We start from the raw sequence: 55,091 nt of genomic DNA on the forward strand, positions 1-55,091 counted from the left end.
ATTGTGTCTTTCAGGTCGTTGACCGTGACCGCGGTACGAAAGCGGCGCAGCACCGGGCGCGGATTGGCATCCCGCGGGACGAACAGCGCTGCCTGGATACGCTCCAGCGCATAGGCCTGCCGGCTCAGCGAGCCGAGTACGAAAAACAGCGTGTTGATCGCCAAGCTCCACATCACGCCGTGATTGAGCGGTTCGGCAACGGTGCCGAACAATGCCTGCGGGCGCAGGTCAGCAATGCCGAACAGCCCGGTGCGCAGAATTTCGGTATCTGGCGGCGCCAGCGAGGGCAGCAGAAGCGTGTAGGCCCAGGTGAGGCCGCCGGCGATCATGCCCATGGCGGCGCCGCGGGCGTTGGCGCCGCGCCAGATCAGCCCGCCGAACAGAGCCGGCGCAAATTGCGCGATCGCGGCAAAAGAGATCAGGCCGATCGCCGCAAGGCGCGTGTTGTGGGTGGTCTCGCGATAATAAAGAAAGGCGGCAAACAGAACGATGAAGATCGCCGCGCGGCGGATATTGAGAATGGTCGCGGTAAGGTCGGCCTTTTCGCGATAGTCCGGGCGCAGGTAGCGGCGCAGGAAAAGCGGGATGGCAAGGTCGTTGGAGATCATGATGGACAGCGCCACGCTGGCCACGATCACCATGGCGGTGGCTGCCGAAAGCCCGCCCACGAACGCTGCCAGTGCAAGCAGGTCATTGCCCTGCAAGAGAGGCAGCGAGAGCACGTAGAGGTCTGACGTGGTTCTGTCGCCGACCGTCGCCAGACCCGCAAACGCGATCGGCACCACGAACAGGTTGATCAGAACGAGATACAGAGGGAACAGCCAGCTTGCGGTCTTCAGCTCTTCTTCGGCGCGGTTCTCAACTATGGTCACATAGAATTGCCGCGGCAGCATGATAATCGCGAATCCACTGAGCGTGGTCAGCACCACCCAGGTTCCGAGCGACGTCCGGTAGCCCAGGGCAGCGGCAACGTCCGCGTTTTCGGCCGTGCGGCGGAAAAGATCTGACGGCCCGTCGAAGAAGAAAAACGTGACGGCGATGCCAAGCGCCAAAAATGCTGCGAGCTTGACCACCGATTCCACCGCGACAGCCAGCACCAGGCCGTTCTGGTGCTCTGTCGCGTCGGCATGGCGGGTTCCGAACAGAACAGCGAAAACAGCGAGCAGCATCGCCACCATCAGAGAAATGTCGCCGATGAAAAGGTCGTCTGCGGGCGGGCGGCCGTTGTAGTGTTCGACCAGAAGGCTGACGGAATCCGACACGGCCTTCAGCTGCAACGCAATATAGGGGATGGTGCCGAGCGTCGCGATGATGGTCGCGATCGATGCAACGGCGAAGCTCTTGCCGTAACGGGCGGCGAGAAAGTCGGCGATCGAGGTGATCTTCTCCGATTTCGCCAGCCGGATGATCTTGCGGATGACCGGAAAACCGAAAACGAAAAACAGGACCGGGCCGAAATAGATCGCCAGGAATTCCCAATTGCGCTCCGACGCCAGCCCGACAGAGCCGAAGAACGTCCAGGACGTGCAGTAAATTGCCAGGCTGAGCCCGTAGATGATCGGCCTCGGGCTGTCGAAGCGCCTGCGCGCCGCGTAGCGGTCGCCGAGGCTGGCGATCGCAAACAGCAGCGACACGTATGCGAGCGCGACAATTGCAATTGCCCATCCCTGCACGGGCAAGTCCTCCCCTGGCCCGCTGGCGCCGGCCTTTTACGCGATGCAATCACAGCCGCCCGGTGCTGTCCATCGCCTCTCCGGCTTGCTTTGGCTGCGAAATTGCATAACCCTTGCATTTCATCGCCTGCGTCCAATGGCGGCCAGGCACTAATTCTGCGAGGGGAGACATCTAAGTGCTCAAGGAATTTCGTGAGTTCATTGCCAAGGGCAATGTCATGGATCTGGCCGTCGGCGTGATCATCGGCGGGGCATTCGCGTTGATCGTGAAGTCGCTCACCGACGACGTCATCATGCCCATTGTCGGTGCGATCTTCGGCGGCCTCGATTTCTCCAACTATTTCATCGGCCTGTCGGACTCGGTGACGGCGACAACCCTCGAGGCTGCTCGCGAGCAGGGTGCCGTGCTCGCATATGGCAGCTTCATCACCGTACTGCTGAACTTCCTCATCCTTGCCTGGATCATCTTCCTGATGGTGAAGGCGGTGAACAACATCCGCCGCAGCATGGAGCAGGAAAAAGTCGAGGATGCAGCACCTCCGGCACCGCCTGCCGACGTCAAGCTGCTGACCGAGATCAGGGATCTTCTGGCCAGGAAATAGAGCAGATATCACCAGCCCGCCTGTGGGCCAACAGGCGGGCTTTGCCTGGATGCCATCCGCGGCGCTAGACAGGCGGCTGCAATATTGCCCGCCCCTCACACCGTTCCGGATGAACCAATGGCTCTGATCGATGATTTGCGCGCCCAAGCGCGCCTTGCTCCCGAAAGCGGCATTGTAGCCGTGGCCAATTACGGGCGCGGCCGGGAAGGCCTGATCCCGCTTTGGGCCGGCGAAGGCGACTTGCCGACGCCGGACTTCATTTCCGCGCCGGCGGCACGTGCGCTCGAGGGCGGCGAAACCTTCTATACCTACCAGCGCGGCATACCCGAACTCAGGGTATCCCTTGCCACGTACCATTCCCGGGTATTCGGCCAGCAATTCTCGCCCGAGCAGTTTTTCGTTACCGGCGGCGGCATGCAGGCAATCCAGCTGTGCCTGCAGGCAACGGTCGGCGCGGGGGACGACATCATCTATTTTGCCCCTGCGTGGCCCAACATCTTCGGCGCCTCGCTCGTGGGCGGAGCCAATCCCGTCGCGGTGGGCCTGGATTTCGGCGCCAATGGCTGGGCGCTCGATACCGATCGCCTGGAAGCAGCCGTTACCGACCGAACACGCGCCATTTTCGTCAACTCGCCGTCCAATCCGACCGGGTGGACCGCGGACACCGAGACGCTGCAGCGCATTCTGGAGCTGGCCCGCCGCCGGGGTCTGTGGATCATCGCCGACGAAATCTACACCCGCTTCTACTACGGCGGCGCGCGTGCCCCTTCCTTCCTCGACATAATGGAGCCGGAAGACCGTATCCTGTTCGTCAACACGTTCTCCAAGAACTGGGCCATGACCGGCTGGCGCATCGGCTGGATCATGGCCCATCCCGAGCTCGGGCAGACCTTCGAGAACCTGATCCAGTACTCCACCTCGGGCGTCGCCCAGTTCATGCAGCGCGGCGCCGTGGCGGCGCTCGAACAGGGCGAAGCTTTCGTCGAGATGCAGGTGGAGCGGGCTCGCAGCGCGCGCGACATCATGTGCGGCGCGCTCGAAGCGACCGGCCGTGCGCGTGTCAGCCCGCCGCCCGGCGCGTTCTACCTTTTCTTCGCAGTGGATGGCGTTACCGATTCGCTTGAGGCGGCATTCGACATTGTCGACAAGGCGAACGTCGGCCTGGCGCCGGGTTCGGCGTTCGGCGAGGGTGCGGAAGCCTATTTCCGCATCTGCTTCAACCGCCGCCTCGATCAGGTCGAGCAGGCGGCCGAACGGCTGGCGTCCTGGATTTCATCACGCTGACCGCTCGCCATTGCCGGCAGGCGGCTGAGCCGCGGAACTGGCGCCCGCAGGCGGCGCGTCGCGTTCCAGCAGATTGGCGAGATGGGCAGCGCTTTCGACCAGGCTGCGGCGCGCTCCGGCGTCGAGCGCCTTCAGCCGCGTCAGTGCCGCCTCCCCCAGCGGACGCGGCGCTCCGGCGACGATCGCCCGGCCAGTGTCCGTCAGCCTCGTATGCACGATGCGGCGGTCGGCCAGGGAGCGATAGCGTTCGATGATGCCGCGCAGCTCCAGATTGTCCAGGATTGTCACCACCGTTGCGGCGCTGAGATCCGCATAGGCCGACAGCGCGGTCGTCGTCACCTCGCCGAGTTCCAGAATGCCGCGGCAGACGACGAGCTGGGCCGAGGTCAGCCCACACTGCTTGGCCACCGCCCGCGACTGCACGTCGTTTGCCCGCACGATACGCCGGATCGCCTTTTCGAGTGCCAGTGACTGCTGGCGCAGGCTGTCAGCCTTTGCCCGATGTCGAGGTGCCATACCAGTGTCTCATTTGACTTCTAATAATTAGAATTATAACTAACGGCGCGAAAACGCAATCACCCCTCAGGAGGCTCAACGGACATATGTGTGGAATCTGCGGCGAGATACGGTTCGATAATACGCCGCCGTCTGCGACGGCAATGGCGGCAATGCTCGACGCGATTGCGCCGCGGGGGCCCGACGGGTCCGGCTACATCCAGCACGGCAGCGTCGCGCTGGGTCACCGCAGGCTGAAGATCATCGACCTGTCCGAAAAGTCGCGACAGCCGATGACCGATTCCGCGCTCGGTATCACCATCGCTTTCAACGGCTGCATCTACAATTATCCCGAGCTACGCTCGGAGCTCGAGGCGAAGGGCTATTCCTTCTTCTCGTCAGGCGACACCGAGGTCATTCTCAAGGCATGGCACTGTTGGGGCGAGGAGGCAGTCGGCCGTTTGCACGGCATGTTCGCCTTCGTCATTTCGGAACGCGAAAGCGGCCGCACGGTCATGGTGCGCGACAGGTTCGGCATCAAGCCGCTCTATTATTCCGAGCTGCCCGGCGCGATCCGGTTTGCGTCGTCGCTGCCCGCACTGGTGAAATCCGGCGGCGTCGACACCTCGATCGACCGCGCCGCCCTGCACAATTACATGAGCTTCCACGCCGTGGTGCCGCCGCCGCGCACAATCCTCAATGGCGTGCGCAAGCTGCCGCCGGCGACGATCCGAATCATAGAGCCGGACGGCTCCAAGACCGACCGCATATACTGGAACCCGCCCTTCGACCGCGACCCGGCAAACAGCGGCCTGTCGGCGCAGGACTGGCGTGAGCGCGTACATGACGCGCTGCGGCTTGCCGTGAAGCGCCGAATGGTGGCTGACGTGCCGGTCGGCGTGCTGCTGTCGGGCGGCGTCGACTCGAGCCTGATTGTGGCGCTGCTGGCCGAAGCCGGTCAGCACGGTCTTATGAGTTTCTCGGTCGGCTTCCAGGAGGCAAAAGGCGAGAAGGGCGACGAGTTCGTTTATTCCGACCTGATCGCCGAACGTTTCGGCACCGATCACCATAAGATCTTCGTGCCCTCGTCGGAGCTGATGGACGCGCTGCCCGGAACCTTCGCAGCAATGTCAGAGCCGATGGTGTCGTACGACAATGTCGGTTTCTATCTTTTGTCGAAGGAGGTTTCCAAGCACATCAAGGTGGTGCAGTCGGGCCAGGGCGCTGACGAAATATTTGCCGGCTATCACTGGTACCCGCCGCTGAAGAATTCGAACGATGTCGTGGGCGATTATACCCGGGTCTTCTTCGACCGCGACCATGCGACCTTGAAGACACAACTCGGCGATGAGTGGATTGCCGAAAGCGACGTCAGCCGTGAACTGGTTGCCGAACACCTCAACCGGCCAGGCGCGGACACTCCGGTCGACCGGGCGCTCAGGCTCGACGGTACGGTCATGCTCGTCGACGACCCGGTAAAGCGCGTCGACAACATGACGATGGCCTGGGGGCTGGAGGCACGGGTGCCGTTCCTCGATCACGAGCTGGTGGAGCTCGCCGCCCGCATCCCGCCCGAGCACAAGCTGCGCGACAACGGCAAGGGCGTGCTCAAGGACGTCGCGCGCAAGGTGCTGCCCTCGGAGGTCATCGACCGCAAGAAGGGCTACTTCCCGGTGCCCGAGCTCAAATATATCGACGGGCCCTACCTCGATCTGGTGCGCGATGCACTGGGTTCGGCAGCGGCGCGCGAGCGCGGCCTGTTCCGGCAGGACTATCTCGACCGCCTTTTCGCCAACCCGGCCGATCATATTACGCCGCTACAGGGCTCCGAGTTGTGGCAGGTCGGGCTGCTCGAACTCTGGCTGCAGACGCATGGGATCTGACGCAATGACCGGCGAAAGCAAGAAGGCGGGCTCCAGGCGGCAACGCGCCGGCGGGCAGATGAGTGTGCGCCTCAAACGCATGCGCGGCGAATCGCTCAAGCCGCCGATCGCTTCGGTGGCCGAAGACGGCGAGGCGGCGAAACCGCAAGCCACGCTCGATTGCGGCTGGGGCAAGCTGATCTTCGCCCAGACCTTCAAAACCAATGAGGGCGTCGTCGAGGCGCTGCGCGGCGAAAGGCGGGACCGCAGGGACATCGCTTTCTACGTGCGCGACCCGCATGTGCTTCTGTCGCTTGCACCGCAGGAGATCTTTCTCGACCCTTCGCATTCCTACAGGCTGGAACTGCCGACGTACCGTGCCGGCAGCCGGCAGCCGCGCGGCTATTTCATTCGGCGCCTGTCGTCGCAAAGCGACGCGGAGGCGGTGAACGCCATTTATGCCGCGCGCAAGATGGTGCAGGTGAACCCGGATTTCTTCTGGTCGAGCCGCGACAGCCGCTCCATCACCTGTTTCGTGGCCGAGGATGAAGCGAGCGGCGAGATCATCGGCACCGTAACCGGCATCGATCACGGCCGGGCATTCGCCGATCCCGAGCGCGGCTCCTCGCTATGGTGCCTGGCGGTCGACCCGCAGGCCCGCCATCCCGGCATCGGCGAGATGCTCGTGCGGCGCGTCGCCGAACATTTCAAGGCGCGCGGTGCCGCCTTTCTCGATCTCTCCGTCATGCATGACAACGAGCAGGCGATTTCGCTCTACGAAAAGCTCGGCTTCCACCGCATCTCCATCTTTACCGTCAAACGCAAGAACCCGATCAACGAGAAGTTCTTCGCACCGCAGATCGAGTCCTACGACGCGCTCAACCCCTATGCCCGTATCGTCGTCGACGAGGCGCGGCGCCGCGGCGTGCATGTCGACGTGCTCGATGCCGAGGGCGGCTTCTTCAGGCTCTCTTTTGGCGGCCGTTCCATCAAATGCCGCGAGGCGCTGTCGGAACTGACCTCGGGCGTTGCCATGTCGATCTGCGACGACAAGGCAGTCACGCGCCGCGTGGTGGAGAAGGCCGGCCTAACCGTGCCCGAACAGATTGAGGCAGACAGCGGCGAAAAGCGGGTCGCGGCGTTTGTGAAGAAGCACGGCCGCGTGGTGGTCAAACCGGCGCGCGGCGAACAGGGCCGCGGCGTTGCTGTCGGTCTTGAGAAGCCGCAGGACGTTGCGGCCGCGATCGCCGGCGCGCGCGAGGTCTGCGACCGCGTTTTGGTGGAATCCTGCTTCGACGGCAACGACCTGCGGCTGGTCGTCATCGACTACAAGCTGGTCGCGGCGGCACTGCGGCGTCCGCCGCAGATCGTCGGCGATGGACGGCGCTCGATTGCCGAACTGATCGGGGCGCAGTCGCGCCGGCGCGCGGCGGCCACAGACGGCGAAAGCACCATCCCCGTCGACGATGAAACCGCTCGCTGCCTCGCCGCGCAGGGTTTCGGCCTCGACGACGTGCCGGACGAAGGCGCCGAAATCCTTGTGCGCAAGACCGCCAACCTCCACACCGGCGGCTCCATCCACGACGTCACCGACATCGTGCATCCCGAGCTTGTGGATGCTGCTTGCCATGCAGCGCGGGCCATCGGCATTCCTGTCGTCGGCATCGACTTCATGGTGCAGGCGCCCGACAGGCCCGATTACGTGTTCATCGAAGCCAATGAAAGGCCGGGGCTGGCAAACCACGAGCCGCAACCAACGGCAGAACGTTACCTGGACCTGTTGTTTCCGATGTCTCGGGTGAGGCATGATGAGATGGCTGCGGAAACATGAAATGCCGAAACTGAATATAGACACCGATTTTCTGATCGACTCGCTGGAGGCGTTGCTGTCGATCGACAGTCCCACGGGTTACACAGACAACGTGGTGCGCCACACCACCGAGGAGCTGCAGCGCCTCGGCCTGGAGCCGGAGCTGACGCGCCGCGGCGCGATCCGAGCCGTCATGCAGGGCGGCCGCCGCGAAGGGGCGCGTGCCGTCGTCACCCATCTCGACACGCTGGGCGCGCAGGTGAAACGCGTCAAGGAGAACGGGCGGCTGGAGCTTGTGCCGATAGGCCACTGGTCGGCCCGTTTCGCCGAGGGTGCGCGGTGCAACATCTACGCCGAGACAGGCAGCTTCCGCGGTTCCATTCTGCCGCTCAAGGCGTCGGGCCATACATTCAACGACGAGGTCGACACCCAGCCGGTCGGCTGGCCGCACATCGAACTGCGCGTGGACGCGATGACACAGTCCTATTCGCAAACGCGCTCGCTTGGCATCGATGTCGGCGATTTCGTCGGTATCGACCCCGGCACCGAGTTTCTGGAAAACGGGTTCATCAACTCGCGCCACCTCGACGACAAGGCCGGCGTGGCCATCGCACTGGCGGCGATCGAGGCGCTTAACCGCGAGCGGCCCAGGCTGCCCGTCGACATCCACTGGCTGTTCACGATCGCCGAGGAGGTGGGTGTCGGCGCGGCGTCGATCGTCACACCCGACATCGCGTCGATGGTCACGGTAGACAACGGCACCTCAGCGCCCGGCCAGAACTCCGCCGAATTCGGCGTCACCATCGCCATGGCCGACCAGTCGGGCCCGTTCGATTATCACCTGACGCACAAGCTGGTGGAGTTGTGCCGGGAAAACGAGATCGACTACCAGAAGGACATTTTCCGCTACTACCGCTCGGATTCGGCGTCGGCTATCGAGGCAGGGCACGATGTGCGCACCGCGCTTCTGGCATTCGGCATCGATGGTTCGCACGGCTATGAGCGGGTGCACAGCCACGCGCTGACCTCGATTGCGGAGCTGATCACTGCTTATGTAGCCTCGCCGCTCGGTATCAAGCGGGACATGCAGCAGCTGTCCGATCTGGAGGGCTTTACCGAGCAGCCGATGGAGGAAGCCGAACAGCCGCCTCTGCCGCCCGAGCCGGACGGCTAGGCAAAGGCGCTACTGGCGGCGGAATTCGATCTCGCCCGAGACGACCCAGCTGTTCGACGCCCGGTCGAAGAACTGGCTCTGAACCAGAAACACGTTGTCCTGTGGCGGGGTCACGAAGGTGCGCACCTTCACCATCTTGCCCGCGTCTTCCACCTGGGCTTCGGTGACGATCATGTTTTCGGCAATGCGCAGCGTCGCGTTCACAAGCCCGTAATTTGCGGCCGCACCGAGAAAGTTTCCGGTCAGCTGGTCGCCGACAAGGCTGAGCTTGCCTTCGAGTTTCTGCGCGCCTTTCGTGGTACCGCATTTGCCGGTGTTGCTGAGCGCCGCTTCCTGCGGGTTGTAGCTGGCCGAGATGCGGCAGGTAATCTTGGTCAGGTCCGAGCGGAGATTGGGCCTCGCCTCGCCGCTGCCGCGCCAGTCGCCCTGATAGGCGGCGAGAATCTCCGCACCTTCCGCGGCATGCAGTGGGCCCGCCGCGGCGATCCCGATGAAAATGGCGGCTGCCGATCCGGCGATGAGCTTGTAAAATCCCGGCAAGACCAAACCTCTCTCGTTTCAGGCAGCGCGCCCCATAAGCCGCCGAAGTGTCAGGATCAAGGCGGGCAGGAAAGCGAGGTTCGCCACCAGCGCCACGCACAGCGTGGTGATGATGAGGAAACCGAGATTGGACACCGAGGGCAAGCTTGAGAACAGCGTGCCGAACGATCCCGCGACGAACATGAAGGTTGCCGAAACCAGCGCCGGCGCCACTTCCAGTATCGCCTCATGCATCGCCTTGCGGTCAGTCATGCCGGACCTGTGATTGGCCAGGAACGCGTTGATCACATGCACTGCGTTGTCGATCGAAATGCCGAACGCGATGGTGAGCGCGATAACATGCGCGATATCCATCGGCTGGCCGATCGCCCACAGCGCGGTTTCGATGAACAGCACCGGGATGAGATTGGGCAGCAGCGCCGCAAGCGAAACCAGCGGCGCCCGCGACCCAAGCATGATGACGAAAACGCCGAGCACGATTGCGATGATCAGGCTGTTGCGCAAATCGTTGACGATGTTGGGTATCTCGATGGCTGCCAGGATCGGATAACCGGTCACCACCGCGCCTTCGATGCCGTCGGCGGAGAGCGCGCGCACAACGTCGTCGGCGGCAGCAAGAGCTGTCGCCGGGTCCATCCCATAAGGTACCGAACCGGTGATCAGATATTCGCTTCTGTCGTCCGAAAGAAACCGCCCGCGCATATTGTCGGGCGCTTCGTCCATTGCCTCGTCCAGCGCCGATGCCGACATGCCTGTTGTGGCGACCCGCGCCAGCGAAACCGTCCGGTCGCGGCCGATCTCGCCGCCGAAGGCGCGCTCGGCTTTGCCCAGCGCATCCAGTGCGTCCTTGTCCGACCAAGTCTCGCCTTCGGGCACAGGCAGCAGCATGTAGATCGGCGCCACGCCGCCGAATATATCCACCGCCAGCTCCTCGCCATTTGCGGCTTCGGAATCGCGCGGCAGCTGGGCGGTGATGTCGTGTTGCTCGTCGACGAAAATGTGGCCTGTCGAAAACACCGCCGCAGCCACAACCGCCGCAAGACCGACCAGCCCGGGCCGCCAGATCGCGAAACGCGAAACCGCATCGCCCACGGGTTCGAACACGCCTTGTCGTTTGCCCACGCGGATGCGGTTGCCGAAATAGTAGAGCAGCAGCGGCATCACCACCATGACGGCAATGAAGGCGATCATCACCGCCGTGGAGCCCAGAAACGCCAGAGAGCGCAGCGCCTGGTTGCCGCTGAAGGCAAACGAGCCGAATGCAACCGCAGTTGTGATCGAAGTCATCGAGTTGGCGGGTCCGACGCGACGGATCGCGGCTTCAATCGCCTCGCGGCCGTCGAGCCCGTGATACCGTATGGCCGACCATGTGAAGAACAGCATGATCGTGTCGGCCAGCGCCAGCACCATGCCAATCGTCGGCAGCGCGGTGGAGAGATAGTTGATACTCGAGCCGCTGATCGCGTAGCCGCCCAGCACCCAGGCAACGGAAGCGAGTGCCGGAATCGAGCAGATGGCCGCCGGGATGATTGCCCGGAAGGTTGCCAGCGAGACCAGGAACACCATGGTCACGCCCAGGATCGTAAGCAGCGTCTGGTCGGAGATCAGCGCTTCCACCGCGTCGGCGCGCAACAGCGGGTAACCGACGAAATCGAGCTGCAGGCCAGGCGGCGCGATATCGCGGATTTCCTGCAGCAGCCGGTACACCGGCTCCGCTTCCGGCGCGTTGCCGTTCTCCTCCGAAAACGGGCTTTCGATCGAGATCAGCGCGGCGTTTCGGTCAATGCGCGCGAACTGGGAAATAAGCGGGTCGCCCCTGCCCGCGCTGGCAATAATGGCGCGCACATCGTCGGTTTCGGAAAACCGCTCAGGCAGGGCCGATGTGATAGCGCCGCTCGCAGGATCGATCTTGGCGGCGGTAAAGAGTGAAAATACGCTTTCCACACCGTCGACCAGCGTCAGGTCGAGATGCAGGTTGCGCAGCTTTTCGATGCCTTCGGGATCGTAAAGGTCGTCAGCCCGAACGATGATGCCGAGATCGCCGGAAAAGTCGCGAAACTCGTTCTGAACCCGGCGATAGCTGAGGAATGCCTCGCTCTTGCCGGCGAGCACGTTGAGCACATTGCCGTCGAAATGAAGGCGCGGTATGGACGCGATGCAGATCGCCGTCGCCACCACGATAATGGTCGCGAAGATACGCGGGAAGCGCACGACGAAAATCCCCAGCGCTTCAAGCCCGAAGCCGAAACTCTTCAGCTTATCCTCCTGTCCCGCATGTCATGCCTTGCGGGCAAGGCAAGCCCGCGTCACCAGTGCGTTCGTCCCTTCGGGGAATTTCCGCGCGGTTCTATGACAAAAGAATAGAGGAGAGGCAAAACAAAACAGCACGAAACCGCGAAGGGGGTTAACCCTGCGCGGTTCGCAAACGGTTTGTTTGTACCGGGCGCCTGTTCAGCGCTGGACGACGATGCGTACGTTTTTGAGGCCGACACTGCGCGTCAGATTGTAGAGCGTGCGCGCGTTGGAAACGTCGAGGCGCACGCAGCCGGCTGACGCCGGACGCCCGAGCCGGCTTACCTGATTGGTGCCGTGCACGGCGAAATTGCCGCTATAGAAGATCGAATAAGGCATCGGCGCATTGTTGTAGCGGCTCGAACGGTGGTTTTTGGACAGCCATTTCGCCGACCATGAACCTGTCGGCGTCACCTTGCCCTTGCGTGCAGTCGAAACGCGCCAGCGGTATTTCACCCGCCCATGCTGCGTTACCGTCATTGTCTGGCTGGAAATGTCCACCCTGGCGACCACGCTGGCGGCGTTGGCCGTGGCCGGGATGGCCATGGCAAAGGCGAGCGCCAGGCTCGCCGCGGCAAAAACCGATTTCATGATACTACCCCTCATCTGCCCGAAATCCGAGCCAACGAAGCTAGTCAGCAAAGATTTCACCCGGGTGAAAGGATAGGCTTAAGCCGCGCTTGCTGTCACGCCGCAAATCCCGCGCTTTGGCGCAAGACTTTGTGAGTATTCGCCGCTGCCGCATTTGCGGCGGCGGCGCGGAACCGGGGCTGGTTTAGCGGATCAGACCCGTTCCACAGACTGCACGACGCCGTTAGTGTCGACGAAGCAGACCGCCTGGCCGGAGCCGACCGCCAGGTTGACCTGGAAGGTGCCGTTCGGGCCTGCCATCGAGCTTACCGGCAGCACGCTTTCCGTCGTACCGAGCCGTGTCGCGGCTTCCGAGGCGCACAGCAGCTGCAGGTCGGCCGGCGCGGTTTCGCCCGTGCTGCGCACGGCGCCCGCCTTGGGCTGCATCGTCGTCGAACAGCCGGCCGCCAGCACGGCGGCCATCAATATGGCCGATGCGGCAAAGCCCCGGCTTGAGGTTGCGCTGCGTGTCATCCCGTCTCCCCCTCAAACGCCTTTGTAGAGTGCCGCGCCCTGCAGCAGCACGATCACCTTGGCGCCAATCTCCACCTGATCGTAAAGATCGGTAATCTCGTCATTGACCATGCGGATGCAGCCGGACGAGATGTTGAGCCCGATCGACCAGGGCTGGCTGGTGCCATGGATACGGAAGATCGTGTCGTGTCCGTTTTCATAAAGATACATGGCGCGCGCGCCGAGCGGGTTGTCGGGCCCGCCAGGCATGCCGTCTTTCCATTTCGCCGCGTTCGGGTCGCGCTCCACCATTTCGGCCGGCGGCGTCCAGGTCGGCCATTCCGCTTTGCGCCCCACCTCCACGATGCCGGCCCAGCCGAAACCTTCGCGACCGATGCCGATGCCATAGCGCATCGCCTTGAAACCGGGCAGCACGAGATAGAGGAAATGCCGGTTGCCGTCGATGATGACGGTGCCCGGCTTCTCCGCGGTGCGGAAATCGACGACCTGGCGGCGGAAGTCCTCCGGCGTCTGGCCGTGCGCCTGATAATATTTCATCGCCTGCTTGGGATCGTAATTCACCCACTGGCGCTTGATCGGATCGAATATCTGCGTCTCGAAAACCTGCGCTCCAGCCGAGGTTGCGAACAGCACGGCCGATGCCAGCGCGGCAGCGCCAACGGCAAACGAAGCGAACGCGCCGCGCCATCCGGCGGCGAGCCTGGCGAGCCCCTGTGTCATCGTCATTGCATCCATTCCTTCAACCTGTCCTCGTTCCGGGCAATCCATTCCGATGCCACCTGGGCGGCCGGCTTATGCTCGACCTGAAACGCGTAGCTGATCGCCGTGATGTCGGCGGCTTCCAGCGCCATGTTGGAAAGAAACCGCGCGAATTCCGGTTCGTCTTCCTCGAGCCGTTTGGCGTAGGCGACGTGAAAGTGCGAAACGTCCCATGCCGTTTCGGCGCGCGATTTCTGCAGCCAGTACGGATCGTCGGCACGCTTGATCAGATTCCAGCGCTCCGGGTCGTAAGCTGGCTCCTCGAGCACCACGAGCTCGTGGAGATCGAAGACGTGGTGCGGCGCGTAGCAATAAAACACCATCGGGCTGCCGAAAGACGCCGCGACGTCGACCGCTGCCATGGCGATCTCTTCCGGCAATTCGACCAGCGACATGGTGCGGAAATAGCCGTAGCTGCGGGCGCGAATATATTCGATCTCCGTCGATGACCAGGTCGGCGCACCGATCCAGATTTCGCCCTTGCCGTCATTGTCGCTGTCGAAGCTGACCGCCATCTGAGGATCGGCCAGGTCCGCGACGGCCTTGATGCCGGTCATCTCGGCCGTTGCTTTGGTGACGCAGACATTCTGCCTGGCCTCCACGCCATGGTCACCGACCACGATGGAGCCGCGCTCATTCAGACGCTCGAGCGCGCCTGCGAGATTGGGAAACCACAGTTCCGGATGCACGTCTGCGGAGCCTTCGGCCATGTCGGCCAGCAAGGTCATGGTGCCGCGCGGAAGCAGTTCGACCTCGACGCCCATGCTCGCTGCGGCCTGCGCGATGATCTGCGCCGTAACATTGGCCGAGGGCCATGTCGGAACGCCGATTACAACGGGTTCGGCGATGGCCGGCGCGGCGGCAAACAACAGGCCCGCGGCAAGCGGAGTCGATAATCGCAGCGTCTTGCGGGGCGGCATCAAAACCCTTCCTCTTCGGTCGCACATGTGCCGAGCTGACGCTTTGCGCATGCCTGATTTCGTGTCGTCCTGATGGCTTCAGGCGCCACTTTGCGCAGCTTAGCACGAGATAACGCAGCGGCAAGTTTGGACGGCGCGTTAAGCCACGCCGGAGCGGCAGGGGCATTCTTTCCATGCCCTTGTTTCTATGCGACATACGGCCCGGGGCACGACGGGGAGGAAGCATGCCGCAGGCTGACGACGGGGTATTCGACTACATCATCTGCGGCGCCGGATCCGCGGGCTGTGTGCTTGCCAACAGGCTGTCGGCCGATCCCGGCAACCGGGTGCTGTTGCTTGAGGGTGGCGGCAGCGACAACTGGATATGGCTTCACATCCCCGCCGGCTATCTCTTCGCGATCGGCAACCCACGCTCCGACTGGATGTTCAAGACAGCCGCCGAGCCCGGGCTCAACGGCCGTTCGCTGCCTTACCCGCGCGGCAGGGTGCTGGGCGGCTGCTCGGCGATCAATGCGATGATCTACATGCGGGGTCAGGCGCGCGATTATGACGGCTGGCGGCAGCAGGGACTCGCCGGCTGGGGCTGGGACGATGTTCTGCCCTATTTTCTGAAACACGAAGATCACGAAGCGCCGCCCAACGAATTCCACTCGTCCGGCGGTGAATGGCACGTCGAGCATCCGCGTATCAAATGGGAGGTTCTGGAGCGCCTGCGCGATGCCGCCGAAGAGGCGGGTATCGAAAAGATCGACGACTTCAATTCAGGCGACAACACTGGTTCGTCGCATTTTCAGGTGAACCAGAAGCGCGGCCGGCGCTGGTCGGCGGCGCGTGGTTTTCTGAAACCGGTGCTGTCGCGGCCCAACCTCAAGGTCGTCACCGGCGCGCTGGTCGACCGTGTTGAGCTGCGCGACGGCCGTGCGATCGCGGTTCGCTACCGGCTGGGCGGCGAGACACGCCTGGCCGAGGCCCGCGGCGAGATCCTGCTCTCGACCGGCGCAGTCGCCTCGCCGGCGATCCTCGAGCGCTCAGGCATCGGCGACCCCTCGCTGCTCAAGGCAAACGGCGTCGAGCCGCTGGTCGACCTGCCCGGTGTCGGCAACAACTTGCAGGACCATCTGCAGATTCGCCCGGTCTACAAGGTCAATGGCGTTCGTACGCTCAATACCGATTACGCCAATCTGTTTCGGCGTTCGATGATGCTGGTCAATTATGCACTGCGCCGGCGCGGTCCGCTTGCCATGGCACCGTCGCAGATGGGCGCTTTCGTGCGTTCCTCGCCCGAATACGAGACCGCAAACCTGCAGTTTCACTTCCAGCCGCTCTCGCTCGACAACTGGGGCGAAGGCCTGCACCCGTTCGACGCAATCACCGCCAGCGTATGCAATCTGCGGCCGACAAGCCGCGGTTCAATCCACCTTTCGGGACCTGACGCAGCGAGCGCACCGGACATCCGCCCCAACTATCTTGCCACAGACGTGGACAGGCAGGTCGCGGTGGATTCGCTCAAATGGACGCGCCGAATCGTTTCGCAGCCGGCGATGGCCGCGTTCAATCCGCAGGAGCACAGACCCGGCGCTCACATCGTCTCGGACGAAGATTTGCTGGTCGCCGCCGGCGAACTCGGGACCACCATCTTCCATCCCGTCAGCACGGCACGCATGGGCCCGGACGGCGACCGCTTCGCTGTCACCGACGAGCGTCTGCGTGTGCGCGGCATTGGCGGGCTGCGCGTGATCGATGCCTCCATCATGCCAACCATCGTATCCGGCAACACCAGTTCACCGACCGTGATGATCGCGGAAAAAGGCGCCGCGATGATCCTCGAGGACGCCCGCTAACCATCCATTAACCAACCGCGAATACCTCCGGATCTACGAAAATTCGGGGCTCGGAAGCGTATGGGTGACGTGCGTGTGCCGCTATATGAGCGGTCGGAACTGGTATGCAGCATTGCTGCCGTCCTGGGAAAAAAGAACGGCCGCCATGCCTCCCGGTACTGGCACGGGCTTGCTAAACGCCTGATGCGCTTGTCGATCGCGTTTGGTGCCAGCCGTGAGGCTGCCGAGGCCGAGGTGCACCGGCTGCTTCATACCGTGCTGCGGGAAATCGACAGGCGCGATCTGGCGCCCGGCACCTGATAACGGTCATTGTGCCGCGGCCTCGCGGCTCCGATCATTTCGAGATATTCCGACCGGCAACTTTCAGAAGCTTCCGGAAGCGCGGGCACTCCAGATGCGACGGTGCCGTGCATCTTGCCACATGTTCGAGCATGTCGCGCAACAGGGTGAGATCGCGAATGTCGTTATCTATTGCGGCAGCGCGCGCATGCAGCGTTTCACGCGGCAGGTCCTTGCCGCCTGATCCGGCGAACATCTCCGCGATCTCGCCGAGCGAAAAGCCGGCCTTCTTGCCAAGCGATATCAGGGTAATCTGAAGCAGCGCCTCAGGCCCGAACTGGCGCCGGAGCCCGTGCCGGCCAATCGAAGTGACCAGGCCAATCTCGTCGTAATACCGCAGCGTCGATGGCGGCACACCGGTGCGTTCGGAGATTTCGCCGATATCGAGAATTTTCATGCTTGACCTCAAGCTGACTTGAAGTGGCAGAGTGCTGCCTCAAGGGTGTTTTTGCAAGGTCGGGATCATGACCGAGACGGCTACCATCGAAACCAGCGCGGCCAACAGGGCCGGGCTCGCGGCTCTGGCGCTGGCCATACTGCTCGCATCGGTCGGCGTCAGCATCGCTACCATCGCGCTGCCAGTGCTGGCGCTCGAATTCTCCGCGCCCATGCACCAGGTTCAGTGGGTCATACTGGCCTATCTGCTGGCGCTCACGGCCACGGTGGTGATCGGCGGCCGCATGGGCGACCTTTTCGGCAAGCGCACCGTCTTTCTCGCCGGGCTGGCGCTCTTTGCCGCCGCGTCGGCGCTGAGCACGCTGGCGCCCTCGCTTGGCGCTCTGATCGCGGCCCGTGCACTGCAAGGCATCGGCGGGGCGATACTCATGGCGTTGCCGATGGCGATCGCGCGCGAAACAGTCGGCCCACATCTGATGGGAACGGCAATGGGTGTGCTTGGCACAATGTCGGCCATCGGCACCGCGCTCGGGCCGTCGCTTGCCGGCTTTCTGATAGACTGGTCAGGCTGGCGGCTTGCCTTTGCGGTGCTGACGTTTGCCGGACTTGCCGCACTCGCCTTCGCGGCATTCGCTGTTCCCGCAGACCGGAAATCGGAAACGGCCAGCCTTGCACATGTCGATATGCCGGGTGCGGCCGTGCTGGCACTCGTGCTGGTGGCGTTCTCGCTTGCCATGACTGGCGGAGAGGAGGGGTTTGCCACCGCACATCTGGCCATGCTCGTCCTGGCGCTGGCCGGCAGCGCCGTGTTTGTGCAGGTGGAACGCCGCACACCCGTACCGCTGGTGCAGCTGGCAGCTCTGCGCGACGCCGGCATGGCATGCGGGCTGGCGGTAAATCTGATCGTCGCAACCGTGATGATGGCCACGCTGGTTGTCGGTCCGTTTTTCCTGACGCTGGGTCTCGGTCTCGATGCGGTTCAGGCCGGACTTGTGCTCTCAGTAGGGCCGGCGGTTTCGGCCCTGTCAGGGATCCCGGCCGGGCGGATCACCGACCGGCTGGGCACTGCGCGTGTCGTCAGGATCGGACTTATGCAGACATTCGCCGGACTGGTCTGCCTTGCGGTGCTGCCGCATATCTTCGGCGTTGCCGGCTATGTGATGTCGCTGGTCCTGCTGACGCCGGGCTTCCAGCTGTTCCTTGCCGCCAACAACACCGAGCTCATGCTGACCGCGCGGCAGGACCAGCGCGGCATGATATCCGGCCTGCTCGGCCTCTCCCGTAATCTGGGTTTCATGACCGGCGCCTCCGTTATGACGGCCGTCTTTACGGCCGGTCTCGGCACGCGCCAGATCGTCGACGCGGGTGCGGATACGGTCGGAGACGCGTTTTCCATAACGTTCCTTGCCGCGGCAGCGGTCATCGCCGGTGCCTTGATTGTGTTGGTTCTTTCAGACTGGCGCCGGGTTTAGAAGCCGGGCCATCGCGGCGCGGCATCGGCTGAACTTGCGCTCGCATGATTGTGACAAAGCGGTCGCTCGACTTTTCCCGGCGGCCGGTGGCATGTCGTATCGTGGGAGGGCACAATCAGGAAAATATCATGCGCGCTTTCATCATCGCTGCCATGTTGACCACTGCCATCCCCGCCTGGGCCCAAACCGCGCCTTCGGCGACCGAGGTCGCCGCCTATCAGGGCTTGCATCTTGCCGCCCATAACGGCGATGCGGCCGCGATCCGCGCACTCGCAGCAGCCGGCGCCGAACTCGATGCCCGCGACGCCTCGGGCCGGACTCCCGCACATGTCGCGGCCTTCGCTTCCAACGACGACGCCCTGCGTGCACTGGCCGAGGCCGGCGCGGACATGAACGCACTCGACAACCGCGCTTATGACGTGGTGACCATCGCGGCGGTTGCCGACGATCCCGAACTGATGTCGCTTGCGATCGCGCGCGGCAACAGGGCCGACCTGATCACCAGCCCCTATGACGGCACCGCCCTTATTGCGGCGGCCCATCTCGGCCATGCCGAAGTCGTTCGCCGGCTGATCGCCGCTGGAGCGCCGCTCGACCATGTCAACAATCTTGGCTGGACGGCGCTGATCGAGGCGGTGATCCTGGGCAATGGCGGACCCGATCATATCGACACGGTGAGGGCCCTGGTGGAAGCGGGCGCTGACGCCGCAATTGCCGACCGCGACGGCACCACCCCGCTGCAACACGCCCAGAGACGCGGCCATTCAGAGATCGCGGAGATTATCGAAGCCGGAGGCTGAGGAGCCGGGCCTGCGAATCGCAAGTCCGAACGGGTGTCGGCCGATCAGGCTACCCTGTCAAAGCCGTGAGCGCAGCGAACTGGTGTGAGATCGAATAATGGCGGTGAGAGAGGGATTCGAACCCTCGATACGGTTTCCCGTATACACGCGTTCCAGGCGTGCGCCTTCAACCACTCGGCCACCTCACCATGCGCGTTCCCGGGTTGGCCGGGTGGCGCGGTGGCTCATCTAGTCGAATTGGCGGCGAATGCCAAGCCCGCCCGCGCCTTCCGCGGTGAAGAGATGCCGGGCAGCGCGTACCGCGCCATGGCGGCAACCGCGCCCACAATTCAGTGCGGCGATTGCGCAAATGCGCCGACCGCCCTATCTCTTTGCCGGAATTTGTAGATTTGAGGCCGCCGGCGGCGTGAAGAATGCTCCGGCAGCCGCCACGGCAAGGGTATGATCCGCTTCTTCTTCCGCCTAATGGCGACGATTTCACTCGCAGTCGCAGTCATCATGGCTGTGCTCGATGCAACGCGTTCTATCGCGGCCGACCAGATCGTCGTGACCGCGCTGTCGGCGAGCTGGCAATCCGTATCACCCGGCAGCTACGCGGCATCTGAGGCGGCGGTCAGCGAGGTTCTGGCACCTTATGCCTGGGATCCGGTCATCATGACATTGCTGTCGGCACCCGGTTTTGCCGTTTTCCTTGTCCTGGCGCTGCTGCTTTACATGATCGGCCGCCGGCCGGAGCGCCGCACCGGCCGTTTCGCCCCGATCTGAGCGCGAGGGAAATGTGTTCTTTCTCGCAGACCTTCTGAACAAAAAGACCAATCTGCCGGCGAAGGCCGATGCGCTGCGCGGCAGGGCCGAGCCCATTCCGACCGCCGCCAGCCACTTCATCTCCGGCCGGTCCCTGAGCGGTCCCCATCCGAAAGGGCTGGAGACGATTCAGTTCGGCATGGGGTGTTTCTGGGGCGCGGAACGCCTGTTCTGGCAGACCGAAGGCGTCTGGGTGACGGCCGTCGGGTATGCGGGCGGTTTCACGCCAAACCCGACCTATCAGGAAACCTGCACCGGGCTCACCGGCCATGCCGAGGTGGTTCTGGTCGTCTACGATCCAGGGCTCGTAACCTTCTCGGAGCTGCTTTCGGTTTTCTGGGAAAACCACAATCCCACGCAGGGCATGCGCCAGGGCAACGATATCGGGACCACCTACCGGTCGGCGATCTACACATCGTCTGCCGCGCAATATGAAGCTGCAATAGCTTCGCGCGACGCCTACCAGGCTACGCTGGGCCGCGCCGGCCACGGCGGCCACATCACCACGGAGATCATGCCGGCCGAGGGGTTCTATTTCGCCGAGGCCGAGCATCAGCAATATCTGGCGAAGAATCCCCATGGCTATTGCGGATTGCAGGGAACCGGTGTCTCCTGTCCGCTTCCGGCGACCGCCTGACCGGCCGGAAACCATATTTGTCCGGAAGGTCAAAATTCCGCGTGATATTTGCTCAGCCACATGCAAAACTGGGCCGAAGCGGATGTTATCTTCCGCCAAAAAGATGTGCCGTCGCCGCTCCGGTGACGGACACAAAAGTAACAATGAGTGCAACCGACAGGGTGTGGATCACATGAAGAGATTAGTTCTTGGCCTTCTGGCTGCCGCCGCGATGTCCGTCACGGCCTATGCGGAGGAAATCGCTCCTGCGCTGCTGTTCGATCTTGGCGGCAAGTTCGACAAGTCCTTCAACGAAGCGTCATACAACGGCGCCCAGAAGTTCTCCGACGAAACCGGCATCGAATATGTCGAGTTCGAGATTTCCAACGACGCACAGCGCGAGCAGGCATTGCTGCGCTTCGCCGAGGATGGCCGCAATCCGATCGTGATGGCCGGCTTCTCCTGGGCCGCGGCGCTGGAAAAGGTGGCCGCCCAGTTCCCGGACACCAGCTTCGCCATCATCGACATGGTCGTGGACCTGCCGAATGTTCGCTCGGTCGTCTACAACGAGCATGAGGGCTCCTACCTCGTCGGCGTTCTCGCGGCGATGGCGTCGGACTCCAAGAAGGTCGGCTTCGTCGGCGGTATGGACATTCCGCTGATCCGCAAATTCGCTTGCGGTTATGTCGGCGGCGCCAAGGCTGCCGGTGCAACCGACGTCATCCAGAACTACACCGGCGACACGCCGGCCGCGTGGAACGACCCAACCAAGGGCGGCGAGATCACCAAGTCGCAGATGTCCCAGGGCGCCGACGTTGTGTACGCGGCCGCCGGCGGCACCGGCGTGGGCGTGCTCCAGGCTGCCGCGGATGCCGGCAATCTCGGCATCGGCGTCGACTCCAACCAGAACTACCTGCATCCGGGCAAGGTTCTGACCTCGATGATGAAGCGCGTGGATGTCGCTGTCTACAACGCCTTCATGGACGCCAAGAACGGCGACTTCTCCACCGGCTTCAACGTGCTCGGCCTGGCAGAGGACGGCGTGGGTTATGCGCTGGACGACAACAACGCATCGCTGATCACCGACGACATGAAAGCCGCGGTCGAGAAGGCCAAGGCCGACATCATTGCCGGCACGGTCACGGTCCACGACTACATGTCCGACAACAACTGCCCCTACTGATCGGGCAGCATGGGTTGCAGAAGGCCGCCGGGTATGCCCGGCGGCCTTTTTCGTTGGCGCAGCCGATCATGCCCGTTGGCAATTGGCAGGCACGGCCGGGCTTGAGCTACGATTGCCAGTGATTCTGGCGCGTCCCTGAATACGGGGCTGACGTACCTACCGGCCGCTCCAGGCCGACCCCACGGAAATGGAAATGCGGACATGATCGACACACGAAGGCGTCTCGCCGCCATTTCCATGCTTTTGGTCGCCGGTATTCTGGCCGGCACGCAGCTGGGCAAGATCGCGCCGCTGATCGGCTGGTATCGCGACGATGCCGGAATGTCTCTGGTCGCCATCGGCTGGCTGACCGCGCTGCTGGGGCTGTTCGTGGCGCTGGCCTCGCTGCCGGCAGCATTCGCCATCAGCCGCGCCGGCCTCTACCGCTCCTTCATCTTTTCGACGGTTCTGCTTTTCATCGGCGGCATCGGCATCGCCACCTTCGAAAGCCAGACGGCCGTGCTCGCGGCGCGGCTTGTCGAAGCGCTCGGCTATTTGCCGCTGGTGATCGCGGTACCGGCACTGGTCAGCGCCCTGGCCCCGGCCGAATTCAAGGCACCGGCTCTGGCGATCTGGGGCGGTTTCGTGCCGATTGGCTTCGCGATCGCCGACTTTCTTGCCTCCGCTATGGTACCCGTCTTCGGCGAACGTGCATTTCTGGCAACCGTGGTGGCCGGTTTCGGCGCCGCCAGCCTGCTGGCGGGGTGGCTCGCCTACGGTCTCGAAGCGGTGGACGAACCGCCGAAACCGCAAGGGTTGCCGCCGATACGCGCCTCGGCATCGACCGACGTGCTCCTCGTCGCCGCCGCCTTCGGCGTCTATGTCACCCTGTCGATCGCGTTCTTTGCCTTTCTACCGGAGTTCATCCAGTCAGGCCGGTCCGACCTGGCAATAGCCGCCGGTGTCATTGCGCTTGTCGTGCCCGTCGGAAACATCTTCACCGGCTATGTGATGAAGGGTCGCCGCGCCCGCTTTGCCATGCTGCTGTGCATAGCCGGTTTTCTGGGCACCGCCGTCTCCGCCCTGCCAATGTTCTCGCCAAGCGGCGTCGTAGCCTCCACCGCGGCAGCTGTGGTTTATGCGATCGCAAGCGGCGTAATCGCATCGGCGCTGTTCGCCAGCGTGCCCTTCATCGTGCCTGCCGGCGGGTCGGCCTCGGTGGCAATCGGGATCATTGCACAGGCGGGCGGCATCACGACCGTGGTGGCGCCTCCGGTTGCCGGGTATGTGATCGAGCGTTTCGGCTTCCCGGGGCTTGGATGGTTTCTGGCGCTGTCGTCGCTGCTCGGGCCCGTGCTTCTGGCACCGCTGTTGCGACGAAGGCGCGCCGGCCTGGTCGACTGACGCCGGCTAGTAGTGCGGCGGCTTGGTCACCGGCGTTTCCGGCAGGGTCTGCTCTTCCAGCGCCAGGAACCGCTCCGTCAGCGCATCCAGCTTCTTGCGCATCTTCTCGGTCGTTGCCCAGTGTTCGCCGAGCTGTTCGGAAAGCTCTGCGATCGTGCGCTCCTGCTCCGCAACCAGCATTTCAAGCCGGGTGATGCGTTCGTCCGTGTCGTCCGTCATCTTACCAGCGGCTCCAGCGCGGCGCGCAGATCCGCGTTGAGCGGTTTTGGCCGGCGCGTCTGCCTATCCACATATACATGCACGAAAAATCCTTCCGCCGCTGCGCTGTCCTCGTCGTTGCGAAACAGGCCGACTTCATAACGCACCGATGAGCCGCCGAGCCGGCCGACACGGATTCCCGCATTCACCTTGTCCGGAAAGGCGAGTTCGGCATGGTAGCGGCAGCCGGTTTCCACCACGAGACCGATCTGCCCGCCAGCGTGGATGTCGAGCACACCCTGTTCGATCAGCCAGCCATTCACAGCGGTATCGAACAGTGAATAATGAACGACATTGTTCATGTGCCCGTAGAGGTCATTGTCCATCCAGCGTGTGGTGATCGGCCGGAAAGCAACGTATTCGCTGCGTGTCGACGGCGGGTTGCGGCTTTGATTGTTGCTCACGGGATCGCTTGGCTGATTGGCTCGTTTGTCGGTTGAAATTGACAAGCGTTACCGCTTTTGTCGAGACTGGGCTTGGCGCCGGATTGTCCATAGGGGAATTGGCAGCCGGGGACCGCCATGATAGTCCCCTTGACCAAATGATAAAAAATCGCCGCAACGGCGATAAAAGAGAGTGGGAACGGTAGATGGCGGAAGCGGCAATCGAGCTTGTCGGCATCAACAAGAGTTTTGGTGCGGTTCGCGCCAACCGGAACATCGACCTTAATATCCCCAAGGGGACAATTCACGGCATCATCGGCGAAAACGGCGCCGGCAAATCGACGCTGATGTCTATTCTCTACGGCTTCTACCAGGCCGACAGCGGGTCGATCAGTGTTGACGGCAAACCGACGACGATCCACACGCCCAACGATGCCATCGCGGCCGGCATCGGCATGGTTCACCAGCACTTCATGCTGGTCGAGAATTTCACGGTTCTGGAAAACATCATTCTCGGCGCCGAGGGCGAGGCGCTGCTCGGATCGTCCATCGCCAAGGCGCGGTCGGAACTGGAGCGGCTGGAGCGCGACTACGGGCTCGAGGTCGACCCCGATGCGATCATCGAGGAACTGCCGGTCGGCCTTCAGCAGCGGGTGGAGATCCTCAAGGCGCTCTATCGCGGCGCCGATATCCTCATTCTCGACGAGCCGACCGGAGTGCTAACCCCGGCCGAGGCCGATCATTTGTTCCGCATTCTTGCCCAGCTCAAGGAGGAGGGCAAAACGGTGGTGCTGATCACGCACAAACTGCGTGAGATCATGGCCATCACCGACAACGTGTCGGTGATGCGCCAGGGCGAGATGGTGGCCACCCGCAAGACAGCCGAAACCACAGTGGAGGAGCTCGCCGAGCTGATGGTCGGCCGCCGCGTGCTGCTGCGCGTCGAAAAGGGCGAGGCCAAGCCGGGCGATTTCAAACTTTCGGTGAAGGGCCTTACGGTCAAGGATTCGCGCGGCGTCACCATGGTCAAGGACGTCTCCTTCGACGTCAGGGCGGGCGAGATTGTCGGGATCGCAGGCGTCGCGGGCAATGGACAGTCGGAACTGCTGGAAACGATTGCCGGTATTCGCACCGCCGAAGCGGGCAAGGTGACGCTGCTCGGCGAGGAGATTGACGTCTCGGGCGCAACCGATCCAGGCGATCTGCGCGACCGCGGCCTGGCCCATGTGCCTGAGGATCGCCACCATGTCGGGCTGGTGCTGCAGTTCGAAGAGAACGAGAATTCCGTTCTCGGCTATCACGACGAGCCGCAATATCTGAAAGGCCCTTTCCTCGACCGCGAGAAGATCGTCGCGGAGGCCGGGGAAAACATGAAGAAATACGACATCCGCCCAGCCAATCCGATGCTCAAGACCGCCAACTTCTCGGGCGGCAATCAGCAGAAGATCGTGCTGGCGCGTGAAATGGAACAGGACCCCGAGGTTCTGATCGTCGGCCAGCCGACACGCGGCGTCGATGTCGGCGCGATCGAGTTCATCCACAAGCGCCTGATCGACATGCGCGATCAGGGCAAGGCGGTTCTCCTGATCTCGGTCGAACTGGACGAAGTCCGCTCTCTGTCGGACCGGATTCTGGTGATGTTCGACGGCCGTATCGTCGGTGAGCGCGGGCCGGACGCAACCGAAGGCGAACTTGGCCTGTTGATGGCCGGCGTCGAATCGAAGGAAGCCGCGGAATGAGCGCACCCTATGCAAAGCTGCCCGGCTGGGCCGACTACGGCCTCATTCCGGTTATCAATCTGCTGGTCGCATTCCTGGTTGCCGGCCTGGTTGTCATGCTGGTGGGTGAAAACCCGCTGCGTGCGGCGGGGATCCTCGTCGAGGGTGCGTTCGGCCGCGGTCAATCGATCGCCTATACGCTCTATTACGCCACGAGTTTCATCTTTACCGGGCTGGCTGTCGCGGTCGCGTTCCACTGCGGGCTGTTCAACATCGGCGGCGAAGGCCAGGCCTATATAGGCGGCATCGGCGTCGCCATCGTGTGCCTTTCGCTAGACGGCGTGTTCCCCTGGTGGATCAACTTTCCGCTGGCCATCCTCGGTGCCGGCGCCGTCGGTGCTTTCTGGGCCTTCATTCCGGGCATATTGCAGGCCAAGCGCGGCTCTCACATCGTCATCACCACCATCATGTTCAATTTCATCGCTGCCAGCGTGATGGTCTATCTGCTGGTCGATGTCATCAAACCGGCGGGCTCGATGGCTCCGCAGACCCGCACCTTCCTCGAAGGCGGGCAGCTGCCGAAACTCAACTGGCTGATCGAGATGTTCGGCTTGCCGATACGCTCGTCGCCTTTCAACATCACCTTCCTGCTGGCTCTGGTCTGCGCATGGCTTGTCTGGCTGCTGATCTGGCGCACAAAACTGGGCTACGAAATCCGCACGCAAGGCCACAGCCCGAAGGCAGCCCGATATGCCGGCATCGGCGAAGCACGCATCATCGTGATAACGATGATCATCTCCGGAGCGCTCGCCGGCATGATGGCACTCAACCCGATCATGGGCGACCAGCACCGGGTGCAGCTCGACTTCGTTACCGGCGCGGGGTTTGTCGGCATCGCCGTTGCGCTGATGGGCCGTTCGCATCCCGTCGGCATTATTCCGGCGGCAATCCTCTTCGGCGCGCTCTACCAGGGCGGCGCGGAACTTTCGTTCGAAATACCGACGATCAGCCGCGACATGATCGTGATCATTCAGGGTCTCGTCATCCTGTTCGCGGGCGCACTGGAGCACATGTTCCGGCCGCAGATACAGACTTTGTTCGCAACCCTGCGGCCGCGATCGGCCGGGGTCGAGGCCACAAGCGGTGAGGGAGCCTGACATGGAGTTCTTCACCACCATCGTCCAGATACTCGATTCCACCGTGCGGCTTTCGGTGCCGCTGCTGCTTGCCTGCCTTGCCGGGCTCTATTCGGAACGCTCCGGCATTTTCGACATCGGTCTGGAGGGCAAAATGCTGGCCGGCGCGTTCGCGGCCGGGGCGGCGGCGGCCGTCATGGGCTCGGCCTGGGCCGGGCTTGCCATGGCGGTGCTCATTTCCGTCGGGCTCGCGCTCGTTCACGGCTTCGCCTCCATCACCCATCGCGGCAACCAGATCGTGTCGGGCGTGGCGATCAATTTCATCGCCGCCGGTTCCACCATCATCCTCGGCCAGGCCTGGTTCAGCCAGGGCGGGCGTACGCCTTCGCTGTCGGCCGAGGGCCGTTTCGGCGCCGTCAATCTGCCTTTCGCGGACGCGGTGGCCGACGTCCCGATAGTCGGCCCAATCTATTCCGAGCTTTTGTCCGGCCATTCGCTGCTGGTCTATTTCGCCTTCGCCATGGTGCCATTCACCTGGTGGGTGCTCTTCCGCACGCGCTTCGGATTGCGACTGCGCGCCGTCGGCGAAAACCCTGCCGCGGTGGACACCGCGGGCATCTCGGTCACATGGCTGCGTTATCGCGCGGTGATCTGCACCGGCATTCTGTGCGGGTTTGCCGGCGCCTATCTGGCGCTCGCCATGAATGCCGGTTTCGTCAAGGACATGACCGCCGGGCGCGGCTTCATCGCGCTTGCAGCGCTCATCTTCGCCAAATGGCGACCGGTGCCGGCAATGATGGCCTGCCTGCTGTTCGGTTTCCTCGACGCGGCCGCGATCCGGCTCGGCGGATCGCCGCTGCCGCTTGTCGGCCGCGTGCCGGTGCAGTTCTTCCAGGCGCTGCCTTACGTGCTGACGGTTGTGCTGCTCGCAGGCTTCATCGGCAAGGCGATCCCGCCGCGCGCCGGCGGCCAACCTTATGTGAAAGAAAGATGAGATCCGTGAATGGTGAATGGACAATAGGAGCCAACAACTCTCCTGGTCCGTACCATTTACCATTCACTATTCACCATTCACCCCGCCGAGACGGAACCGCTACACATGTCCCATGACCTCTACCTCGCAGCGCGCGAAGCGATGGCGAAGTGCCATGCGCCATACTCCAAATTTCCGGTAGGGGCTGCGATCCGCACGGAGGATGGCCGTGTCTTTTCCGGTGCCAATATCGAAAACGCCTCCTTCCCCGAAGGCTGGTGCGCGGAAACGACCGCGCTTTCGCATTATGTGATGGGCGGCGGTGGGCGCATCACGGAGATAGCCGTGACGGCGCAGAAGATGGCGCGTATCACGCCTTGCGGCGGCTGCCGGCAGCGTCTTGCCGAGTTCGCGGGGCGGGACGCCAAGCTCTATCTGTGCGACGAGACCGGCGTGGTGGAAACGCTGTCGATGGCGGAGATCCTCCCACTCGGTTTCGAGGGAGACACGCTGAAATGAAGCAGGCTGAGGCGCGGCTTGTCGAGGCGCTCAACGGCATTGCGGCCGATACCGCGTTGGTGCTTGGTTCCGGGCTCGGCGGCCTGGTGGACGAGGTCGAAAGCCCGGTCCGCGTGCCGTATGGCGACCTGCCGGGTTTCCCGCAGAGCGGCGTCACCGGTCACGCGGGCGAAGTCGTCGCGGGCTATCTTGCCGGGGCCCCAGTCGTCATGCTTTCGGGCCGGGCCCATTATTACGAGCACGGCAATGCCGCCGCCATGCGCCCCGCGCTGGATGTGCTGGCGGGCATTGGCATCAAGAAGCTGATCCTCACCAACGCCGCCGGTTCGCTGGAGCCCGAAATGGGGCCGGGGTCCGTGATGCTGATCGAGGACCACATCAACTTCTCCGGCACCAACCCGCTTTTCGGCGAGCCGTCCGACAAGCGCTTTGTCGGCCTGACGGAGGCTTACGACCCGGGCATGCGCGCGGCACTCCTGAAAGCCGCGCTCGACACCGGCACCGACCTCCACAAAGGCGTTTACATGTGGTTTTCGGGCCCCTCCTTCGAAACCCCCGCCGAAATCCGCATGGCCCGCGTGATGGGCGCCACCGCGGTCGGCATGTCGACCGTGCCGGAGGTCATTCTCGCCCGCTTCCTCGGGCTTCGCGCGGCAGCCTGCTCGGTGATCACGAACCTTGCCGCGGGCATGTCCGGCAGCGAGCTTTCGCACCAGGAAACGAAGGAAATGGCGCCGCTGGGCGGCAAGCGGCTGGCGGCTATCCTGAAAGAATATTTCCGGGCCGGCGGCAATGTCTAACACGGTCTTTACCTTCCCCCTTGTGGGGAGGGCTGGTGAGCCTGCGTTGCAAGGCAGCGGGGGTGAGATGGGGTGGGGGCCGAGCTCCATTCGCCGCCAGCCCCACCCTGGCGCTTTGCTGCGACCCTCCGCACGAGAGGGAGGGTAGGATGCTCCCCCAGGAAATCATCCGCAGGAAACGCGACGGCGGACAGCTGAGCGCCGAGGAGATCGGCGCTTTCGTTGAAGGGCTAGCCAAGGGCTCCTTCACCGAGGGCCAGGTGGCGGCTCTCGCCATGGCCATTTTCCTGAATGGCATGAACCGCGACGAGGCGGTGGCGCTCACGCTCGCCATGCGCGATTCGGGCGACGTGCTCGACTGGTCCGACCTTCCCGGGCCGGCTGCCGACAAGCACTCAACGGGCGGCGTCGGCGACAATGTCTCGCTGATGCTGGCGCCCATCGTGGCGGCCTGCGGCGCTTTCGTGCCCATGATCTCCGGGCGCGGCCTTGGCCACACCGGCGGCACGCTGGACAAGATGGATTCCATTCCCGGCTATACTTCGCAGCCGGATAATGCGCTGTTCCGCAAGACGGTGCGTGAGGTTGGTTGCGCCATCATCGGCCAGACCGCCCGCCTGGCTCCGGCCGACAAGCGCTTTTATGCGATCCGCGACGTGACCGGCACGGTGGAATCGATCCCGCTGATCACCGCGTCCATTCTGTCGAAGAAGCTCGCCGCCGGTCTTGGCTCGCTTGTCCTCGATGTGAAGTCCGGCAACGGCGCCTTCATGGCTACGGCGCGTGATGCCGGCAGGCTTGCCCGCAGCCTGGTGGAAACCGCAAATGGCGCCGGCCTGCCAACGACGGCACTGATCACCGACATGAACGAACCGCTGGCATCGGCCGCCGGAAATGCGGTGGAGGTGGCCAACGCGGTCGAATTCCTCACCGGAAAGCGCGACAGGCGGCTGGAATCGGTCACGCTTGCGCTCGCCGCCGAAATGCTGATGTCGTCCGGCATCGCAACCTCGATTCACGAGGCGGCACTGGTATCGCGCACAGCGCTCGACAATGGCGATGCCGCGGAGGTTTTCGGACGCATGGTCTCGGCACTCGGCGGCCCGTCAGACTTCGTTGAGAACTATCGCCGGCATTTGCCCCCCGCCGAGGTAGAATTCGCCGTCAAGGCGGACCGCGGCGGCTATGTGACGGCCGTCAAGACGCGTGACATCGGCATCGCCGTCGTTGCCATGGGCGGCGGCCGCACAGATCCGGGCGCTGCAATCGACCATGCGGTCGGCATCACGCGGCTGCTGCCGGCAGGTTCGGAAGTCGCCGCCGGCGACGCTCTGGCGCTGGTCCACGCGCGCTCGCAGGCGCAGGCACAAGAAGCCGCACGGGCCATACGCAAGGCTTATTCCATTGAAGACAAAAAGCCGACGGTGCAACGCCCTGTCCGGCGCCGTGTGGTTGCGGACGGCTAGTTACTGCTCGAGCACCAGCTCGCCATATTCGACCTTGTAGCCCGACAGCCGGCTGAGGAAGCTCATGCCGACCAGAGTGCCGGCCAGTGCCTGATCCTCAAGCACCACCGCCTGAACGTCGCGCACGCGAATACGGCCAACCTCCACCGTCTCGATCATCGCCACCGCGGCTTTGGTCGTACCGTTGGCAGTCCTCACCTCATGCTCGAAATCGCTGTTGCCGAGGCTGATTCCCAGCCGGCGCGCGGTCGAGCGGTTGATGGCGATCAGTGTCGCCCCGGTATCGATGAGCGCGTCCACCGAGCGCCCGTTGAGGCGGAAATCGGCGCGGTAATGGCCGGCGCTGTCGGCCTTGATGCCGAATGAGCGGCTTGAGCGCGCAAGTCGGGACTGTTCGGGCGCCATCTTGTTGACGACGACAATCTGCCGGTCCTGCTTGGGTTCTGCCGCGCGCTCTTCAACCGCCCGTTCCATCAGGCGGTGAAATGTCTCGGGACTGCTCTGGTAGAGGATCGGCACGGAAGCCGAGCTTCCGGCGAAAATGCCGAGAATGAGAAGTTTGCGCAGCATGCGGCCCGCCCTTGTTCGGCAGACACTCTAATTTGCGCAGGCTAGCCCGCGGTTAACGGGAGCGATCACCCCGCCGGCAGAGTTAAGCGTTGGTTACTTCGTTCCGTACATGCGGTCACCCGCGTCGCCCAGTCCAGGAACGATGTAACCCTTCTCGTTGAGGTGGCTGTCGATAGACGCGGTGAAAACCGGCACATCGGGATGTGCCTTGGTGAAGTTCTCGATTCCCTCCGGTGCGGCAAGCAGGCACAGAAACCTTATGTTCGTAGCGCCGCGGTCCTTCAGCTTGTCGACCGCCGCTATCGAGGAGTTGCCCGTCGCCAGCATCGGATCGACCACGATGATGAGCCGGTCTTCCAGATCGCTGGGCGCCTTGAAGAAATACTCTACCGCTTCCAGCGTGTCGTGATCGCGGTAAAGCCCGACATGGGCCACCCGCGCTGCCGGCACCAGGTCCAACATGCCGTCCAGCAGCCCGTTGCCGGCCCGCAGAACCGAGGCAAAAACGAGCTTCTTGCCTTCAAGTATGGGCGCGTCCATCGGTTCAAGCGGAGTGTCGATACGTGTTGTCGTCAGCTCAAGGTCGCGCGTCACCTCATAACAGAGCAGCAGCGAAATCTCGCGCAGCAGCCGCCGGAAACTGGCCGTCGAGGTCTCCTTGTTGCGCATGATACTGAGCTTGTGCTGGACCAGCGGATGATCGACGACAGTGACGCTCTTCATGCGGCTGCTCCTCATTTCCATGGTTGTTGCTCTACCTTAGCCCGCACGCCGGTCCGATACACCACCGCCGGCCCGCGCGATCACAGATTTCGTCGATTATCCGTCTAGCCGCGCCTCAAGCCTGGCGCGCGTTTCTTCGTCTACAAATGCCGCCGCAAGGGCGGTCCGGGTCACCTCGGCCAGGTCTTCCGCGTCCATACCAAAATGCTCCACCGCCACCTCATATTCCTTCTTCAGCGAGGTGTGAAAGTAGGGCGGGTCGTCGGCATTGAGCGTCACCCGGCAGCCCGCCCCGCGCAATTCCGGAAACGGATGGGATGCATAGTCCGGGAACACTTTCAGCTCGATATTCGACACCGGGCACACTTCCAGTACCACACCCTCGTCCGCGATCCGCTTCACGAGCTCAGGGTTTTCGATTGCCCGCACGCCATGGCCGATGCGCGACGGGCGGATATGGTCGAGTGCGTCGCGCACGCTCTCCCAGCCCACCAGCTCGCCGGCATGAACCGTGATGCCGAGGCCAGCCTCGCGGGCAATATCGAAAGCCCGCGCATAGTCGGCATGCTGGCCGAAGCGCTCCTCGCCAGCCATGCCGTAGCCGGTCACCAGCGGGTGCCCGCAATTCACCGCGAAGCGCGCCGCATCTTCAACCGATTCCACGCCGAAATGGCGTACGCCGGTGACGATCATGCGCGATTCTATGCCGGTCGCCTGCTTCGCGCGGCGCATGCCTTCGCCAAGCGCGTTTGTGTAGGTCTCCGGCGACAGGCCGGCGCGCCGCGCATGGTCGGGCGACGTGAAGAACTCCGAATAGATCGCACCATCGTTCGCCAGGCCGGTCAGATAGTGTTCTGCGAGCAGCGCATAGTCCTCCTCGTCGCGAAACAGATCGGCCGAAAAGTCGTACGCGGCAAGGAAGGTAGTGAAATCCTCCCACACGAAGGCGCCGTCGCGAATGAAGCGGGACGTGTCGGCGCCGTATTTGCGCGCCTGGCGTTCCACCAGCTCAGGCGCTGCGGCGCCCTCGATATGACAGTGCAGTTCGGCCATCGCCACCATTGGTGCTCTCCTTAACCAAGCGAGCGGGGCGCGGCCCTTCATCGCGGCTGAGACAATAGCGCCCGCAAATTCGATGGGCTATGGTCCGCCCGGTTTTTGACAGGAAATAGCAATGGCCGGGCAGCGCACCACAGCCGCGGGCGGCATGGAATCGACCTACGGGTTCCAGAGCGTCAACGAGCGCGACAAGCAGGGTATGGTGGATGAGGTGTTTCACCGCGTCGCCAAGCGCTACGACGTCATGAACGACCTGATGTCGGGCGGCATGCACCGGTTGTGGAAAGATGCCATGATTGCGTGGCTCAATCCGCCGAAGCGGCCCGGCTGGAAGCTGCTCGATGTCGCTGGCGGCACTGGCGATATCGCCTTCCGCGCGGTTGAGGCTTCCGGCGGCAATGCCGCGGTCACTGTGCTCGACATCAACGGCTCGATGCTGGGCGTCGGCCGCGAGCGCGCCGAAAAGCGCGGCCTGGCCGACAGGATGGAGTTCGTCGAGGCAAATGCGGAGAACCTGCCTTTTCCCGACGCCAGTTTCGATGCCTATACGATCGCCTTCGGTATCCGCAACGTGCCGCACATCGACGTTGCGTTGTCGGAAGCCTTTCGCGTGCTGAAAACCGGCGGCCGCTTACTGTGCCTTGAATTTTCCGAGGTCGACTTTCCGCCCCTTGAGAAAATCTACGAGGCCTGGTCGTTCAATGCCATTCCGCGCATCGGCCAGATGGTGACGGGGGACGGCGAACCCTACAAATATCTGGTGGAGTCGATCCGCCGCTTTCCCAACCAGCGCAACTTTGCCGACATGATCTCCGCCGCCGGCTTCGAGCGCGTCACCTGGCGCGACTATACCGGTGGCATCGCCGCCTGCCATTCCGGATGGAAGCTCTGAGCCGGGGCCGCAGATGAGCACATTGGGTGCATATTTCCGGCTTGCTCGCGCGGGCTGGGTCATGGTTCGCGAGGGCGTGGTCGCCGCGCTGCCTGGCGACGAGCTCGAAGGCCCGGCGCGTCTGGGCTGGCGCCTCGGCAAACTTCTCGCAAGAAACCGAGCCCGCAAGCGCGACCGCAGCGAGCGTATCGCCAAGGCAATCGAACGGCTGGGGCCGTCTTATGTGAAGCTCGGCCAGTTTCTTGCCACGCGGCCGGACGTTGTGGGTCACGATATCGCGCTCGATCTGGCGACGTTGCAGGATCGTATGGCTACCTTCCCGCGTGCGGCCTCCGTCACCGCCATTGAAGGTTCGATCGGCCAGCCGGTTTCCGCACTTTATGTAACTCTTGACGAACCTGTAGCGGCCGCGTCGATCGCACAGGTTCATTCAGCCACAGTCGAAGAAAACGGCGAAACCAAACGTGTCGCGGTCAAGGTCATTCGGCCCGGCGTGCGCCGCCGTTTCCACCGCGACCTCGAAGGCTTCTTCCTTGCCGCCCACTTGCAGGAGCGTTTCATTCCGTCGTCACGCCGGTTGAAACCCGTTGAGGTGGCCGAAACACTGGCCCAGACCACCAAAATAGAAATGGATCTGAGGCTCGAGGCCGCTGCGCTCTCGGAGATGGCGGAGAATATTGCCGGCGACCCGGGCTTCCGTATCCCTTCAGTCGATTGGGCCCGCACCGGCCGCGACGTCGTCACCATGGAGTGGATCGACGGCTTGAAGATGTCGGACATCGAAGGCCTGCGCGCTGCCGGCCATGACCCGGTGGCGCTTGCCGCGACGCTCATTCAGTCGTTCCTGCGCCACACGCTGCGCGACGGCTTCTTCCATGCCGACATGCATCCCGGCAATCTGTTCGTCGAAGCGGACGGCACTATCGTCGCGGTCGATTTCGGCATCACGGGCCGGCTCGGCCGCAAGGAGCGGCGTTTCCTGGCCGAGATCCTCTACGGCTTTATTCGCCGCGATTTCCGCCGTGTCGCCGAGGTGCATTTCGAGGCGGGTTATGTGCCTGGACATCATGATGTCGCGGCCTTTGCGCAGGCGCTGCGCGCCATCGGCGAGCCGATCCACGGCCAGCCTGCCGAAACCATCTCCATGGCCAAGCTGCTCACCCTGTTGTTCGAAGTGACGGAACTCTTCGACATGCAGACGCGGCCGGAACTGCTGCTCCTGCAAAAGACCATGGTCGTGGTGGAGGGCGTGGCGCGCACGCTCGACCCGCATTTCAACATGTGGAAGTCTGCCGAGCCTGTGGTCGGCACATGGATCGCCGAGAACCTCGGCCCCCGTGGCATGATTTCGGATGCACGCGAAGGCGTTGGCGCGATGCTTTCGCTTGCCCGTCAGGCGCCCGACCTCGCCGCGCGTACCGAGCGTCTGTCGCGCGAAATCGATGCCATGGCCGAAAACGGCCTGCGTTTCGATGCAGAAACCGCCGAGGCTATCGGCCGTGCCGAGGCGCGCCATTCGCGCTGGGGCCGCGCCGCGCTCTGGGTCATCGCCATTTCCGCTGCGGTGATTGCCTGGAAGCTCGTTTGACAGCATTGCTAGCAATGCATACATTGCTAGCAATGGAGTGCGAAGATGGCGACAGTGACAATCAGAAATGTAGGAGAAGCCACTAAGCAGGCGCTACAGCACCGCGCGGTACGTCATGGCGTCTCCATGGAACAGGAAATCAGAACGATTTTGGACGAGGTTGCGCGCAGCGGCGACACACCCGACCGCGAAGAGAGCCTCTACGATGCTATTCGCCGGCTTGTTGAGCCGCATGGCGGGTTTGAGCTCGAACTTCCGCCGCGCGAGGCAATGCGGGATCCGTTCGATACGGCCTGATGCTGCTTTTGGACACCAATGTCGTTTCGGGAATGTTCAGCCCGGCGAGGGAACCTGCGGTCGAAAGCTGGTTCGGTTCTGTCGATCGGAACACTCTTTTCCTGTCTGCAATTACGAAGGCGGAGTTATTGTACGGTCTGGCAATCATGCCGGCGGGAAAGCGCAGGCTTGAGCTTGCAGAGGTGATCTGGCGATTTCTGGCCCGGGAGATGGGAAACGAGATACTTGAATTCGGCTCGGTCGAGGCGGAGCATTTTGCGGACATTGCGGCAACTCGCCGCGAAAAGGGACGACCCATCAGTCAGTTCGATGCACAGATTGCCGCGATCGCACGAGCACGAGGATTCACCGTAGCGACGCGCAACGTTCGCGATTTCGAAGAATGTGGCGTAGAGATCGTCAACCCTTGGAGTGGCGTTGAATGAATCTCTCGGCCCCCCACGTTCTCCTCATCATCGGTGGAGGTATCGCGGCTTATAAATGCCTCGACCTGATCCGCCGCCTGCGTGAGTGCGGCATCGCGGTGCGCTGCGTAATGACCGAAGCCGCAAGCCAGTTCATCACGCCGCTCTCGGTCGGTGCGCTCTCGGCGGATCATGTCTTCACAGATCTGTTCGACCGCCAGGATGAGCAGGATGTCGGTCACATCCGCCTTGCCCGGGAAGCGGATGTGATCGTGGTCGCTCCGGCGACCGCCGACCTGATGGCAAAATGTGCCAACGGCCTTGCCAATGATCTGGCATCCGCAGTGCTGCTCGCAGCCCGTGCGCCGGTGCTCATGGCGCCCGCGATGAACCCCGCCATGTGGTCGAACCCGGCCACCCGCCGCAACCGCGAGACGCTGGCACGCGACGGCATCCGTTTTGTCGGGCCCAACAGCGGCGAGATGGCCGAGAGCGGCGAGGCGGGCGAGGGCCGCATGGCCGAGCCGCTGGAGATCGTCGCTGCGGTAGAGACTATGCTGAAGCCGGCCGACCAACCGCTCGCCGGAAAGCGTATCGTGATGACATCGGGTCCGACACACGAACCGTTGGACCCAGTGCGCTACATCGCCAACCGCTCATCCGGCAAGCAGGGTCACGCGATTGCCGCCGCGCTGGCAAAGCTCGGCGCCGATGTCCGCCTCATCTCCGGCCCGGTGAACATCCCGGACCCTGCTGGCGTAACAGTCATCCATGTCGAAACCGCGCGCCAGATGAAGGCCGCGGTCGAGGCGGAGCTCCCCGCCGACGCCGGTATTTTCGTTGCAGCGGTGGCCGACTGGCGGCCGGCGAACGAAGGCGCGGAGAAGATCAAGAAAGTCGCCGGCGACGGCCCGCCGCCGCTCGCCATGGTCGAAAACCCCGACATTCTGGCGACCATCGGCCACCATGCAAAGCGCCCGGGCCTCGTCATAGGTTTCGCCGCAGAGACCGAAAACCTCGCCAAAAACGCCGCCGCGAAGCTGAAGAAGAAGGGGGCCGATCTCATCGTTGCCAACGATGTGTCGCACGATTCCGGCATCGGCACCCAGGGTGTGATGGGCGGCGACCGCAATCTCGTCCGCATCGTCTCCATGGACGGCGTCGACGAGTGGCCCGAACTCAGCAAGGCCGAAGTCGCTGCGCGGCTGGCCGCGCTGGTGGCAAAAAGACTGACGCAATAAAAAAGGCCCGGCGCATAACGCCGGGCCCCGTTGCCTGAGTTTCTCCGGCCGGTCAGGCCGAAGGCTGTTTGGTCTTCCTGAGATATGGCAGCACGCGCTCGAACGAGCCGAACTTTTCGGTCGCCTCGTCGTCCGGCACGGCGGCGGTGATGATCACGTCCTCGCCCTGCTTCCAGTTGGCGGGTGTTGCCACCTTGTGTTTGGCGGTCAGCTGCAGCGAGTCGATCGCGCGCAGGATCTCGTCGAAATTGCGCCCGGTCGTCATCGGGTAGCTCAGTGTCAGCTTGATCTTCTTGTCCGGCCCGACCACGAAAACGGTGCGAACCGTCTGGTTGTCGGCGGGCGTGCGCCCTTCCGAACTGTCGCCCGCACTAGCCGGCAGCATGTCGTAGAGCTTCGCAACCGCGAGGTCGCCATCTGCGATCAGCGGATAATCGACATCGAAGCCGGTCGCCGTCTTGATGTCGCCTTTCCACTTGGTGTGGCTTTCCACCGGGTCAACCGAAATGCCGATGATCTTCACGCCGCGTTTGGTGAATTCAGGCGCCAGCCCCGCCATGGTGCCGAGTTCGGTGGTGCAGACCGGCGTAAAGTCTTTCGGGTGCGAGAACATCACCGCCCAGCCATCGCCGATCCAGTCATGAAACTTGATCGGTCCCTGTGTGGTTTCGGCTGTGAAGTCGGGCGCTGTATCATTGATGCGCAGACCCATATCGCGTCTCCTTGTTCTTTCTGGCTCCTAAGGGGCCATTTGGCGTTCCCGCCATCATATCTCAAGCCGCATCCGGCGCGACAAATGAGCCTGCGAAAATGACAGTCTCGCGAAACAATATAGCGGGCTTTATGCCTGGCGCTGGAAATTCCGTCCCGCGCGGCCTCAGGGGCGTTCAGGCAGGCGCAGTGTCCGCGGGAGTGATCAGTGCCTCGCCCATCAGCTCTTCCACGAAAAGGCTCACCAGCTGCGCGCGTCCCGATACATCCGCCTTGCGGTATATCGCATTGAGCTGCGCCTTCACCGTGCCGTCGCGGCGCTCGCGCATCGCTGCGATTTCCGAGATCGAAAAGCCCTTCACGGCCAGCATCGCCACGTCGCGCTCCGAAGCGGTAAGTCCCCATTCGTCGAAATGCTGGGTCATAAGCTCCGCAAACGCGCCGGAAGCCGCCTTCAGCGCGCTTTCCATGCGGCTTTCGCGCTGCATCAGCCGGCGCACCTCGAATGCGGTAACGGCAAGGCCGCAGGTCAACGCAAGAACCACCAAATATTCAAACATGTCGCTGTCGCGCACCCCGGTCGCGGTATCGTAGCCCATGAAGTCGCCTACGGCGTCGACCGCGAAAAACACAACGCAGAGCACCTGCAGCACCAGAACCGCCGGCAGCGCAATCCTCAGTCCGCCCATCGTCTTCCCCTCATTCTTCCCAGCGCTACGCCGCCCCGCCGAGGAGCGGGGCGGAGCGGCGCCAGCTGAAGATCAGTCGTCGTCTTCGCCGTCTTCATCGTCGCCGTCCTCGATTTCCAGCACTTCGCCGGTCTTCGCATCGATTTCGGCCTCGAACGTCTTGCCATCCATGGCGAGTTCGACCTCGAAGCCGTCATCTTCCATCTCGAACTCTTCCACGGTGTAGCCCTGTCCTTCAAGCGCGGCGCGGATTTCGGCTTCCGTGGTTCCGAGCTTGTCGCCTGCAGCGATATTGGCATAGGCCGCGCCGGCCATGATTGCGAGGGCGGACGCTGCGCCGAGAGCGGCAGTCAGAGGTTTGGCTTTGATCAGCTTCATCATTTGGAGACTTCCTTTCGGTTGGGGTTACAGGTCGCTGTCCTTGCGACGCCCCCAACATCGGTGCCGGAACCCGGCTCCTCCATTGAACAAAGGCTTAAACAGGCGGATTAGACCCAAGGTTTAGGCGGGGTTTGCGAGCGGTTTATGTGCGCAGCTTTCGCCGCCCGCTTCGTTTGTGGATGAAATCGCCATAAAAGCTTCATGAATGCGCGGCCAAGGTGCCGCCACACCGGGGCAGCGGAGCAAGGCGATGAGAGACGAGCCGAAAGACGGGCGGGGCGGCATGGACTGGCTGGAGGCGGAACTCGCCGACACGCTGGACGAGGATTACGAGCTCGAGCTTTCCGAGCCGGCGCTTTCGGTCGAACTGCGCCGCATCTACCAGAAGATGCACCCGCCAACGATTGACCGGCACACCTATTTCCATGAGCTGCTGCGGCTGCAGTCCGAGCTGATCAAGCTGCAGGACTGGGTCTCGTACCACAAGAAGAAGATTGTCGTTGTCTTCGAGGGTCGCGATTCCGCCGGCAAGGGCGGCGTCATCAAGCGCATCACCCAGCGGCTCAACCCGCGCGTCGCCCGTGTCGTAGCGCTGCCCGCGCCCACCGAGCGCGAAAAGTCGCAATGGTATTTCCAGCGCTACGTGCCGCATCTGCCGGCCGGCGGCGAAATCGTCCTGTTCGACCGCTCCTGGTACAACCGCGCCGGTGTCGAGCGTGTCATGGGTTTTGCGTCGGAAGACCAGGTCGAACAGTTCTTCAACGACGTGCCTGAATTCGAACGCATGCTCGTGCGCTCCGGCATCCTTCTGGTCAAATACTGGTTTTCCATCACCGACGAAGAGCAGCAGATGCGCTTCTTGATGCGCATCCACGACCCGCTGAAACAGTGGAAGCTCTCGCCCATGGACCTCCAGTCGCGGGTGCGCTGGGAGCGTTACACCAAGGCCAAGGAGGAGATGTTTGCCCGCACCAACATTTCGGAGGCGCCCTGGTACATCGTAGAAGGCAACGACAAAAAGCGCGCGCGCCTGAACTGCATGGACCACCTGCTCACACAGGTGCCCTACGAGCCGGTGCCGCATGAAGATGTCGACCTGCCCGACCGTGAGTTCAATCCGAATTACGAACGCGCCGTGCTGCCACGGGAACTCTACGTGCCACAGAAATACTGAGCGGCTGTTGACAGTCCGTCGCCGCGGCGCGCGTTGACGGTGCAATAGTCCGGTTTAAAGTCGGAGCTTAGCAGGGAGCCGCGCCAGATGACCGAGAAATCCGAAGCCCGCATCGCCCAGAAAGGCCCGTTCGCCGTCGAGGTGGAAGCCGGCAAGGCCTATTTCTGGTGCGCCTGCGGACGCTCCGCCAACCAGCCCTTCTGCGACGGCAGCCACGAAGTGACCGACCTCAGGCCGGTCAGATATGTCGCCGAAAAAACCGGCAAGGCCTTCTTCTGCGGCTGCAAGCAGACCGGCAACAAGCCGCTCTGCGACGGCACGCATAACGGGCTTTGAGGTGGTATCGCCGGCAGAATGAAGACGCCGCGTGGACAACCCAAAAGCACCGCCATCCTTTGCCCATACCCACTATTCGTTGCGCCCAGCTTGCGACGAATCTCCCGCGAGCGATAACGGCAGCCCGGTTGCCAAAAGCGTCATTGCGTGGCACTGGCCGAGGCGAGCAACGGGACGGAAACATGGGCCTTATCATCGCCATTGACGGGCCGGCGGCGTCGGGCAAAGGGACGCTGGCCAGGCGGCTGGCCGACACTTACCGTCTCAACCATCTCGACACCGGACTCACCTACCGAGCGGTTGCCCACCGCATGCTGATCCACGGCCTGCCGCTCGACAATCAGTCGGCTGCCGAAACGGCGGCGCGCCAGATCGACCTCGGCGCGCTGGACCGCACTGTGCTTTCAGCCCACGAGATCGGCGAGGCGGCGTCGAAAGTTGCGGTGATGCCGCGCGTTCGTGCCGCCCTGGTCGAAGCGCAGCGCAGATTTGCCAACCAGCCGCCGGGCGCCGTGCTCGACGGACGCGACATCGGCACGGTGGTGTGCCCGGATGCCGATCTGAAGCTCTATGTGACAGCCTCGCCGCAAGAGCGGGCGCACCGTCGCTATACCGAAATCATCGCCAATGGCGGCACTGCTGACGAGGCGGCGATCCTGGCCGACATCGAAAGGCGCGACGCGCGTGACATGGGGCGGGCCGATTCTCCGCTCAGGCCCGCGGCCGACGCACACTTGCTAGATACGACCACAATGGATATAGAAGCCGCGTTTCGCGCCGCGCGGGATCTGGTTGACCAGGCGATTGCGGCGCGCAGCGCAGACTGAGACGGAATTCCGGGCCCGGCCCGGCCCGTTTCGGACAAAAACCGCCTGAAGAACAGTCCGATGCGCCGAAACCGCCAGAGTGCGGGCATGGCTTCCTGAACGAAGCCCGGACGTTTCCTGAAGGCAGAACGCAACGCTAACCCCTCGGCGCCTGCCCGAAATTCGGGCTTTCCAGGAGTTTCAATGTCACAATCCAACCCCACCCGCGACGATTTCGCGTCGCTGCTCGACGAGTCGTTTTCGGAAGACCATTCCGCAGAAGGCTCCGTCGTCAAAGGCCTGATCACCGCGATCGAAAAAGACATGGCCATCATCGATGTCGGCCTCAAGGTCGAAGGTCGTGTTGCGCTCAAGGAGTTCGGCTCCAGCGCCAAAGAACTGAAGGCCGGCGACGAAGTCGAGATTTATGTCGAGCGCATCGAGAACGCACTCGGTGAAGCCGTTCTGTCGCGCGAAAAAGCACGCCGCGAGGAGAGCTGGGTCAAGCTCGAAGCCAAGTTCAACAATGGCGAACGCGTCGAAGGCATCATCTTCAATCAGGTCAAGGGCGGTTTCACCGTCGATCTGGACGGCGCCGTGGCGTTCCTGCCGCGCAGCCAGGTCGACATCCGGCCGATCCGCGACGTCACCCCGCTGATGCACAACCCGCAGCCGTTCGAAATCCTCAAGATGGACCGCCGCCGCGGCAACATCGTGGTTTCGCGCCGCACCGTGCTCGAGGAAAGCCGCGCCGAGCAGCGCTCGGAAATCGTGCAGAACCTCGAAGAGGGCCAGGTGGTCGACGGCGTGGTCAAGAACATCACCGACTACGGTGCGTTCGTCGACCTCGGCGGCATCGACGGCCTGCTGCATGTCACCGACATGGCATGGCGCCGCGTCAACCACCCGACCGAAATCCTGTCCATCGGCCAGACGGTCAAGGTGCAGATCATCCGCATCAACCAGGAAACCCATCGTATCTCGCTCGGCATGAAGCAGCTCGAGAAAGATCCGTGGGAAGGCATCGGCGGCAAGTATCCGATCGGCAAGCGCGTCGGCGGCAAGGTGACCAACATCACCGACTACGGCGCATTCGTCGAGCTGGAGCCAGGCATCGAAGGCCTGATCCACGTTTCGGAAATGTCCTGGACGAAAAAGAACGTCCATCCGGGCAAGATCCTGTCGACGACCCAGGAAGTCGATGTGGTCGTGCTCGAGGTCGACCCTCAGAAGCGCCGCATCTCGCTTGGTCTCAAGCAGACGCTCGACAATCCGTGGGAAGCCTTCGCCAACAGCCACCCGGCAGGGTCGGTTGTCGAAGGCGAGGTCAAGAACAAGACCGAGTTCGGTCTGTTCATCGGCCTCGACGGCGATGTGGACGGCATGGTCCATCTCTCCGATCTCGACTGGAACCGTCCGGGCGAGCAGGTGATGGAAGAGTACAATCGCGGCGACATGGTTCAGGCACAGGTGCTTGACGTCGACGTGGAGAAAGAGCGCATCTCGCTCGGCATCAAGCAGCTCGGCCAGGATTCGGTCGGCGCGGCGGCTGCCTCGGGCGAACTGCGCAAGAACGCAGTGGTCACGGCGGAAGTCTTGGCGGTGAAGGATGGTGGGCTTGAGGTCAAGCTCGTCGACCATGACATGGAAACCTTCATCAAGCGTTCGGACCTTTCCCGCGACCGCGACGAGCAGCGTCCGGAGCGTTTCGCGGTCGGCCAGAAGGTCGATGCCCGCGTGACCACCTTCGACAAGAAGACGCGCCGCATCACGGTCTCGATCAAGGCTCTGGAAATCGCTGAAGAGAAGGAAGCGGTCGCGCAGTTCGGTTCAACCGACTCCGGCGCTTCGCTGGGCGACATTCTGGGCGCCGCGCTCAAGAAGCAGGGCGACAAAGAAGAGAAGTAGTCTCCTCCCGCTTACTGCCTGAAAGACAGAACCCCGCCGGAGCGATCCGGCGGGGTTTTTCGTTGGAGGAGCGATAACTCCGCTATCAGCCACGTCGGATCAGTGAGCCAGCATCTCGTCCACGATCTGCTCGACGCTTAGATCGGCCGGATAATAGGTTGGCCAATTCGTCAGTTCCTCCAGAAGCCCGGCGCGGTCGTCACCCCAATAGAGGTGGTAGTGACCGGCAGCGCCCGGCGCGATTTTGTGATCGCTGAATTGAATGTATTGCGGGGCGCCCGGATCGCCGTCCGCCTTCTTGAAGATGAACCGCACGCCGCGGTTGCCCTTCTTGTAGGTCAGGATCTCATAACCGTCGCTGGCATAACGAGCTTTGAGCGGCCTGCCTTCCTCGTAGAAGGTCAGGGTGTCGCCGTCGATGGTAATGCGCTCGACGTTTGTCCGGTAGCCGGTCTCATAGTAGGCTTTGTATTCGGCGGCCGTACGGTCGCCGTTTTGGGCCTTCTTCTCCATCACCGGGTCGAGCGTACCGTCCTGCAGATAGGGGTAAACCGACTGCCAGTCGCCTTCCCAGTCCGCCAGGGTCCGGTGCTTGATCTGGTCGTCCTCGAAGTAACCTTTGTAGATCTGATCCGCAGCGTGATCATGTGCGTGCTCATGCCTGGCTTCTTCGCCTTCGTGGACCATACCCGACGCGCCCACCGCGACGATGTTGAAGGGCTTTCCGCCGACAGCTATTTCCCCGGCCCTGGTGAACTCCGCCGCGTGAACGGCGTGTATGACGCCCTTGAGCGGGTCGGTGACGAAGATTTCATCGCCTGCCACCGCTATGCGCGGTCGCGGATCGCTCCAATGGCCGTCCATCGAATAAGGTTCGGTCAGCTTCAGCGAATTGGCGATCTTGCCTGAAAGAACGTTGATGCGGTTCAGCTTGCCATCCTCGGTGAAGACATATGCGAATTTGGCTCGCACCGGGTCGACCGCGAAATGCACGCGGCGGGTCGGCAGCTCGATGTATCGAAACGCGTCCGTGTCTTCCGGATCAACCAGAACCAGCGCAGAGGCACCGAAATTGCCCAGGAAGTATTGCAGGCCGCGGCCGCCGAGCAATGTCGAGACCTTGCCGTCCGGCAGGCTGTCGGCATAGGCGAGATGTTCGATTTTCGGGCCCGATGAGCCCCCCTGAACAATCAGAAGTCCCGTATCGCAAGCGATTGCGATCAGATTGCCCGATGTCGCTTCACCGTGAAGGCCAGGGCACGGTGCGTCCTCGCCAGCGGGGTGACCATCAGGTCCGAGTGTGCGAATGCCGATGGGCAGATTGGATGGGTCGGCCGGGTCGGGGATGGTGACGAGCACTTCCTCGCCCAGCGCTATCGCGACGCCGTGGTGCGGCGCGGGCGTCTTCACCTCCCGAAGTGCAGGCTTCCCGGCATGGAGGTCATTCTCTCCGGCAATGCGGACGACACCCTCGCCGTCGAAGAAAATCGCGACCTGGCCGTGATGATCGACAATGTGAACCGGGCGCTCGCCTTCCACCGAAACGTTCAGAAGTGCCGGAACCGTGATTTCGAGGTCACCGTGATCGCCATGGTCGTCGATTTCGATTCCGGTGTCGATTGCCTGCACAATGTTGCCGTCGCGCTGGGCCGCATAGACCGTGCGGCCGCTGCCGCTGGCATGAAGTGCAGCCGGCGCTTTCAGCGTGAAGCTGCCGATTGCATCTCCGTCGGCGGCGTCGATCACGCGGACAATTGGCTCGGCATGATCGCCGACAAACAGCCGCCAGACGCTCTTGCCGCTCTCTTCGGCGCTGGCGGGCGCCATGACCACCGCCATGGCCACCGCAAGCGCCGGCACCACTCCCATACGAGTCATCTTCGTCTCTCCTTTATGTTATTACATTACTATCGCAGTTAAAAAGAGAGGCGGGGACCACCCCGCCTCGGACTTGTCCGGCAGCCGGCCGGTTCTTCGGTCTCTATCCGGCTTGTGACAGACAGTCGCGCAGCGATGAGGCCATACCGCGCAGCAGTTCGAAATAGAGCTCCGGCCCGTCTTCCAGTGCCGCGCCCAGCGGGTCGAGCACGCCAGAGCCGGCACCGGTGCCTTCGGTCGCGACAGCGACGAGCTTCGGCTCGAACTGCGGCTCGGAAAACACACAGGTCGCGCCGAGTTCGCGCACCCGGGCCTGAATCTCGCGCATGCGCTCAACGCCCGGCATCACGTCAGGATTGACCGTGATCGACCCGGCGGCCTTCAGGCCGAAGCGGGCTTCGAAATACCGGTAGGCGTCGTGGAAGACGACGAAAGGCATGTCCTTCACCGGCTCCAGCTCGGCGGTGAGTTCGGTGGTCAGCTCGCCCAGCCGGCTGCGAAGGGCCGCAGCGTTCGCCTCATAGGCGGCGGCGTTTTCAGGATCGGCCCCGGAAAGCGCTTCGGCGATCTCGTGAACCATCGCGGCCGCGTTTTGCGGGTCGAGCCAGATGTGCATGTCGAATTCGCCATGATGGTGGCCCGCATGCGCCTCGTCGCCATGATGGTTGTCATGATCATGACCAGCCTCTTCATGTGCGTGATCATCATGGTCATGCGCATGATCGTCGTGGTCATGAGCCTCGAAAGCGCCGCCTTCGCGGAACCGCAATTTGATCAGATCGTGCGCCTCGCCGAGCTCAACGACTTTGGCATCCGAGCCCAGTGTCTCGATCGCACCGTCGAGGAATGTCTCCATCTCGTGTCCGACCCAGAAGACAAAACTGGAGGCTTCGAGTGCAGCCGCATCCGAAGGCCGCAATGCATAGGTGTGCGGCGAACCAGCGCCGCGTACGAGCAGGTGCGGTGAGCCCGTGTCGCCCATCACGCCGGCGACCAGGGAATGAATCGGCTTGATGGATGCGACCACGCCGTCCAATGCACTGGCGGGTGCCGGGAGTACAGCGAGGGCTGCTGCGAAACAAAGGGGGCGCAGGCGGGACATTCAAACTCCGTTCGTATCAGGTGTCGACGACATTACGTAATAACATTACGTTCGATTGCGTTACGCTATAACGTGTGGCATAGCCATGCACAAGCCCTTCGGAAAAAATCACCGATACATACCAACGACCGTTGACCATGCTTGACGCCAGCCGCACTGCCGCACCGCTTGTCTCGCTTTCCGGGGCGGGAGTTTTCCGCAACGGCCGCTGGCTCGTGCGCGGCGTGGACATGACAATCCGGCCGGGCGAGATCGTGACCCTGATCGGACCCAACGGCTCGGGCAAAAGCACAACCGCGCGCATGGCGACCGGCATATTGAAGCCCGACGAGGGTTCGGTTTCGCAGCGGGCGGCGCTGCGCATCGGCTATGTGCCGCAACGGCTGGCGATCGACCGGTCGCTGCCGCTTTCGGTCAGCCGGCTGATGCGCCTGACGGGCCCGACGCCGCACGAAAAAATACACACGTCACTGGCGGCCGCCGGCGTCGCGCATCTGGAAAACGCGCAGGTTCATGACCTTTCGGGCGGTGAGTTTCAACGTGTGCTCCTGGCGCGCGCGATTGCACAGGAGCCCGACCTTCTGGTCCTCGACGAACCGGTGCAGGGTGTCGATTTCAACGGCGAAGTGGCGATGTACGAGCTGATCGGCATAATCCGCGACCGAGTGGGCTGCGGTGTTCTGCTGATTTCGCACGATTTGCACGTCGTTATGGCGGCGACAGACACGGTGATCTGCCTCAATGGCCATGTCTGTTGCTCGGGTTCGCCTGAAAACGTCGCTGCAAGTGAAGAATACCGCAGCCTGTTCGGCGCGCGGGCGGCGGAGGCAGTGGCGTTCTACCGGCATCAGCACGACCACACCCATCTGCCCGACGGGCGCGTGAAACACGCAGATGGTTCGATTACCGAGCACTGCCACCCCGAAGACGGCCACCACGATCACGGCCATGACCAAGGGCATGATCATTCAGGCGCAGCCGGGCGGGCTAATGGAGGTGGCCATGCTTGACGACTTCTTCACACGCGCGCTTCTCGCCGGGATCGGCGTCGCGGCCGTTGCGGGACCGTTGGGCTGCTTCATCGTATGGCGGCGCATGGCCTATTTCGGCGACACGATGGCGCATTCTGCGCTGCTAGGCGTTGCGGTGTCGCTGCTTTTAAGCCTCAACCTCACCGCCGGTGTGTTCGCGGTTGCCGCGCTTGTTTCAGCGGCACTGATCATCTTGCAGCGGCGGCGAGCACTGTCATCCGACTCGCTGCTGGGTATCCTTTCGCACTCGACACTGGCATTGGGGCTCGTGATGGTGGCCGCGATGAGCTGGGTGCGCATCGACCTGATGGGGCTTCTCTTCGGCGACATACTTGCCGTGTCGAAGCTTGACCTTGCAATGGTCTATGGCGGCGGTGTTCTGGTGCTGGCGGCGCTGATCTATCTGTGGCGGCCGCTGCTTGCCGGCACGGTGAGCGAAGAAGTCGCCGAGGCCGAAGGGCTGTCGCCGCGGGTGTCGCAATTCGCATTCATGCTGCTGATGGCGGCGGTCATCGCGATCGCAATGCGCATCGTCGGCGTATTGCTGATCACTTCGCTGCTGATCATCCCCGCTGCAACAGCGCGGCGTTTTGCGGCGACGCCGGAGCAGATGGCGGTGATGGCAGCGTTCGTCGGAATTCTGGCGGCCGTCGGCGGTCTGTTCGGCTCGCTGAATTACGATACGCCATCCGGCCCGTCCATCGTGGTTGCGGCGCTGGTCATATTCCTGATCAGCATGGCACCGCTCCGCAATCGCGCCCTCAAAGGAGGCCAGAAGCCATGACCGAGGCAACCGCGCTCACACGCAACCAGTCGCTGGTGCACAACACGCTGCGCCAGGCGGACGGCCCGCTTTCGGCCTACACCATTCTCGACCGGCTGCGCGACGACGGCTTTCGCGCGCCGCTGCAGGTCTATCGGGCGCTCGACAAACTCACCAGCCTTGGCCTGGTGCACCGGCTGGAAAGCCTGAATGCTTTCGTTGCCTGCGCCGGCGAGCACCGGCACGGCGAGAACGAGCTGATCGCTTTCGCGATCTGCGAACGCTGCGGACAGGTTGAGGAGTTCGCCGATCCGGTGGTTTGCGAACGGCTCGAGGCATGGGCCGGCGACAACGCTTTCCATGCCGACAAGACGACGATCGAAATTCGCGGCAAATGCGCTGTCTGCCGCGCCGCCTAGCCCGGCAGGTGGCACATGCCGGAAAACACCTTCCCGCGACGCCACGTCCCTTTGCGTTGCGGGCGAAACCGACTATGAAGCGGGTCTGACAGGACGGAGCCTGCAATGACGATGATTTCCCCGAAACCCAAGCTGGTCACCGTGTTCGGCGGGTCGGGCTTTCTTGGCCGGCACGTGGTGCAGACGCTGGCGCGGCGCGGTTATCGCGTGCGGGTGGCCGTGCGCCGGCCGGACCTTGCAAATCACGTCACCTATCTCGGCAATGTCGGCCAGATCCAGCCGGTGCAGGCCAATCTGCGCGTGCGCTGGTCGGTCGACCGTGCGGTGCAGGACGCCGATCACGTGATCAATCTGGTCGCGATCCTGTTCGAGACCGGCCGCCAGACCTTCGATGCGGTGCAGGATTTCGGCGCCCGCGCTGTGGCAGAGGCTGCCCGCGCCACCGGCGCCAAGCTGACGCATGTCTCGGCAATCGGCGCCGATGCCGACAGCGAATCGGACTATGCGCGGACCAAGGCGCTGGGCGAACAGGCGGTGCGCGAAACCGTGCGCGACGCGCTGATCGTGCGACCTTCGATCATCTTCGGACCCGAGGATCATTTCTTCAACCGCTTTGCCAATATGGCGCGCTTCAGCCCCGTTCTGCCGCTGATCGGCGGCGGGCAGACCAAATTCCAGCCGGTCTATGTCGGTGACGTCGCGGAGGCGATCGCGCGCCATGTCGATGGCGCAATCGACGGCAAGCAGACAGTCGAGCTCGGCGGCCCGGCGGTGCTGACGTTCCGCGAGTGCATGGAGGAGATGCTTGAGGTGATCGACCGCAAGCGGCTTCTCGTCAACGTGCCGTGGCCACTGGCCCGGCTGAAGGCATCCTTCCTCGGCCTCCTGCCCAACCCGCTGCTGACGGTCGATCAGGTGAAGCTGCTGGAGACCGACAATGTCGTGTCGGCACAAGCAGTCAAGGACAGGCGCACCATTGAGGGGCTCGGCATCAAGCCGCGCACGCTGGAAGCGATTCTTCCGACCTATCTGTGGACCTACCGGCCGGCGGGCCAGTTCACCCGCAAGGTGGAAGGCTAAGGCCGCTTGGAAGCGCTGACGGCGCTGCTGCCGGACGCGATTTCGGCGTCAGTCGCGGCGCTGCTGATCGCCGCCTCGTTCTTTACCTCGGCATTCACAGCCGCCTTCGGGCTCGGCGGCGGCGTCGCCATGCTGGCGCTGCTTGGTGCCTTCCTGCCGGTTTCGGCCCTCATTCCCGTCCATGGTGCAGTGCAGCTCGGCTCCAACACAGGTCGCGCCTGGCATCAGCGCGAGCACATCCGCTATTCGATCACGGTACCATTCGTGATCGGCAGCATGGCGGGAGCTGCCGTCGGCGCACTGCTTGTGGTGCAACTTCCCGACGCGGTGCTGAAGCTGGCGCTCGGCCTGTTCATCGTGGTGATCACCTGGACCAAAATTCCCGGCATCGAGAATCTGCGCGGGGCGGGGCTGGCGATAGGCAGCGGCATCATCGCGCTTGCCAACATGTTCTTCGGCGCCACGGGGCCGCTGTTGTCCGCATTTTTCGCGCAGATCATTCCCGACGACCGCAAGGCGCTGATCGCCACGCATGCGGCGGGCATGACCGTGCAGCACGCGCTCAAGGTGATCGCATTTACGGTCGCGGGATTTGCCTTCGCGCGCTGGCTGCCGCTGGTGGCGGCAATGATCGCCGCCGGCTATCTCGGCACCATCTCCGGCTCGCGGCTCCTCGACAAAATGCCGGAGGAGCGCTTCCGCCTTTGGTTCCGCATCGTGGTGACGCTGCTGGCGCTTGACCTGATGCGACGCGGGCTGATGGCATTTTTCGGCTAAGACGCCTCTGCGATCAATCAGTCGCGCAGGAAATCTCCGTGCTGTAGCTTGTCGGCGAGAGTTGCGTCCCGATAGTCGCCAGTTGGATCAAGGCTGGGCTCCGGAAAGTCTCCCAACCAAGGCAATATCGATTTGATTGTCCCGTCGCTTGCTGGCTCGTCAGTAGTTGCAAGTGAAACGCTAAGTAGCCGAACGCCTGCTCCAAACTCAGCTTCCAAGTTAAGCGGATCGATCTGTCGAACGGTCAACGGGTCGGAGAGTTCGTCAAATGTAACGAACATTGGGTAGAGATCGGCCGGGAGTAAGCGGGAAACTTCGTCTATCTCTTCGAGCGCAGCAGATATGCTTTCTCTGGGGCCGGCGTTTGGATCGTGGGGTAAGTCCGAAAACACATTCGCGGCGACGAATTGTGCATCAGAGGCCGGGTTGTCCGACCCGGAAAGCAGAGCAAAAAGGTAGCGTCCGCCAGGCAGCTGTAAGGCAACGGCTTCGCCATTGATGGTTCGGGTTGCGACGCCGATTTCAGGTAGCAGCTGCGGCTGGTATCGAACTGTAACGCGGGTGATGCTTGAGTTCGCATGGACTCGTCCCCCAACTTCGACCGTGACGGTGACCTTCTGGTTCCAGGAGAATTCCGGCCAATAATATCTGTAGAGACCGAAAACTGCGGTCGCCAAAACAGCCAAGAACGTCAGAATGGCAAGACCGCGATTGCGCATCGGAAATCTCCGAGACTAGAACGCCTTCAGCCCCAGACTGCGAGCGCGGCGAAGCCTGCGAGACCGACCGCTATGCGCCACCAGCCGAATAGTGCGTAGCCGCGTTTGGATACAAAGTTGAGCAGGCCACGCACCACGATGACGGCGACCACGAAAGCGGCAACGAAGCCGGTCGCGATGATCGGCAGGTCGGCAGCGGTCAGGATGTCCATGTTCTTGAACAGATCGAGCGCGAAGGCGCCGACCATTGTGGGCATGGCGAGAAAGAACGAAAACTCGGCGGCGGAGCGCTTGTCGGTGCCCAGAAGCAGCGCGCCGACGATGGTGGAGCCGGAGCGCGACGTGCCGGGGATCATTGCCAGGCACTGAAACAGGCCAATACCCAGATAGACCTTCCAGGGGAATTTGGTGACATCGTCATAACGCGGGTTGAGCGCCCAGCTGTCGACCCACAGAAGCACGATGCCGCCCAGAACGAGCGTGGTGCAGATCAGCACCGGTGTTTCGAAAAGCACCGTCTTGATGAAATCGTGGGCCAGATAGCCGATCACCGCCGCCGGCAGGAAGGCGAGCAGGATGCCGCCCACGAAATATTGCGTGCCGCGGTCCGACGGCAGCGACACCAGCATCGACCACAGCCGCGCGAAATAAACGCTGAGGATCGCCAGGATCGCGCCGAGCTGGATCAGCACCTCGAAAGCCTTGCCGGTCGATTCGAAACCGAGGAAATGGCCGGCGAGAAGAATGTGGCCGGTGGAGGAGACGGGAATGAACTCCGTCAGACCCTCGAGAATGCCGAGCAGGAGCGCATCGACGATCGTCTGGCTTGCCATGAAGTCTCCTCGACCGCCGCAACTTGTCAGCGCAGCCGGTGCGTCTTATAGCTCCGCACCGTGGCCAGTCCCCCCGCGCGGCTGCGGGAACGGGCCGCCGTGACTTAGCTGCCCCACAGCCAAAAGGCCAGAGGCCTGGCCCATCGGTGTTCATGCTTACGCTTTTTCATTTTCCACTGTCCGCGTCGTCCCGATTCGTCCGCCTGAGCTTCGCCGAATATGGCGAGGAGCTGTCGCTCATCGAGGAGCGAACCTGGCAGCGCCGGCCCGAATTCCTGTCGCTCAATCCGGCCGGCACAGTGCCGGTGCTCCTGGCCGAGGGCGATGTGCCTATCGTCGGTGCGCCGGTGATTGCCGAATATGTCGACGAGACGCGCGGCGCCTTCAAGCGAGACAAGCGGCTTTTCGCGGAAGACCCGTTCGAACGCGCCGAAATCCGCCGCCTGACCGACTGGTATCTCGGCAAGGCCGAGCAGGACGTGCTGCGCCATCTGGTGCGCGAGCGCGTGCTGAAGCCGCTGATGAATGACGGTGCCGGCGGTGCGCCGGACGCCAGCGTCATTCGCGCGGCGCGGGCCAATATCCGCCAGCACATGAAATACACCAATTATCTGGCCGGCACGCGCAACTGGCTGGCCGGCGCGCGGCTCACCTATGCCGATCTCTCGGCAGCTGCGGCACTGTCCGTGTTGGACTATCTGGGCGAGATCGACTGGGGAGCCCACAGTGCGGCCCGCGACTGGTATCAGCGCATGAAATCGCGACCCTCATTCCGGCCGCTGCTGGCCGACCGCGTGCGCGGGCTGTCGCCCGTTTCGCATTATGCGGATCTCGATTTCTGATCGCAGGGCAACTGTGCTCAAATCGCCCCGGGAGCACGGCATGACAAAAAGCGCCGCGACAGGACAAGGCCTCACCCGCGATCCCGCAAAGCTACGGGCATTCGCAGAGACTGCCGCGCGGCAGGCGGGATTTGATGCTTTCGGCGTCGCGTCGCCTGCCAAACTGCCGGATATTTCGGCCAAGCTCGCCGCATTTCTCGAGCACGGCCGGCACGGCACGATGGGTTGGATGGAAGAGACCGCCGAACGGCGCGCGCATCCTCAGGCGCTTTGGCCCGAAGTGCGCAGCGTCATCCTGCTCGGCATGAATTACGGGCCCGAAACCGATCCGCTGGCGACGCTTGCGCAGAAGGACAGGGCGACGATCTCCGTTTATGCGCGAAACCGCGACTATCACGACGTCATCAAGGGCCGGCTGAAGGAAATCGCCGGGCGCTTCGCGGCGCGCTCGGGCGCGGATGTGAAAGTGTTCGTGGACACGGCACCGGTGATGGAAAAGCCGCTCGCTGCCGCCGCCGGGCTCGGCTGGCAGGGCAAACATACCAATCTGGTGAGCCGCGACTTCGGCTCCTGGCTTTTTCTCGGTGCGATTTTCACCACTGCCGAGCTCGAAACCGACATGCCCGAGGCCGACAGCTGCGGCTCGTGCCGCGCCTGCCTCGATATCTGCCCGACCGACGCCTTTCCCGCGCCCTACCAGCTCGATGCCCGCCGCTGCATTTCCTATCTCACCATCGAGCACAAAGGGCCGATCCCGCATGAATTCCGTCAGGCGATGGGCAATCGCATCTATGGCTGCGACGACTGCCTGGCAGTCTGCCCGTGGAACAAGTTCGCGCAGACCGCCAGTGAAGCGAAGCTCAAGGCACGTGAGGAACTGAACGCACCCGCGCTGGACGACTTGCTCAAGCTCGACGATGCCGGTTTCCGCAGCCTGTTTTCGGGCTCGCCGGTCAAACGCATCGGCCGCGACCGCTTTGTGCGCAATGCGCTGATAGCGGCCGGCAATTCGGGGCACGATACACTTGTTCCGCACTGCGAGGCTTTGATTGCCGACCCCGAACCCGTGGTGCGCGGCGCGGCGATCTGGGCGCTGGCGCAACTGCAGCCCGAAGCAGCGGAAGGTCTGGCACGCAAGGCTGCGGCACGGGAAAGCGACCCGGACGTCAAAACAGAATGGATGCGGGCAATGGGGGCTGCAAGCTGATGCGCTGGCTGATGATCGGAGCGGGATATTCGGCCCAGACCCTTGCCCGGTTGATTGCCGGCGAGGCGGCGGCTGTATCTGGCACGACCCGGGACACAGTCAAATTCGGCGCGCTGGAGGCTTCCGGCATTTCCCCGCTGGAATTCGACGGCAGCTCGATCCCGCAAGCGCTGGCGCAGGAGATGAGCCGCGCAACGCATCTTTTGCACTCTGCTGCGCCCGGAAGCGGCTCTGACCCGCTGCTTACCTTGCTCGGTGCCTCGCTGGCAGAGGCGATGCCGAAGCTGCGCTGGGCCGGCTATCTCTCCACTGTCGGCGTTTACGGCAATCATGACGGCAACTGGGTGGACGAGGAAAGTGCTTGCCTGGCAACGTCTAAACGCGGCATCGCCCGTGTCCAGGCGGAGCGCCAGTGGCTGGATGTAGGCAAAGCCAGCGGTATCACGGTCGCCGTGCTGCGGCTTGCCGGCATTTACGGCCCTGGGCGCAACGCCTTCACCAAGCTGGAAGACGGAACCGCCCACCGCATCGTCAAGCAAGGCCAGCTTTTCAGCCGCATCCATGTCGCCGACATCGCGGCCGCGACCCGGCATCTGGCGGAATCCGGCGTGGGCGGCATCTTCAACCTCGCCGACAACGAGCCAGCGCCGCCGCAGGATGTGATCGCCTACGCAGCAGAGCTGATGGGTGTCGAGCCGCCGCCCGAAATTCCTTTCGAGGAGGCGGAAATGTCGCCGATGGCGCGCTCCTTTTATGCCGACAGCCGCCGGGTTTCTAACGCCAGGCTCAACGCCTCCGGTTATGAGCTCAAATACCCCGACTATCGCACAGCGCTTTCGGCCATGTGGCGTGAGGGAAGCTGGCGCTGACACCGCCCGGTGCGCGGGGTCGCCCAACCGTGCTAAGATGCGAATCGAGGGCTGGTCGGGGGCTGTGATCGGTTCGGAGCGAACTATTGATCGACTTCAGGCATTTCTGGAAAGCGGTATTTCTGTTCGGTGCGCTTACGGCGACGTCGTCGGGTGTGGCTGTCGCCAAGGAACCGCTTGCCAAGACGCT

The 55,091-nt window shown here is 63.0% G+C and carries 58 protein-coding genes and 1 tRNA gene (2 of these 59 running past the window's edge); 37 read left to right on the plus strand and 22 right to left on the minus strand.

The window, feature by feature from the left end; translation table 11 throughout:
- Positions 1-1,673, minus strand: the 5' end (the start) of a protein-coding gene (locus tag EP165_RS05755; RefSeq protein ID WP_127520523.1) for a PAS domain-containing hybrid sensor histidine kinase/response regulator. The gene continues 1,825 nt to the left of window position 1, outside the view; only the first 1,673 of its 3,498 coding nucleotides appear in the window; it begins with the start codon at positions 1,671-1,673; its stop codon lies off the left edge, out of view.
- Positions 1,674-1,849: 176 nt separating this feature from the next.
- On the opposite strand from EP165_RS05755, the gene mscL reads away from it, so the two are divergent.
- Together mscL and EP165_RS05765 are read left to right on the plus strand one after the other, a co-directional pair.
- Positions 1,850-2,275 (plus strand): large conductance mechanosensitive channel protein MscL, encoded by a 426-nt coding sequence (mscL, locus tag EP165_RS05760; protein WP_127520524.1) that lies wholly within the window; start codon positions 1,850-1,852, stop codon positions 2,273-2,275.
- A gap of 117 nt (positions 2,276-2,392) precedes the next feature.
- Complete coding sequence (locus EP165_RS05765) at positions 2,393-3,559, plus strand: pyridoxal phosphate-dependent aminotransferase (protein ID WP_127520525.1); 1,167 nt, start codon at positions 2,393-2,395, stop codon at positions 3,557-3,559.
- Here the strand turns inward: EP165_RS05765 and EP165_RS05770 are convergent.
- Positions 3,551-4,075 (minus strand): MarR family winged helix-turn-helix transcriptional regulator, encoded by a 525-nt coding sequence (locus EP165_RS05770; RefSeq protein ID WP_127520526.1) that lies wholly within the window; start codon positions 4,073-4,075, stop codon positions 3,551-3,553. The two genes, EP165_RS05765 and EP165_RS05770, sit on opposite strands and share 9 nt — an antisense overlap.
- 86 nt (positions 4,076-4,161) lie before the next feature.
- Between EP165_RS05770 and EP165_RS05775 the strand changes: the two genes are divergently transcribed.
- The 3 genes from EP165_RS05775 to EP165_RS05785 are packed head-to-tail and all read left to right on the plus strand — an operon-like array spanning position 4,162 to position 8,900.
- The gene (locus EP165_RS05775; protein WP_127520527.1) at positions 4,162-5,937 is read left to right on the plus strand and encodes an N-acetylglutaminylglutamine amidotransferase; all 1,776 of its coding nucleotides are present in this window, start codon (positions 4,162-4,164) and stop codon (positions 5,935-5,937) included.
- 4 nt (positions 5,938-5,941) lie between these two features.
- The gene (ngg, locus tag EP165_RS05780) at positions 5,942-7,747 is read left to right on the plus strand and encodes an N-acetylglutaminylglutamine synthetase (RefSeq protein ID WP_127520528.1); all 1,806 of its coding nucleotides are present in this window, start codon (positions 5,942-5,944) and stop codon (positions 7,745-7,747) included.
- Position 7,748: 1 nt separating this feature from the next.
- Positions 7,749-8,900, plus strand: coding sequence for an osmoprotectant NAGGN system M42 family peptidase (locus tag EP165_RS05785; protein WP_127520529.1), 1,152 nt, complete (start codon positions 7,749-7,751; stop codon positions 8,898-8,900).
- Positions 8,901-8,909: 9 nt separating this feature from the next.
- Here EP165_RS05785 and EP165_RS05790 read toward each other — a convergent pair whose 3' ends face one another.
- The 6 genes from EP165_RS05790 to EP165_RS05815 all read right to left on the minus strand — a co-directional run bounded on the left by EP165_RS05790 (position 8,910) and on the right by EP165_RS05815 (position 14,515).
- Positions 8,910-9,440, minus strand: coding sequence for a hypothetical protein (locus EP165_RS05790; protein ID WP_127520530.1), 531 nt, complete (start codon positions 9,438-9,440; stop codon positions 8,910-8,912).
- Between the two features lie 18 nt (positions 9,441-9,458).
- Positions 9,459-11,651 carry an efflux RND transporter permease subunit gene (locus tag EP165_RS05795; protein ID WP_127520531.1) on the minus strand — a complete coding sequence of 731 codons (2,193 nt, stop codon included), beginning with the start codon at positions 11,649-11,651 and terminating at the stop codon, positions 9,459-9,461.
- Positions 11,652-11,891: 240 nt separating this feature from the next.
- Positions 11,892-12,323: a L,D-transpeptidase gene (locus EP165_RS05800; RefSeq protein ID WP_127520532.1), complete on the minus strand. Its 432-nt coding sequence runs from the start codon at positions 12,321-12,323 to the stop codon at positions 11,892-11,894.
- A 192-nt stretch (positions 12,324-12,515) separates the two neighbouring features.
- On the minus strand, positions 12,516-12,836 hold the full coding sequence (locus EP165_RS05805; RefSeq protein WP_245440034.1) for a hypothetical protein: 321 nt from the start codon (positions 12,834-12,836) through the stop codon (positions 12,516-12,518).
- Between the two features lie 12 nt (positions 12,837-12,848).
- Positions 12,849-13,562, minus strand: coding sequence for a L,D-transpeptidase (locus EP165_RS05810; protein WP_127520533.1), 714 nt, complete (start codon positions 13,560-13,562; stop codon positions 12,849-12,851).
- Positions 13,559-14,515 carry an ABC transporter substrate-binding protein gene (locus EP165_RS05815; RefSeq protein WP_127520534.1) on the minus strand — a complete coding sequence of 319 codons (957 nt, stop codon included), beginning with the start codon at positions 14,513-14,515 and terminating at the stop codon, positions 13,559-13,561. Before EP165_RS05815 ends, EP165_RS05810 begins: the two co-directional genes overlap by 4 nt.
- A 224-nt stretch (positions 14,516-14,739) precedes the next feature.
- Between EP165_RS05815 and EP165_RS05820 the strand changes: the two genes are divergently transcribed.
- Together EP165_RS05820 and EP165_RS05825 are read left to right on the plus strand one after the other, a co-directional pair.
- Positions 14,740-16,356 (plus strand): GMC family oxidoreductase, encoded by a 1,617-nt coding sequence (locus EP165_RS05820; RefSeq protein ID WP_127520535.1) that lies wholly within the window; start codon positions 14,740-14,742, stop codon positions 16,354-16,356.
- A gap of 60 nt (positions 16,357-16,416) precedes the next feature.
- Positions 16,417-16,656: a DUF6074 family protein gene (locus EP165_RS05825; protein ID WP_127520536.1), complete on the plus strand. Its 240-nt coding sequence runs from the start codon at positions 16,417-16,419 to the stop codon at positions 16,654-16,656.
- Positions 16,657-16,690: 34 nt separating this feature from the next.
- Here EP165_RS05825 and EP165_RS05830 read toward each other — a convergent pair whose 3' ends face one another.
- Positions 16,691-17,092, minus strand: a complete 402-nt coding sequence (locus EP165_RS05830; protein ID WP_127520537.1) for a helix-turn-helix domain-containing protein — start codon at positions 17,090-17,092, stop codon at positions 16,691-16,693.
- A gap of 67 nt (positions 17,093-17,159) precedes the next feature.
- Between EP165_RS05830 and EP165_RS05835 the strand changes: the two genes are divergently transcribed.
- Positions 17,160-18,563 carry an MFS transporter gene (locus EP165_RS05835; protein ID WP_127520538.1) on the plus strand — a complete coding sequence of 468 codons (1,404 nt, stop codon included), beginning with the start codon at positions 17,160-17,162 and terminating at the stop codon, positions 18,561-18,563.
- 128 nt (positions 18,564-18,691) lie between these two features.
- Entirely contained in the window at positions 18,692-19,363 is a 672-nt protein-coding gene (locus EP165_RS05840) for an ankyrin repeat domain-containing protein (RefSeq protein ID WP_127520539.1), read from the plus strand.
- Positions 19,364-19,461: 98 nt separating this feature from the next.
- Here the strand turns inward: EP165_RS05840 and EP165_RS05845 are convergent.
- Positions 19,462-19,551: transfer RNA gene (locus tag EP165_RS05845), tRNA-Ser, on the minus strand.
- Positions 19,552-19,804: 253 nt separating this feature from the next.
- Here EP165_RS05845 and EP165_RS05850 point away from each other — a divergent pair.
- The 4 genes from EP165_RS05850 to EP165_RS05865 all read left to right on the plus strand — a co-directional run bounded on the left by EP165_RS05850 (position 19,805) and on the right by EP165_RS05865 (position 23,349).
- Positions 19,805-20,128, plus strand: coding sequence for a hypothetical protein (locus EP165_RS05850; protein WP_127520540.1), 324 nt, complete (start codon positions 19,805-19,807; stop codon positions 20,126-20,128).
- 13 nt (positions 20,129-20,141) lie between these two features.
- Positions 20,142-20,804, plus strand: coding sequence for a peptide-methionine (S)-S-oxide reductase MsrA (gene msrA / locus EP165_RS05855; protein WP_127520541.1), 663 nt, complete (start codon positions 20,142-20,144; stop codon positions 20,802-20,804).
- A gap of 172 nt (positions 20,805-20,976) precedes the next feature.
- Positions 20,977-21,966, plus strand: coding sequence for a BMP family lipoprotein (locus tag EP165_RS05860; protein ID WP_127520542.1), 990 nt, complete (start codon positions 20,977-20,979; stop codon positions 21,964-21,966).
- Positions 21,967-22,167: 201 nt separating this feature from the next.
- Positions 22,168-23,349 (plus strand): MFS transporter, encoded by a 1,182-nt coding sequence (locus EP165_RS05865; RefSeq protein WP_127520543.1) that lies wholly within the window; start codon positions 22,168-22,170, stop codon positions 23,347-23,349.
- Between the two features lie 6 nt (positions 23,350-23,355).
- Here EP165_RS05865 and EP165_RS05870 read toward each other — a convergent pair whose 3' ends face one another.
- Together EP165_RS05870 and EP165_RS05875 are read right to left on the minus strand one after the other, a co-directional pair.
- Entirely contained in the window at positions 23,356-23,568 is a 213-nt protein-coding gene (locus tag EP165_RS05870; protein ID WP_127520544.1) for a SlyX family protein, read from the minus strand.
- Positions 23,565-23,933, minus strand: coding sequence for an acyl-CoA thioesterase (locus tag EP165_RS05875; RefSeq protein ID WP_127520832.1), 369 nt, complete (start codon positions 23,931-23,933; stop codon positions 23,565-23,567). Before EP165_RS05875 ends, EP165_RS05870 begins: the two co-directional genes overlap by 4 nt.
- A gap of 263 nt (positions 23,934-24,196) precedes the next feature.
- Here EP165_RS05875 and EP165_RS05880 point away from each other — a divergent pair, with 263 nt between their 5' ends.
- From EP165_RS05880 to deoA, 6 genes are all read left to right on the plus strand, one after another.
- A complete protein-coding gene (locus tag EP165_RS05880) occupies positions 24,197-25,729 on the plus strand; it encodes an ABC transporter ATP-binding protein (RefSeq protein WP_127520545.1) in 1,533 nt (510 codons plus the stop codon).
- Positions 25,726-26,865, plus strand: a complete 1,140-nt coding sequence (locus tag EP165_RS05885; RefSeq protein ID WP_127520546.1) for an ABC transporter permease — start codon at positions 25,726-25,728, stop codon at positions 26,863-26,865. Before EP165_RS05880 ends, EP165_RS05885 begins: the two co-directional genes overlap by 4 nt.
- 1 nt (position 26,866) lies before the next feature.
- On the plus strand, positions 26,867-27,838 hold the full coding sequence (locus EP165_RS05890; protein ID WP_127520547.1) for an ABC transporter permease: 972 nt from the start codon (positions 26,867-26,869) through the stop codon (positions 27,836-27,838).
- A 42-nt stretch (positions 27,839-27,880) separates the two neighbouring features.
- Positions 27,881-28,336: a cytidine deaminase gene (gene cdd, locus EP165_RS05895; protein ID WP_281039992.1), complete on the plus strand. Its 456-nt coding sequence runs from the start codon at positions 27,881-27,883 to the stop codon at positions 28,334-28,336.
- Entirely contained in the window at positions 28,333-29,136 is an 804-nt protein-coding gene (locus EP165_RS05900; protein ID WP_127520549.1) for a purine-nucleoside phosphorylase, read from the plus strand. Before cdd ends, EP165_RS05900 begins: the two co-directional genes overlap by 4 nt.
- Before the next feature lie 149 nt (positions 29,137-29,285).
- Positions 29,286-30,602, plus strand: a complete 1,317-nt coding sequence (deoA, locus tag EP165_RS05905; protein WP_127520550.1) for a thymidine phosphorylase — start codon at positions 29,286-29,288, stop codon at positions 30,600-30,602.
- Here deoA and EP165_RS05910 read toward each other — a convergent pair whose 3' ends face one another.
- From EP165_RS05910 to EP165_RS05920, 3 genes are all read right to left on the minus strand, one after another.
- Positions 30,603-31,172 carry a TIGR02281 family clan AA aspartic protease gene (locus EP165_RS05910; protein ID WP_127520551.1) on the minus strand — a complete coding sequence of 190 codons (570 nt, stop codon included), beginning with the start codon at positions 31,170-31,172 and terminating at the stop codon, positions 30,603-30,605. It lies immediately after the preceding gene.
- A gap of 93 nt (positions 31,173-31,265) precedes the next feature.
- Positions 31,266-31,895, minus strand: coding sequence for a uracil phosphoribosyltransferase (gene upp / locus EP165_RS05915; RefSeq protein ID WP_127520552.1), 630 nt, complete (start codon positions 31,893-31,895; stop codon positions 31,266-31,268).
- Between the two features lie 96 nt (positions 31,896-31,991).
- Entirely contained in the window at positions 31,992-32,957 is a 966-nt protein-coding gene (locus EP165_RS05920; RefSeq protein WP_127520553.1) for an adenosine deaminase, read from the minus strand.
- 112 nt (positions 32,958-33,069) lie between these two features.
- Between EP165_RS05920 and ubiE the strand changes: the two genes are divergently transcribed.
- From ubiE to coaBC, 5 genes are read left to right on the plus strand one after another with little or no spacing between them, the layout of a single operon-like run.
- The gene (gene ubiE / locus EP165_RS05925) at positions 33,070-33,846 is read left to right on the plus strand and encodes a bifunctional demethylmenaquinone methyltransferase/2-methoxy-6-polyprenyl-1,4-benzoquinol methylase UbiE (RefSeq protein ID WP_127520554.1); all 777 of its coding nucleotides are present in this window, start codon (positions 33,070-33,072) and stop codon (positions 33,844-33,846) included.
- A 13-nt stretch (positions 33,847-33,859) separates the two neighbouring features.
- The gene (gene ubiB / locus EP165_RS05930; RefSeq protein ID WP_127520555.1) at positions 33,860-35,434 is read left to right on the plus strand and encodes a 2-polyprenylphenol 6-hydroxylase; all 1,575 of its coding nucleotides are present in this window, start codon (positions 33,860-33,862) and stop codon (positions 35,432-35,434) included.
- 45 nt (positions 35,435-35,479) lie between these two features.
- On the plus strand, positions 35,480-35,731 hold the full coding sequence (locus tag EP165_RS05935; RefSeq protein ID WP_127520556.1) for a FitA-like ribbon-helix-helix domain-containing protein: 252 nt from the start codon (positions 35,480-35,482) through the stop codon (positions 35,729-35,731).
- Positions 35,731-36,156, plus strand: a complete 426-nt coding sequence (locus EP165_RS05940) for a type II toxin-antitoxin system VapC family toxin (protein ID WP_127520557.1) — start codon at positions 35,731-35,733, stop codon at positions 36,154-36,156. The genes EP165_RS05935 and EP165_RS05940 overlap by 1 nt, the downstream gene beginning before the upstream one ends.
- Positions 36,153-37,376 (plus strand): bifunctional phosphopantothenoylcysteine decarboxylase/phosphopantothenate--cysteine ligase CoaBC, encoded by a 1,224-nt coding sequence (gene coaBC / locus EP165_RS05945; RefSeq protein WP_127520558.1) that lies wholly within the window; start codon positions 36,153-36,155, stop codon positions 37,374-37,376. The genes EP165_RS05940 and coaBC overlap by 4 nt, the downstream gene beginning before the upstream one ends.
- Positions 37,377-37,428: 52 nt before the next feature.
- On the opposite strand, the gene EP165_RS05950 is transcribed toward coaBC, so the two are convergent.
- The 3 genes from EP165_RS05950 to EP165_RS05960 form a co-directional block, all read right to left on the minus strand.
- Entirely contained in the window at positions 37,429-38,088 is a 660-nt protein-coding gene (locus tag EP165_RS05950) for a peroxiredoxin (protein WP_127520559.1), read from the minus strand.
- A 175-nt stretch (positions 38,089-38,263) separates the two neighbouring features.
- Positions 38,264-38,776: a helix-turn-helix transcriptional regulator gene (locus EP165_RS05955; protein WP_127520560.1), complete on the minus strand. Its 513-nt coding sequence runs from the start codon at positions 38,774-38,776 to the stop codon at positions 38,264-38,266.
- Between the two features lie 72 nt (positions 38,777-38,848).
- The gene (locus tag EP165_RS05960) at positions 38,849-39,157 is read right to left on the minus strand and encodes a PepSY domain-containing protein (protein ID WP_206075866.1); all 309 of its coding nucleotides are present in this window, start codon (positions 39,155-39,157) and stop codon (positions 38,849-38,851) included.
- A 250-nt stretch (positions 39,158-39,407) separates the two neighbouring features.
- On the opposite strand from EP165_RS05960, the gene ppk2 reads away from it, so the two are divergent.
- The 4 genes from ppk2 (at position 39,408) to rpsA (ending at position 43,381) form a co-directional block, all read left to right on the plus strand.
- Positions 39,408-40,331: a polyphosphate kinase 2 gene (gene ppk2 / locus EP165_RS05965; RefSeq protein WP_245440036.1), complete on the plus strand. Its 924-nt coding sequence runs from the start codon at positions 39,408-39,410 to the stop codon at positions 40,329-40,331.
- 87 nt (positions 40,332-40,418) lie between these two features.
- A complete protein-coding gene (locus EP165_RS05970; RefSeq protein WP_127520561.1) occupies positions 40,419-40,667 on the plus strand; it encodes a CDGSH iron-sulfur domain-containing protein in 249 nt (82 codons plus the stop codon).
- A gap of 182 nt (positions 40,668-40,849) precedes the next feature.
- A complete protein-coding gene (gene cmk, locus EP165_RS05975) occupies positions 40,850-41,494 on the plus strand; it encodes a (d)CMP kinase (RefSeq protein WP_127520562.1) in 645 nt (214 codons plus the stop codon).
- A gap of 183 nt (positions 41,495-41,677) precedes the next feature.
- The gene (gene rpsA / locus EP165_RS05980) at positions 41,678-43,381 is read left to right on the plus strand and encodes a 30S ribosomal protein S1 (protein WP_127520563.1); all 1,704 of its coding nucleotides are present in this window, start codon (positions 41,678-41,680) and stop codon (positions 43,379-43,381) included.
- 99 nt (positions 43,382-43,480) lie between these two features.
- Here rpsA and aztD read toward each other — a convergent pair whose 3' ends face one another.
- Both aztD and EP165_RS05990 read right to left on the minus strand, forming a co-directional pair.
- A complete protein-coding gene (gene aztD, locus EP165_RS05985; protein WP_501981646.1) occupies positions 43,481-45,259 on the minus strand; it encodes a zinc metallochaperone AztD in 1,779 nt (592 codons plus the stop codon).
- Between the two features lie 103 nt (positions 45,260-45,362).
- A complete protein-coding gene (locus tag EP165_RS05990) occupies positions 45,363-46,361 on the minus strand; it encodes a zinc ABC transporter substrate-binding protein (protein ID WP_127520564.1) in 999 nt (332 codons plus the stop codon).
- A gap of 137 nt (positions 46,362-46,498) precedes the next feature.
- Here EP165_RS05990 and EP165_RS05995 point away from each other — a divergent pair, with 137 nt between their 5' ends.
- The 5 genes from EP165_RS05995 (at position 46,499) to EP165_RS06015 (ending at position 50,431) form a co-directional block, all read left to right on the plus strand.
- Complete coding sequence (locus tag EP165_RS05995; RefSeq protein WP_127520565.1) at positions 46,499-47,371, plus strand: ATP-binding cassette domain-containing protein; 873 nt, start codon at positions 46,499-46,501, stop codon at positions 47,369-47,371.
- The gene (locus tag EP165_RS06000) at positions 47,364-48,176 is read left to right on the plus strand and encodes a metal ABC transporter permease (RefSeq protein ID WP_127520840.1); all 813 of its coding nucleotides are present in this window, start codon (positions 47,364-47,366) and stop codon (positions 48,174-48,176) included. Before EP165_RS05995 ends, EP165_RS06000 begins: the two co-directional genes overlap by 8 nt.
- The gene (locus EP165_RS06005) at positions 48,173-48,574 is read left to right on the plus strand and encodes a Fur family transcriptional regulator (protein WP_127520566.1); all 402 of its coding nucleotides are present in this window, start codon (positions 48,173-48,175) and stop codon (positions 48,572-48,574) included. Before EP165_RS06000 ends, EP165_RS06005 begins: the two co-directional genes overlap by 4 nt.
- Before the next feature lie 105 nt (positions 48,575-48,679).
- A complete protein-coding gene (locus tag EP165_RS06010; RefSeq protein ID WP_127520567.1) occupies positions 48,680-49,654 on the plus strand; it encodes a complex I NDUFA9 subunit family protein in 975 nt (324 codons plus the stop codon).
- Between the two features lie 6 nt (positions 49,655-49,660).
- Positions 49,661-50,431 carry a sulfite exporter TauE/SafE family protein gene (locus tag EP165_RS06015; protein ID WP_127520568.1) on the plus strand — a complete coding sequence of 257 codons (771 nt, stop codon included), beginning with the start codon at positions 49,661-49,663 and terminating at the stop codon, positions 50,429-50,431.
- A gap of 17 nt (positions 50,432-50,448) precedes the next feature.
- Here EP165_RS06015 and EP165_RS06020 read toward each other — a convergent pair whose 3' ends face one another.
- Both EP165_RS06020 and EP165_RS06025 read right to left on the minus strand, forming a co-directional pair.
- Complete coding sequence (locus tag EP165_RS06020) at positions 50,449-51,150, minus strand: hypothetical protein (RefSeq protein WP_127520569.1); 702 nt, start codon at positions 51,148-51,150, stop codon at positions 50,449-50,451.
- Between the two features lie 26 nt (positions 51,151-51,176).
- Positions 51,177-51,983, minus strand: a complete 807-nt coding sequence (locus EP165_RS06025; RefSeq protein WP_127520570.1) for an undecaprenyl-diphosphate phosphatase — start codon at positions 51,981-51,983, stop codon at positions 51,177-51,179.
- A 152-nt stretch (positions 51,984-52,135) separates the two neighbouring features.
- Between EP165_RS06025 and EP165_RS06030 the strand changes: the two genes are divergently transcribed.
- From EP165_RS06030 to mepA, 4 genes are all read left to right on the plus strand, one after another.
- Positions 52,136-52,825, plus strand: a complete 690-nt coding sequence (locus tag EP165_RS06030) for a glutathione S-transferase family protein (RefSeq protein WP_127520571.1) — start codon at positions 52,136-52,138, stop codon at positions 52,823-52,825.
- A 40-nt stretch (positions 52,826-52,865) separates the two neighbouring features.
- A complete protein-coding gene (queG, locus tag EP165_RS06035; protein WP_127520572.1) occupies positions 52,866-54,032 on the plus strand; it encodes a tRNA epoxyqueuosine(34) reductase QueG in 1,167 nt (388 codons plus the stop codon).
- Positions 54,032-54,901, plus strand: a complete 870-nt coding sequence (locus tag EP165_RS06040) for an NAD-dependent epimerase/dehydratase family protein (RefSeq protein ID WP_127520844.1) — start codon at positions 54,032-54,034, stop codon at positions 54,899-54,901. Before queG ends, EP165_RS06040 begins: the two co-directional genes overlap by 1 nt.
- 122 nt (positions 54,902-55,023) lie before the next feature.
- A protein-coding gene (gene mepA, locus EP165_RS06045) for a penicillin-insensitive murein endopeptidase (RefSeq protein ID WP_127520846.1) crosses the window boundary here: on the plus strand, positions 55,024-55,091 show its 5' end (the start). It continues 913 nt past the right edge of the window; only the first 68 of its 981 coding nucleotides appear in the window; its start codon is at positions 55,024-55,026; the stop codon falls past the right edge of the window.

This window comes from Mesorhizobium sp. Z1-4 (assembly GCF_004000235.1).
In the GTDB taxonomy this organism is placed as follows: domain Bacteria; phylum Pseudomonadota; class Alphaproteobacteria; order Rhizobiales; family Rhizobiaceae; genus RCIO01.

Excerpts from the sequence above, each read along its gene's own strand:
- EP165_RS05765 (WP_127520525.1), top strand. The coding sequence starts at position 2,393 with ATGGCTCTGATCGATGATTTGCGCGCCCAAGCGCGCCTTGCTCCCGAA.
- EP165_RS05770 (WP_127520526.1), bottom strand. The coding sequence starts at position 4,075 with ATGGCACCTCGACATCGGGCAAAGGCTGACAGCCTGCGCCAGCAGTCA.
- EP165_RS05775 (WP_127520527.1), top strand. The coding sequence starts at position 4,162 with ATGTGTGGAATCTGCGGCGAGATACGGTTCGATAATACGCCGCCGTCT.
- ngg (WP_127520528.1), top strand. The coding sequence starts at position 5,942 with ATGACCGGCGAAAGCAAGAAGGCGGGCTCCAGGCGGCAACGCGCCGGC.
- EP165_RS05785 (WP_127520529.1), top strand. The coding sequence starts at position 7,749 with ATGCCGAAACTGAATATAGACACCGATTTTCTGATCGACTCGCTGGAG.
- EP165_RS05800 (WP_127520532.1), bottom strand. The coding sequence starts at position 12,323 with ATGAAATCGGTTTTTGCCGCGGCGAGCCTGGCGCTCGCCTTTGCCATG.
- EP165_RS05805 (WP_245440034.1), bottom strand. The coding sequence starts at position 12,836 with ATGACACGCAGCGCAACCTCAAGCCGGGGCTTTGCCGCATCGGCCATA.
- EP165_RS05810 (WP_127520533.1), bottom strand. The coding sequence starts at position 13,562 with ATGACGATGACACAGGGGCTCGCCAGGCTCGCCGCCGGATGGCGCGGC.
- EP165_RS05815 (WP_127520534.1), bottom strand. The coding sequence starts at position 14,515 with ATGCCGCCCCGCAAGACGCTGCGATTATCGACTCCGCTTGCCGCGGGC.
- EP165_RS05820 (WP_127520535.1), top strand. The coding sequence starts at position 14,740 with ATGCCGCAGGCTGACGACGGGGTATTCGACTACATCATCTGCGGCGCC.
- EP165_RS05825 (WP_127520536.1), top strand. The coding sequence starts at position 16,417 with ATGGGTGACGTGCGTGTGCCGCTATATGAGCGGTCGGAACTGGTATGC.
- EP165_RS05830 (WP_127520537.1), bottom strand. The coding sequence starts at position 17,092 with ATGAAAATTCTCGATATCGGCGAAATCTCCGAACGCACCGGTGTGCCG.
- EP165_RS05835 (WP_127520538.1), top strand. The coding sequence starts at position 17,160 with ATGACCGAGACGGCTACCATCGAAACCAGCGCGGCCAACAGGGCCGGG.
- EP165_RS05840 (WP_127520539.1), top strand. The coding sequence starts at position 18,692 with ATGCGCGCTTTCATCATCGCTGCCATGTTGACCACTGCCATCCCCGCC.
- EP165_RS05850 (WP_127520540.1), top strand. The coding sequence starts at position 19,805 with ATGATCCGCTTCTTCTTCCGCCTAATGGCGACGATTTCACTCGCAGTC.
- EP165_RS05860 (WP_127520542.1), top strand. The coding sequence starts at position 20,977 with ATGAAGAGATTAGTTCTTGGCCTTCTGGCTGCCGCCGCGATGTCCGTC.
- EP165_RS05865 (WP_127520543.1), top strand. The coding sequence starts at position 22,168 with ATGATCGACACACGAAGGCGTCTCGCCGCCATTTCCATGCTTTTGGTC.
- EP165_RS05870 (WP_127520544.1), bottom strand. The coding sequence starts at position 23,568 with ATGACGGACGACACGGACGAACGCATCACCCGGCTTGAAATGCTGGTT.
- EP165_RS05875 (WP_127520832.1), bottom strand. The coding sequence starts at position 23,933 with ATGGACAATGACCTCTACGGGCACATGAACAATGTCGTTCATTATTCA.
- EP165_RS05880 (WP_127520545.1), top strand. The coding sequence starts at position 24,197 with ATGGCGGAAGCGGCAATCGAGCTTGTCGGCATCAACAAGAGTTTTGGT.
- EP165_RS05885 (WP_127520546.1), top strand. The coding sequence starts at position 25,726 with ATGAGCGCACCCTATGCAAAGCTGCCCGGCTGGGCCGACTACGGCCTC.
- EP165_RS05890 (WP_127520547.1), top strand. The coding sequence starts at position 26,867 with ATGGAGTTCTTCACCACCATCGTCCAGATACTCGATTCCACCGTGCGG.
- EP165_RS05900 (WP_127520549.1), top strand. The coding sequence starts at position 28,333 with ATGAAGCAGGCTGAGGCGCGGCTTGTCGAGGCGCTCAACGGCATTGCG.
- deoA (WP_127520550.1), top strand. The coding sequence starts at position 29,286 with ATGCTCCCCCAGGAAATCATCCGCAGGAAACGCGACGGCGGACAGCTG.
- EP165_RS05910 (WP_127520551.1), bottom strand. The coding sequence starts at position 31,172 with ATGCTGCGCAAACTTCTCATTCTCGGCATTTTCGCCGGAAGCTCGGCT.
- upp (WP_127520552.1), bottom strand. The coding sequence starts at position 31,895 with ATGAAGAGCGTCACTGTCGTCGATCATCCGCTGGTCCAGCACAAGCTC.
- EP165_RS05920 (WP_127520553.1), bottom strand. The coding sequence starts at position 32,957 with ATGGTGGCGATGGCCGAACTGCACTGTCATATCGAGGGCGCCGCAGCG.
- ubiE (WP_127520554.1), top strand. The coding sequence starts at position 33,070 with ATGGCCGGGCAGCGCACCACAGCCGCGGGCGGCATGGAATCGACCTAC.
- ubiB (WP_127520555.1), top strand. The coding sequence starts at position 33,860 with ATGAGCACATTGGGTGCATATTTCCGGCTTGCTCGCGCGGGCTGGGTC.
- EP165_RS05935 (WP_127520556.1), top strand. The coding sequence starts at position 35,480 with ATGGCGACAGTGACAATCAGAAATGTAGGAGAAGCCACTAAGCAGGCG.
- EP165_RS05940 (WP_127520557.1), top strand. The coding sequence starts at position 35,731 with ATGCTGCTTTTGGACACCAATGTCGTTTCGGGAATGTTCAGCCCGGCG.
- coaBC (WP_127520558.1), top strand. The coding sequence starts at position 36,153 with ATGAATCTCTCGGCCCCCCACGTTCTCCTCATCATCGGTGGAGGTATC.
- EP165_RS05950 (WP_127520559.1), bottom strand. The coding sequence starts at position 38,088 with ATGGGTCTGCGCATCAATGATACAGCGCCCGACTTCACAGCCGAAACC.
- EP165_RS05955 (WP_127520560.1), bottom strand. The coding sequence starts at position 38,776 with ATGGGCGGACTGAGGATTGCGCTGCCGGCGGTTCTGGTGCTGCAGGTG.
- EP165_RS05960 (WP_206075866.1), bottom strand. The coding sequence starts at position 39,157 with ATGATGAAGCTGATCAAAGCCAAACCTCTGACTGCCGCTCTCGGCGCA.
- ppk2 (WP_245440036.1), top strand. The coding sequence starts at position 39,408 with ATGAGAGACGAGCCGAAAGACGGGCGGGGCGGCATGGACTGGCTGGAG.
- EP165_RS05970 (WP_127520561.1), top strand. The coding sequence starts at position 40,419 with ATGACCGAGAAATCCGAAGCCCGCATCGCCCAGAAAGGCCCGTTCGCC.
- cmk (WP_127520562.1), top strand. The coding sequence starts at position 40,850 with ATGGGCCTTATCATCGCCATTGACGGGCCGGCGGCGTCGGGCAAAGGG.
- rpsA (WP_127520563.1), top strand. The coding sequence starts at position 41,678 with ATGTCACAATCCAACCCCACCCGCGACGATTTCGCGTCGCTGCTCGAC.
- aztD (WP_501981646.1), bottom strand. The coding sequence starts at position 45,259 with ATGACTCGTATGGGAGTGGTGCCGGCGCTTGCGGTGGCCATGGCGGTG.
- EP165_RS05990 (WP_127520564.1), bottom strand. The coding sequence starts at position 46,361 with ATGTCCCGCCTGCGCCCCCTTTGTTTCGCAGCAGCCCTCGCTGTACTC.
- EP165_RS05995 (WP_127520565.1), top strand. The coding sequence starts at position 46,499 with ATGCTTGACGCCAGCCGCACTGCCGCACCGCTTGTCTCGCTTTCCGGG.
- EP165_RS06000 (WP_127520840.1), top strand. The coding sequence starts at position 47,364 with ATGCTTGACGACTTCTTCACACGCGCGCTTCTCGCCGGGATCGGCGTC.
- EP165_RS06005 (WP_127520566.1), top strand. The coding sequence starts at position 48,173 with ATGACCGAGGCAACCGCGCTCACACGCAACCAGTCGCTGGTGCACAAC.
- EP165_RS06010 (WP_127520567.1), top strand. The coding sequence starts at position 48,680 with ATGACGATGATTTCCCCGAAACCCAAGCTGGTCACCGTGTTCGGCGGG.
- EP165_RS06020 (WP_127520569.1), bottom strand. The coding sequence starts at position 51,150 with ATGCGCAATCGCGGTCTTGCCATTCTGACGTTCTTGGCTGTTTTGGCG.
- EP165_RS06025 (WP_127520570.1), bottom strand. The coding sequence starts at position 51,983 with ATGGCAAGCCAGACGATCGTCGATGCGCTCCTGCTCGGCATTCTCGAG.
- EP165_RS06030 (WP_127520571.1), top strand. The coding sequence starts at position 52,136 with ATGCTTACGCTTTTTCATTTTCCACTGTCCGCGTCGTCCCGATTCGTC.
- queG (WP_127520572.1), top strand. The coding sequence starts at position 52,866 with ATGACAAAAAGCGCCGCGACAGGACAAGGCCTCACCCGCGATCCCGCA.
- EP165_RS06040 (WP_127520844.1), top strand. The coding sequence starts at position 54,032 with ATGCGCTGGCTGATGATCGGAGCGGGATATTCGGCCCAGACCCTTGCC.